Annotated in this window: 33 protein-coding genes and 1 tRNA gene (1 of these 34 running past the window's edge); 9 read left to right on the top strand and 25 right to left on the bottom strand. The window is 35.4% G+C overall.

Annotated features, from left to right (window positions below):
* From ACNQGO_RS10740 to aspS, 21 genes are all read right to left on the bottom strand, one after another.
* The coding region (locus ACNQGO_RS10740; RefSeq protein WP_417985253.1) for a beta strand repeat-containing protein at positions 1-7,413 on the bottom strand (7,413 nt) is incomplete at its 3' end.
* A gap of 601 nt (positions 7,414-8,014) precedes the next feature.
* On the bottom strand, positions 8,015-8,731 hold the full coding sequence (locus ACNQGO_RS10735; protein ID WP_417985252.1) for a DsbA family oxidoreductase: 717 nt from the start codon (positions 8,729-8,731) through the stop codon (positions 8,015-8,017).
* Between the two features lie 197 nt (positions 8,732-8,928).
* Positions 8,929-10,299: an NADH-quinone oxidoreductase subunit N gene (locus ACNQGO_RS10730; RefSeq protein ID WP_417985251.1), complete on the bottom strand. Its 1,371-nt coding sequence runs from the start codon at positions 10,297-10,299 to the stop codon at positions 8,929-8,931.
* A 13-nt stretch (positions 10,300-10,312) separates the two neighbouring features.
* Positions 10,313-11,755 (bottom strand): complex I subunit 4 family protein, encoded by a 1,443-nt coding sequence (locus ACNQGO_RS10725; RefSeq protein WP_417948020.1) that lies wholly within the window; start codon positions 11,753-11,755, stop codon positions 10,313-10,315.
* A gap of 9 nt (positions 11,756-11,764) precedes the next feature.
* Positions 11,765-13,651: an NADH-quinone oxidoreductase subunit L gene (nuoL, locus tag ACNQGO_RS10720; protein WP_417985250.1), complete on the bottom strand. Its 1,887-nt coding sequence runs from the start codon at positions 13,649-13,651 to the stop codon at positions 11,765-11,767.
* A gap of 6 nt (positions 13,652-13,657) precedes the next feature.
* Positions 13,658-13,978: an NADH-quinone oxidoreductase subunit NuoK gene (gene nuoK, locus ACNQGO_RS10715; RefSeq protein ID WP_073205053.1), complete on the bottom strand. Its 321-nt coding sequence runs from the start codon at positions 13,976-13,978 to the stop codon at positions 13,658-13,660.
* 1 nt (position 13,979) lies between these two features.
* Positions 13,980-14,492, bottom strand: a complete 513-nt coding sequence (locus ACNQGO_RS10710; protein WP_417944214.1) for an NADH-quinone oxidoreductase subunit J family protein — start codon at positions 14,490-14,492, stop codon at positions 13,980-13,982.
* Positions 14,492-15,037, bottom strand: coding sequence for a NuoI/complex I 23 kDa subunit family protein (locus ACNQGO_RS10705; RefSeq protein ID WP_417985249.1), 546 nt, complete (start codon positions 15,035-15,037; stop codon positions 14,492-14,494). The genes ACNQGO_RS10710 and ACNQGO_RS10705 overlap by 1 nt, the downstream gene beginning before the upstream one ends.
* A gap of 112 nt (positions 15,038-15,149) precedes the next feature.
* The gene (gene nuoH, locus ACNQGO_RS10700) at positions 15,150-16,202 is read right to left on the bottom strand and encodes an NADH-quinone oxidoreductase subunit NuoH (protein WP_417944216.1); all 1,053 of its coding nucleotides are present in this window, start codon (positions 16,200-16,202) and stop codon (positions 15,150-15,152) included.
* Positions 16,195-17,244, bottom strand: coding sequence for an NADH-quinone oxidoreductase subunit G (locus tag ACNQGO_RS10695; protein WP_417985248.1), 1,050 nt, complete (start codon positions 17,242-17,244; stop codon positions 16,195-16,197). Before ACNQGO_RS10695 ends, nuoH begins: the two co-directional genes overlap by 8 nt.
* A 56-nt stretch (positions 17,245-17,300) precedes the next feature.
* Positions 17,301-17,675, bottom strand: a complete 375-nt coding sequence (locus ACNQGO_RS10690) for a four helix bundle protein (protein ID WP_309758198.1) — start codon at positions 17,673-17,675, stop codon at positions 17,301-17,303.
* Positions 17,676-17,680: 5 nt separating this feature from the next.
* Entirely contained in the window at positions 17,681-19,045 is a 1,365-nt protein-coding gene (gene nuoF, locus ACNQGO_RS10685) for an NADH-quinone oxidoreductase subunit NuoF (RefSeq protein ID WP_417985247.1), read from the bottom strand.
* A 1-nt stretch (position 19,046) separates the two neighbouring features.
* Entirely contained in the window at positions 19,047-19,577 is a 531-nt protein-coding gene (locus ACNQGO_RS10680; protein WP_417985246.1) for a complex I 24 kDa subunit family protein, read from the bottom strand.
* 52 nt (positions 19,578-19,629) lie between these two features.
* A complete protein-coding gene (locus tag ACNQGO_RS10675) occupies positions 19,630-20,868 on the bottom strand; it encodes an NADH-quinone oxidoreductase subunit D (protein WP_417985245.1) in 1,239 nt (412 codons plus the stop codon).
* A gap of 6 nt (positions 20,869-20,874) precedes the next feature.
* The gene (locus ACNQGO_RS10670; protein ID WP_417985244.1) at positions 20,875-21,219 is read right to left on the bottom strand and encodes a HepT-like ribonuclease domain-containing protein; all 345 of its coding nucleotides are present in this window, start codon (positions 21,217-21,219) and stop codon (positions 20,875-20,877) included.
* Positions 21,212-21,511, bottom strand: a complete 300-nt coding sequence (locus ACNQGO_RS10665) for a nucleotidyltransferase family protein (protein WP_395057742.1) — start codon at positions 21,509-21,511, stop codon at positions 21,212-21,214. Before ACNQGO_RS10665 ends, ACNQGO_RS10670 begins: the two co-directional genes overlap by 8 nt.
* A gap of 10 nt (positions 21,512-21,521) precedes the next feature.
* On the bottom strand, positions 21,522-22,043 hold the full coding sequence (locus tag ACNQGO_RS10660) for an NADH-quinone oxidoreductase subunit C (protein ID WP_309757419.1): 522 nt from the start codon (positions 22,041-22,043) through the stop codon (positions 21,522-21,524).
* 3 nt (positions 22,044-22,046) lie between these two features.
* Positions 22,047-22,595 carry an NADH-quinone oxidoreductase subunit B gene (locus tag ACNQGO_RS10655; RefSeq protein WP_417944224.1) on the bottom strand — a complete coding sequence of 183 codons (549 nt, stop codon included), beginning with the start codon at positions 22,593-22,595 and terminating at the stop codon, positions 22,047-22,049.
* 86 nt (positions 22,596-22,681) lie between these two features.
* Positions 22,682-23,047 carry an NADH-quinone oxidoreductase subunit A gene (locus ACNQGO_RS10650; protein ID WP_417944225.1) on the bottom strand — a complete coding sequence of 122 codons (366 nt, stop codon included), beginning with the start codon at positions 23,045-23,047 and terminating at the stop codon, positions 22,682-22,684.
* Positions 23,048-23,340: 293 nt separating this feature from the next.
* A complete protein-coding gene (locus tag ACNQGO_RS10645; RefSeq protein ID WP_007137066.1) occupies positions 23,341-23,535 on the bottom strand; it encodes a cold-shock protein in 195 nt (64 codons plus the stop codon).
* A 164-nt stretch (positions 23,536-23,699) separates the two neighbouring features.
* Positions 23,700-25,445, bottom strand: a complete 1,746-nt coding sequence (gene aspS, locus ACNQGO_RS10640) for an aspartate--tRNA ligase (protein ID WP_417944226.1) — start codon at positions 25,443-25,445, stop codon at positions 23,700-23,702.
* A gap of 227 nt (positions 25,446-25,672) precedes the next feature.
* On the opposite strand from aspS, the gene ACNQGO_RS10635 reads away from it, so the two are divergent.
* Positions 25,673-26,020 carry a toxin-antitoxin system YwqK family antitoxin gene (locus tag ACNQGO_RS10635; protein WP_417979598.1) on the top strand — a complete coding sequence of 116 codons (348 nt, stop codon included), beginning with the start codon at positions 25,673-25,675 and terminating at the stop codon, positions 26,018-26,020.
* 803 nt (positions 26,021-26,823) lie between these two features.
* Here the strand turns inward: ACNQGO_RS10635 and ACNQGO_RS10630 are convergent.
* Positions 26,824-26,903, bottom strand: a tRNA-Leu gene (locus tag ACNQGO_RS10630).
* 291 nt (positions 26,904-27,194) lie between these two features.
* Here ACNQGO_RS10630 and ACNQGO_RS10625 point away from each other — a divergent pair.
* The 7 genes from ACNQGO_RS10625 (at position 27,195) to bioB (ending at position 34,945) form a co-directional block, all read left to right on the top strand.
* Complete coding sequence (locus tag ACNQGO_RS10625) at positions 27,195-28,136, top strand: ribose-phosphate pyrophosphokinase (protein WP_417968536.1); 942 nt, start codon at positions 27,195-27,197, stop codon at positions 28,134-28,136.
* 131 nt (positions 28,137-28,267) lie between these two features.
* On the top strand, positions 28,268-28,879 hold the full coding sequence (locus ACNQGO_RS10620) for a 50S ribosomal protein L25/general stress protein Ctc (RefSeq protein ID WP_309760455.1): 612 nt from the start codon (positions 28,268-28,270) through the stop codon (positions 28,877-28,879).
* Between the two features lie 307 nt (positions 28,880-29,186).
* Positions 29,187-29,813 (top strand): aminoacyl-tRNA hydrolase, encoded by a 627-nt coding sequence (gene pth / locus ACNQGO_RS10615; RefSeq protein ID WP_417944229.1) that lies wholly within the window; start codon positions 29,187-29,189, stop codon positions 29,811-29,813.
* A 149-nt stretch (positions 29,814-29,962) separates the two neighbouring features.
* Positions 29,963-32,002: a T9SS type A sorting domain-containing protein gene (locus ACNQGO_RS10610; protein WP_417985243.1), complete on the top strand. Its 2,040-nt coding sequence runs from the start codon at positions 29,963-29,965 to the stop codon at positions 32,000-32,002.
* Between the two features lie 98 nt (positions 32,003-32,100).
* Positions 32,101-33,030 carry a bifunctional riboflavin kinase/FAD synthetase gene (locus ACNQGO_RS10605; RefSeq protein WP_417985254.1) on the top strand — a complete coding sequence of 310 codons (930 nt, stop codon included), beginning with the start codon at positions 32,101-32,103 and terminating at the stop codon, positions 33,028-33,030.
* A 116-nt stretch (positions 33,031-33,146) separates the two neighbouring features.
* The gene (locus ACNQGO_RS10600) at positions 33,147-33,602 is read left to right on the top strand and encodes a hypothetical protein (RefSeq protein WP_417985242.1); all 456 of its coding nucleotides are present in this window, start codon (positions 33,147-33,149) and stop codon (positions 33,600-33,602) included.
* A 257-nt stretch (positions 33,603-33,859) separates the two neighbouring features.
* Positions 33,860-34,945: a biotin synthase BioB gene (gene bioB, locus ACNQGO_RS10595; protein ID WP_417985241.1), complete on the top strand. Its 1,086-nt coding sequence runs from the start codon at positions 33,860-33,862 to the stop codon at positions 34,943-34,945.
* A 171-nt stretch (positions 34,946-35,116) separates the two neighbouring features.
* Here bioB and ACNQGO_RS10590 read toward each other — a convergent pair whose 3' ends face one another.
* On the bottom strand, positions 35,117-38,866 hold the full coding sequence (locus tag ACNQGO_RS10590) for a delta-60 repeat domain-containing protein (RefSeq protein WP_417985240.1): 3,750 nt from the start codon (positions 38,864-38,866) through the stop codon (positions 35,117-35,119).
* A gap of 201 nt (positions 38,867-39,067) precedes the next feature.
* On the bottom strand, positions 39,068-43,234 hold the full coding sequence (locus ACNQGO_RS10585) for a T9SS sorting signal type C domain-containing protein (RefSeq protein ID WP_417985239.1): 4,167 nt from the start codon (positions 43,232-43,234) through the stop codon (positions 39,068-39,070).
* Between the two features lie 471 nt (positions 43,235-43,705).
* On the opposite strand from ACNQGO_RS10585, the gene ACNQGO_RS10580 reads away from it, so the two are divergent.
* Positions 43,706-44,176 (top strand): regulatory protein RecX, encoded by a 471-nt coding sequence (locus ACNQGO_RS10580; RefSeq protein ID WP_417947324.1) that lies wholly within the window; start codon positions 43,706-43,708, stop codon positions 44,174-44,176.
* Here ACNQGO_RS10580 and ACNQGO_RS10575 read toward each other — a convergent pair.
* Positions 44,162-44,830: the 3' portion of a beta-ketoacyl synthase N-terminal-like domain-containing protein gene (locus tag ACNQGO_RS10575; protein WP_417985238.1), read on the bottom strand. It continues 486 nt past the right edge of the window; the window shows 669 of its 1,155 coding nt (coding positions 487-1,155); its start codon lies off the right edge, out of view; the stop codon is at positions 44,162-44,164. The genes ACNQGO_RS10580 and ACNQGO_RS10575 overlap by 15 nt on opposite strands.

Here is a 44,830-nt window from a genome sequence, read left to right as displayed (position 1 = left end):
CACAGCGCTATTACAATTCGTTGGTGTTACAGCCAATCCTGTTGATGGATTAACTTCACACAATTCATAGGTAATACTATAGCTTCCGCTTGGTGTATTTCCTGCTAATGTTACTACCCCATTCGAATCGATACTCAATGGTCCTGCAGAAACTGGGGTAACATTCGTATTGGTTGGACTTACTAAAACAGTATTCAATGTATCGTTGTCTGTTATATTAAACACTACTTTTGGATTTAGTCCTGTGTTTACTGCAACTGGATTATCATCAACTGCATCAATTGGATTTAAAACAACTACTGTTCCAGTTGCGTTTGTACAATTTACAGGGTCTGCTCCTGCTTCACACAATTGATAAATGATGGTATACGTACCTGAAACAGTATTTGGAGCTAAAGTCAAATTTCCATCTGCATCAATACGCAATGGTCCAGTGGTTACTGGTGTCACATCTGTATTTGTTGATGTAACTGCTATTCCATTTAAATTATCTGCTCCATTACCGTTATTAGCTAACACACTTCCAACTGTTGTAACCACTGTAGTGCTTGGCGCTTGTGGAGGGAAGGCATCATCAAATGCATTAATTTGATTACTAATACGAATTTTCGCATTGGCTATATCACAATTACCCGGATTTATCGCTTCACATATTTGATAAAAAACCATATAGGTACCCGAAACTTGTCCAGAAGGTACTGTTATCGTACCATTACTATTAAGCACAAATCCTGTAGGCGCTGTTCCACTGAATGTTAAATTAACATCTGCTGGATTTAAGACAACTCCATTAAGGGTATCATTATTCAATACTGATGTAGTAGTTCCTCCATTTCCACCGGTATATGGTACTGCTGTAAAATCATCAACAATGGCATCTACTGCTGCTTGGAAAACGTTTACTGTAACAGAAGTAGTACTGCAATTAGCTGGATTCGAACCAATTTCACATATTTGATATTCTAATGTTTGAGGTCCTGCCGCTGTACCTGCTGCAATTGTAATGGTACCATCTGGATTTAATGTTAATACAGCATTTGTAACTGTAGTTGTCAAAATTACATCAGCTGGATTAATAGGTGGGATTCCACTTAAGGTGTCATTCCCTAAAACAGAACCAGTTGTAGCTCCTGGAAGTCCTCCTGTTATATCTGGGTTAGCCACGATGGAATTAAATACAACTACTGTTGCTGTTGCTGTTTTACAATTTACTGGGTTTGCTCCTATCTCACATATTTCATAAATAATACTGTAGGTTCCAGAAGGTGTATTGCCTGCCAAAGTTATCTCACCATTACTAGCAACACTTAATGGGCCTGTTGTTTTTGGAGTTATATTAGTATTTGTATCTGTTACCAAATCTCCATGTAACGTATCATTTGTAGTTACATTTAAAACAACTTTAGAAACTTCAGCAGTCGCTACTGTAATTGGCCCATCATTTACTGCAAGTAATGGATTCTGAACTACAACAGTCACTATAGCCGTATTACAATTTGCTGGACTTGCCCCAGATTCACACAACTCATAAGTAATTAGATAAGTTCCTGAAGCTGTGTTGGCTGCTAATGTTAAATTACCATTAATATCAATACTCAATGGTCCTGTAGTTATTGGTGTTACATCAGTGTTTGCCCCTGTTACTGCAATAGTATTTAAAGTATCATTATCAGTTACATTTAAAATAACTGTAGGTGTTGTTGCTGAAGCTACAGTTGCTGGACCATCATTTACAGCATCAATTACATCAACTGCTGATGGTGTACTTGTTGATGTATTGTTTCCCGGTGTTGGATCGGCTTCATTTGCTGCAATTGTTGCCGTGTTAGCATAACTTCCTGTTGCATTTACAGTAGCTGTTATAGTTAAAGTTATACTGCCTGCATTGGCTAAAGTACCAATAGACCAAATTCCTGTTCCTGCTGTATATGTTCCTGTTGCAGTTGTTGAACTAACAAAAGTATAACCCGCAGGTAAAACATCAGTTACATTTACACCCGTTGCACTACTTGGTCCTGCATTAGTTGCCGTTAAGGTAAAAATAACATCTGAACCAACACTTGGCGTGGCATTATTTACTGTTTTAGTAATTCCTACGTTCGATTGTGGAACGGGTACTGGGGTACTTGTTGCACTGTTGTTTCCTAATGTTGGATCTGCTTCATTGGCTGCAATGTCTGCTCTGTTGGCATAACTACCCGTTGCATTTACCGTAGCTGTTATAGTTAAAGTTGCACTGCCTCCATTAGCTAGATTGCCTATTGACCAAACTCCACTACCACTATTGAATGTCCCCGTGCTTGGTGCAGTATTGCTAACATAGGAATAACCCGCAGGTAAAACATCAGTTACATTTACACCCGTTGCACTACTTGGTCCTGCATTATTTGCTGTAAGGGTGAATATAACATTGCTTCCTACATTTGGAGTTGCATTATTTACTGCTTTAATAATTCCTACGTTCGATTGTGGAACGGGTATTGGTGTACTTGTTGATGTATTGTTCCCTAGTGTTGGATCGGCTTCATTGGCTGTAATGTCTGCTCTGTTGGCATAACTACCCGTTGCATTTACCGTAGCTGTTACAGTTAAAGTTGCACTGCCTCCATTAGCTACATTGCCGATTGACCAAACTCCACTACCACTATTGAATGTCCCCGTGCTTGGTGCAGTATTACTAACATAGGTATAACCCGCAGGTAAAACATCAGTTACATTTACGCCCGTTGCACTACTTGGTCCTGCATTAGTTGCCGTTAGTGTAAAAATAACATCGGAACCAACACTTGGTGTGGCATTATTTACTGTTTTAGTAATTCCTACGTTCGATTGTGGAACGGGTATTGGTGTACTTGTTGAAGTATTGTTCCCTAGTGTTGGATCGGCTTCATTGGCTGTAATGTCTGCTCTGTTGGCATAACTACCCGTTGCATTTACCGTAGCTGCTATAGTTAAAGTTGCACTGCCTCCATTAGCTACATTGCCTATTGACCAAACTCCACTACCACTATTGAATGTCCCCGTGCTTGGTGCAGTATTGCTAACATAGGTATAACCCGCAGGTAAAACATCAGTTACATTTACACCCGTTGCACTACTTGGTCCTGCATTAGTTGCCGTTAGGGTAAAAATAATATCGGAACCTACATTTGGTGTGGCATTATTTACTGTTTTAGTAATACCTACATTTGATTGTGGCGTAACAATTAAATCTGCCGACAATGAAATAATATTTCCACAAACATAATCGCTTTTGGTTATTATAACTCTGTAGTCATAACCGTTTTGAGTTGATGTAACTCCTGTTAGATTTAAAGAAGCGCTTGTTGCACCCGAATAAATACCTGAATTGATAATATTTGTAAACGTTGAACCGCCGTTTGTACTTTCTTGCCATTGGTATGCTACAGTACCCGAAACAGGTATTGTTACAGAAAAAACTGTATTACCGCCAGCAACAGTTACTTTATTGGCAGGTTGGGTTGTAATTACATTACCCACGGTAACTACATTTGTATATGTTCCTGAGTAGGAAGCTGCTATTACTGTACCATTTGTATTTGTTGGAGCTATAGCTCCTCCAGTTTGACCAAATTGCTGACCAATTGCAGCAGATGTGTTATTGTTGTAGTATTCATTTGAATCTGAACATCCATCGTTGTCAGAATCTAAATCAAGATAATTAGCAATACCGTCACCATCAGTATTTAGTGGTGTAGTAGGCGTTCCACCCAAAGCAGTTGGTAAACCATTTGACTGAACAGAACCATCAATGATACCATTATTGTCTAAATCTAAGTTTGGATTACTTCCAGATTCTTTCAAATCGAATACTCCATCATTGTCTGAATCTAAATCTAAATAATTAGGAACACCATCGTTATCTGTATCTGTTGCGCAAGATGCAACAACAACAAAATTATTTATAACATAATCATCTGATTTTAAAATTGCTTGATAGCTAACATTTGAAGCAATATTTGCAGGAATTGTCATTACAATAGTAGATAGACCAGTTGTAGCGAGGTATGGCGTATGATTTATGTAATTATTTCCTTGAATAGAAGGTAATGAATTTGTAAAAGTAGCACCATTAAAAATAGTTATAATGGCGTCACCACCATTATTTGTTGCATTATCAGCATTACTTCCACCATCAGAAGGTGTTGTAATATCCATATATTTTGTTCCATCTACAAAAATAGAAACTACAGATTGAGTGGATGTTGCAGAAGGAATCGTTTGAGACGAAAATCCACCTCCTACTCCGTTATTCCAACGAAAATCAAAACTAATTTTTTTTGAATCTACAGAAATATTTCCAGAAGGACAAGTTATATTTGCAGTAGCATTAACTGTGACACCATTTGCATCATTGGAACCATTTAAAGCTGTTAACAATCCTGCATTTAGTCCTTCTGTTGTATCCAAAATTCCATCATTATCATCATCAATATCTGTTGTGTCTGGAATACCATCATTATCATTATCGCCCACATTTGATGCGATTGGCGTTGGTGTACTTATTGATGTATTGTTCCCTAGTGTTGGATCTGCTTCGTTGGCTGCAATAGTCGCCGTATTGGCATAACTGCCTGTTGCGTTTACTGTAGCAGTAATTGTTAAAGTTGCACTGGCGCTATTAGCTAAATTGCCTATTGACCAAACTCCAGTTCCACTATTGAATGTCCCCGTACTCGGTACAGTATTGCTAACATAAGTATAACCAGCAGGTAAAACATCTGTTACATTTACCCCCGTTGCGCTACTTGGTCCTGCATTATTTGCTGTAAGGGTGAATATAACATTGCTTCCTACATTTGGAGTTGCATTATTTACCGTTTTAGTAATTCCTACGTTCGATTGTGGAACGGGTATTGGGGTACTTGTTGAACTGTTGTTCCCTAGTGTTGGATCGGCTTCATTGGCTGTAATGTCTGCTCTGTTGGCATAACTACCCGTTGAATTTACTGTAGCTGTGATTGTTAAAGCTGCACTGCCTCCATTAGCTACATTGCCAATTGACCAAACTCCACTACCACCATTGAATGTCCCCGTGCTCGGTGCAGTATTGCTAACATAGGTATAACCCGCAGGTAAAACATCAGTTACATTTATACCCGTTGCACTACTTGGTCCTGCATTAGTAGCCGTCAAAGTAAAAATAACGTTGCTGCCGACACTTGGTGTGGCATTATTTACTGTTTTAGTAATTCCTACGTTCGATTGTGGAACGGGTATTGGTGTACTTGTTGATGTATTGTTCCCTAGTGTTGGATCGGCTTCATTGGCTGCAATACTTGCCGTATTAGCATAACTTCCTGTTGCATTTACAGTAGCTGTAATGGTTAAAGTTGCACTGCCTCCATTAGCTAAATTGCCTACTGACCAAACTCCAGTACCACTGTTGAATGTTCCCGTGCTCGGTGCAGTATTGCTAACATAGGTATAACCAGTAGGTAAGACATCTGTCACTGATACTGCTGTTGCACTACTAGGCCCAGCGTTATTTGCTATAAGGGTAAATACAACATTACTTCCTACATTTGGAGTTGAATTATTCACCGCTTTAGTGATACCAACGTTTGCCTGCGCTACGGGTATTGGTGTACTTGTTGAAGAATTATTTCCTGAGGTTGGATCATTCTCTGTAGCAGTAATAGTTGCCATATTGGCATAATTGCCCGTTGCGTTAACGATTGCTGTTATGGTCAAGGTCTGAGAAACTCCATTGGCTAATGTACCAATAGCCCACAAACCAGATCCGCTAGTGTATGTTCCTGTAGTTACTATAGAGCTTACAAATGTATAGCCTGTTGGTAATATATCGTTAGCGTTAACATTAGTTGCAGTATTTGGTCCTACATTACTAGCAACAATTGTAAAAACGACATTACTTCCTACATTTGGAGTTGAATTATTTACTGTTTTAACAACACCAACATTAGCTTGTGGATTTACTATCAAATCTGCAGCTGCTGAAACAACAGTACCACATACGTAATCGCTTTTTGTTATAATCACTCGATAATCATAACCATTCTGTGTTAAAGTTACTCCAGTTAAATTCAAAGAAGCTGTTGTTGTTCCTGAATATATTCCCGTATTTGTAATATTAGACCATACTGTACCACCATTAGTGCTTTCTTGCCATTGGTATTGTATAGTTCCTGAAAATGGAATAGTCACTGAGAAAACAGCATTGCCATTGGAAAATATCACTTGGTTGGCAGGCTGACCTGTTATCACATTACCAACAGTAATCGCATTAGTATACGTTCCAGTATAAGAAGCAGCTATTACTGTTCCATTTGCATTTGTTGGAGCTATTGCTCCTCCAGTTTGACCAAATTGCTGACCAATTGCAGCAGATGTATTATTGTTATAATATTCATTAGAATCAGAACACCCATCATTATCGGAATCTAAATCTAAATGATTGGGTAAAGGGTCAGAATCTGAACTTGACTCATATACATCAGGAACGCCGTCACCATCTGCGTCGGTATAGTTGGTTACTGAACCGTCGGCATTTGCTGAATATGTGGCCGATTGTCCGCTGTTATTTGTTGTATCTAAATAATTTGGCAAACCATCACCGTCCTGATCTCCATTTGGATTATTGCCTCCAGCTTCAACAGAATCTAAAATACCGTCGTTATCATCATCTAAATCAATAGCATCGTTTTTTCCATCGCCATCCGAATCTTGCAAGCATACTGCATATAAAGGCAATAAAATGGCAAAATTATTCTGATTCATATCAAATTCCTTTAGAAAACCGCTGTTAGCATAATTATCAAATTCAATACTAGAAACATCATTAAATTCAAACATTACTCTGCTGGGTGCAGCTCCTGATTCAGCAACGGTACCAGTGGCGTTTAAATCTGGTGGATTTTTATCAATTATTAACCTAGTAGGATCGGCTGTACCAGCAAATCGTACAGAAGCACCACAATTTGTAGCCAAAGCTTCGTTGTTGGGACCGTCAATGTCATTAATAACAAATCTAAAATCGTTTATAGGCACAGGTGTAACTGCGTCTGCTTGTAAAAAAGTAAATCGAATCTTTGAGTTATTGGCTGGTATACCCGTTCCTCCAGCACCATGCGTATAAACAATATTATCTCCATTTATTGTAAAATTTCCTACATTTGCGCCCGATAAACGCTGAGCTCTTACAAATTTCAACAGCGGTATGGTTGGAGAGTTGGCCACAAACAAAGCATTATTGGTGCCACCACCTGTTGACACAGAAGTTACAGCTACATTTTGAAAATTTTGCGATAGCCCAACACTAGAAATAAAAAGAAAAATTAAGACAAAAATTTTATCAATGCACTTAAATTTTAAAGATTTTAATTTAGTAAAGTGTAAAACTTTAAAATCTTGAGAGTAATTTATATTCATACTAAAGATATTTTATTGATGAGGGAAAATTTGCAAATTTATTTAAATGCTACAGTAAACTATTATGATTAAAAATAATCTGTTAACTGCAAAATCTAGTTCAGGAAATTTTAAAATAAAATGTACGTTAAAAACATCTTAATGGTTTTATAAAAAATTGTGGAATAAAATATATTTTTTAAATTTTATAATCATCACCCAAACTATTTGAACGATTCAAAACATCGATACAAAATTGCACTTAGACTATCCTACTCCATAAAAAAACCCACTTTATAATCTCTAAAATCCTTTTTTATCTGGATCTAAAAAAACAGAACTAAACTTTATCATCCCAATTTAGGTATAAAATTTATTTTAAAACAATTTTTTGTAATGAAAACGATAATTTCTATCGATAAATGACACAAAAGTATCGATAATCGTACTTATGTCCTAAACAATTCATGAAAAACATTAAAAAATACCGCTCTATAACAACTTCATGTTTTTCAGATTACCACATATAATTTAGTACTGCCAAGGAAAATAACTTTATTTATAATTCAAAAAAAAACCTATCTTAAAAGACAGGTTTTGTAATTTAACTAACCAAAAATTATTAATCACAACCATCTATTCCACAGCTGTCTCCATCGGTTGCATTCAATACCGTAACCTTCGAATCGAATTTGCCTTCTTCCCATACTTTTTCAAGCGTTTTTACGAAAGTTTCTATATGTTGCGCACCCGATACTGCATATTTATTATCGAAAACAAAAAAGGGAACACCCTGAACACCGATAGATTGTGCCTCATCTATATCTTGCTGCACTTCATTTGCGTAAACATCAGACTGCAATACTTCATCAATGGATTCAGCACTCAATCCTACTTCCAATCCCAATACTTTCAAAGTATCTAAATCATTTATATTTTTACCATCCGTCCAATAGGCTTTGAACAATAATTCTTCTAAATCATTTGCCAAATAATACTTTTTAGCCAAATGCAACAAGCGATGCGCATGCAATGAATTCGCCATAACTGCTTTTTCAAAATGGAAATCCAATCCTGAATTTTTAGCATTCTGCGTCATATCATCTAGCATTCCTTGAGCCCAATCGGTGTCTTTTCTATATTTTTCTGCTAAATGGGCTACTAAATTATCTTCCGAAGAAGATACAAAACCAGCGTCCAACTGAAAACTTTTCCATTCGATTTCAACGGCATCTTTATGTTCGAAAAGCTGCAAGGCAGCTTCAATTCTTCTTTTTCCTATATAACAAAACGGACACATAATATCTGACCAGATTTGTATTTTTAATGTATTTGCCATCTTACTTCGATAATTAAATTAAAACTAATTCTGAGAGGCAAAATTAATCAATTCAGTTTTTAGCTTTTTGAGATACAGAATTTAAATATAGATACAGGAATAGAAAATATTTATTCAAATGAAGAAAAAAACCTTTAAAACTAAAAAACCATCAAAATTGCTCTTGATGGTTTTCTGTATATTTTTAAATTTTTTGTTTAAGCCAATAAATCCAAAACTAAAGATGGGAACAACCCTAATGCAATATTCAACACAATTGCTATAATAGCAACAGCATAAATGATAACCGGAGTTCCTTTACGTTCCTCGTTTGGCTCTTTGGTATACATCGCTAAAATCAATTTGAAGTAATACCCAACACTAATAATAGAATTCACCACGGCAACGATTACCAAAGCTAAATAACCAGCTTTGATGGTGTCACTAAACAATACTAGTTTGGCAAAAAAGCCTGCAAAAATAGGAATACCAGCCATAGAAAGTAAGGCCGCAGTAAGAATGGCTGCAAGCAATGGATTAGTTTTACCTAATCCATGAAAATTAACAACATCTTCGTTATCTCTATTTTTACAAACGTATAAAATCACACTAAAAGCAGCGATTCCAGATAAAGAATAAGCAGCAGTATAATATAATAAACTTCCTGCTGATGTAGACAGACTCAACAAAGTCATTAACATAAAACCAGCGTGAGAAATACCTGAAAAAGCCAACATACGTTTCACATTCGTTTGTCTCAAGGCCATAATATTACCAACGGACATAGAAGCCATAGAAATAATCACAACTACCAATTTAAATGACTCAGAAACATCAGCATTCATTACTGATAATAATTTATAAAGTGTCGCAATTGCCACTACTTTAGCCAAAGTACTCATTAATGCCGTTGTCAATGCTGGAGAACCTTCATAAACATCTGGTGCCCAAAAGTGAAAAGGTACAGCCGCTACTTTAAACAACATACCTATTGTAACCAGAATAATTCCTATTGGGAACCACACTGGCAACTCTGCTGATTGGGATAATGCACTAATTTCAATAACATCAAAACTACCCATGGCTCCGTAAATTAAACAGATACCAAAGAGAATGATTCCCGATGCAAAAGATCCCATCAAGAAATACTTCATTCCTGCTTCATTACTTTTTAAATTCATACGATCACTTGCCGCAAGTATATAAAGCGCAATAGATAATACTTCGATACCAAGAAAGAACATCGCTAGGTTACCAAAAGATACCATTGCCACGGCACCAGCTAATAAAAAAACTTTGATGGCAATAAAATCAGAGATTTTTGATTGGTGATTTTCGTAAAAATTATGTCCTAAAGCCACCAAGAAAATGGTAAGTACGATAAACAAACAAGAGAATGAAGCTGAAAATTTACTTACAACAATCATATTGTTGTAATAACTCTCCGTAGAATTAAATTCAGATATGGTTAAACCCAGCACTGCCAATAACCCAAGTATTGTTATTGGAACAATGGCTTTCCTTAAATTAAAAATTTCAAATAAAAGGCATAAAACACCTAATCCTATTATAGCTATTAATGTATTCATTTTTTTATTTGACTTAGTTAATTCGGTTTATTTGAGTTAAAATTTCTTCCAGACTTGGCGTAATCAAATCGGTAATTGGTTTTGGATACATACCAAAAAAGAACAAAACACCAATTATAAGCACCATTGTTATTCCTTCACTGAAAGTTACATCCGCAAAAGGCTTTGTATTGGTTTCTCCCAACATGGCATGTTGAAACATTTTCAACATATAATACGCTCCTAAAATAATGGTTGTCCCTCCTAAAATGGCAAACCAAATATTGATTTGTGAAAGACTGTATAAAACGGTGAACTCGCCAATAAAGTTAAAAGTAGTTGGCAAGGCAACTGATGCCAAAACCAAAATCAAAAACATTGAAGTGAATTTTGGTGATAACGCACGAATACCGCCCATTTCAGCAATGGCTCTGGTTTCGTATCTTCTGAAGATAATTTCAGCGGCATAAAACAATCCAACAACTACAAATCCGTGTGCAATCATTTGTAAAACTGCTCCACGCAATCCGTCTAATGTCAAAGTGTACGTTCCGGCTGCTATTAATCCAACGTGTGCCAAGGAAGAATACGCTAATAATTTCTTTAAATCTTTTTGTTTCAATGCTACGATAGATCCGTAAATCACACCTGCAATTCCAAGTCCTATGAAAATGTACATGTACTCTTTGGCTGCCAATGGCGCCAATGGCAATTGCCAACGGATAACACTGTACAATCCCATTTTTAGCATGATACCAGATAAAAGCATGGTACCAACAGTTGGCGCTTTTTGGTACACATTTGCTTGCCAAGTGTGGAAAGGAATTAAAGGAATCTTAATGGCATACGCTAAAAAGAAAGCCAAGAATATCCATAATTGCTCGGTTGCTGTTAAGTTTAATTTGTATAAATCTTCAATTAGGAAGCTTCCCGCTTTTTGATACATATAAACAAAAGCAACTAACATAAATAAAGAACCTGCTAAGGTGTAGATAAAGAATTTAACTACTGCTTTTTTACGTTGATCTGTATCACCGTTACCCCAAATTAAAGCGATAAAGTAAATCGGAATCAATGCTAATTCCCAGAAAATATAATACAAAAGACCGTCTGATGCCAAGAATGTTCCTGCCATTGCAAACGACATAAACAAGATTAACGCATAAAAGGATTTTGAATTTATATAGTCATTACCAAAAGAAGAAAATATAATTATTGGAGTCAAAACTGTGGTCAACAAAAGCATCGCCATTGATAATCCGTCTGCTTTTAGTGCAAAAGAAATATTAGGTTGTGTGATCCACTGATTGATGAAACTGATATTTTCACCTAAATTATAGTGATTTAATAATACAATGGAAGCGCCTGCAGCAGCTAACCCAAAAAACAAAGCCACTTTTGAAGCCAGTTTATCGCCTGCAAGAAAAGTTGCAAACGCACCAACCAAAAGTATAATTAATATTAAAGATACATTCATGATATATGATTATTGTTGAGCTAAAAATAAATAAGAAACAATGGCACAAAGCCCTAATACGAAAACAAAAAGATAAAGACCAATGCTTCCATTTTGTATTTTCTTTCCTTGGTAACTTATTTCGTTGGTAACTTTTCCGAATCCAAAGACTAAAGCTGATAAACCCGTTTCTACAGTATCTCTGAAAAAACGAGACAAGAAATTAATCGGTTTAACAAAAATAGCATCATAAAATTCATCAACATAATATTTATTGTAAAGCACTTTAGAAAACCCTGTGATTGCAGCATCTTCTGAAGGAACTGTACTTTGTTTGATGTATTTGGCGTAAGCCATACCAATTCCTACTAATCCACCCACAACAGCAATAGCCATCAAGATATATTCTGTAGTTCCTAAATGATGTTCGGCGGTAGCTAATTTTGGTAAAATAGGAATCAAATAATGATTCAACCAACTGTTTCCTGGCAAACTAATCATACCACCGATGGTAGCCAAAATTGCTAAAACAATCAAAGGAATGGTAATCAAACCAGAACTTTCATGCAAATGATGTTTTTGTTCTGCTGTTCCTCTGAATTCTTGGAAGAACGTTAAAAACATTAAACGGAACATATAAAAAGCAGTCATTATAGAGGCAACCGAAGCCACAACCCATAACGGAATATTATGATGGAAAGCCACTAATAAGATTTCGTCTTTTGAGAAAAACCCTGAGAACAATGGAACTCCAGAAATCGCTAAAGAAGCAATCAACATCGTTGCAAAAGTAATTGGCATTGCTTTTTTCAAGCCACCCATGTTGCGCATGTCTTGTTCTCCGTGTAAAGCATGAATTACAGAACCCGAACCCAAGAACAAACAAGCTTTGAAGAAAGCGTGTGTGATTACGTGGAAAACAGCCACTTCATAAGCACCTAAACCTAAAGCTAAGAACATTAATCCCAATTGAGAAACGGTGGAATAAGCCAAAACTTTCTTGATATCATTTTGAACCAATCCAATGGTTGCAGCTACTAAAGCAGTAACCGCCCCAACTACAGCGATTATCGATTGCACATCCGGAGTCAAATCAAATAAGAAATTCAGTCTGGTAATCATAAAAATTCCTGCAGTAACCATCGTAGCCGCGTGAATCAATGCTGAGACTGGTGTTGGACCAGCCATCGCATCTGGTAACCAAGTATACAATGGAACTTGTGCTGATTTACCGCAAGCGCCAATGAATAAAGCGAAAGCAGCAACAGAAAGCCAGTACATATCAAGGTTTGTCGCACCGGCAATAGCCGTTTTTAAAGTAGCATAATCTAAAGTTGAGAATAAATTCCCAAGAATGAAAATTCCAACTAACAAGCCTAAATCACCAATACGGTTCATGATGAATGCTTTCTTAGCAGCGTCATTGTACTCTTGGTTTTTATGCCAAAATCCAATTAACAAATACGAACAAAGACCTACACCTTCCCAACCGATGAATAATACTAATAAGTTACTTCCGATTACTAATGTAATCATGAAGAATATAAACAGATTCAAATAGGCAAAGAATTTATGCATATTTTCATCATCATGCATGTAACTTATGGAATACAAATGAATCAAAGATCCAATTCCAGTTACAAAAAGCAACCATAAAATAGACAATTGGTCCAATTGAAATCCAAAATCAACATTAAAAGTACTGATTTGGATCCAATCAAAAAGTGAAATTCGAATTCCTTCCGGTTGCGCTACAATTCCGCTAAAGAAATAAGCAGTTGCAATAAAAGAAACCAAAACGAAAAGCGTTCCGATTATTCCAGAAAGTGATTTTCCAAGGCTTTTACCAAAGAAAACATTGATTAAAAATCCTAAAAAAGGAGCAAGAACTAAAACTAAAGCTATATTGGTATTCATTTCCATTTATCCTTTTAAGTTTTTTAAATTATCGATTGTAATCGATCCTAAATTTCTAAAAATAGAAACTAGAATTGCCAATCCTACCGCAACTTCTGCCGCAGCAACAGCCATCGAGAAAAACACAAAAACTTGTCCTTGCGCATCTTGGTGATATGTCGAAAACGCTACAAACAATAAGTTTACTGCATTCAACATAATTTCAATTGACATAAATACGATAATGGCATTTCGTCTGTATAGCACCCCAAAAACACCAATACAAAAAAGTATTACGCTCAGGAATATGTAATTTTCTATACCAATCTGGTTTAAAATATTGTTCATCTTATTTTTGCAATTTTTCTTTTTTAGACAATAATACCGTTCCAATCATAGCCACTAAAAGTAGTATAGAGGCAAACTCAAATGGAACCATGTATTCATTCAGTAATATTTTACCTAATACTTTGATCGATTGATAATCTTCACCAGTTGTAACGTATTCTCCCACAATTGGTTTTGAATTTATAAAAATCAAAATAAGAACAATACAGATCAAACAAAAGGAAACAATAGCACCTAATCGGGTGATTCTTGGGCGGTGTACTTCTTTTTGTTCATTTAAATTCATCAACATAATGGTGAACAAGAACAGAATCATAATCGCTCCAGAATAGACAATAATATGCACAATGGCTAAAAATTGTGAATTCAACAACAGGTAATGACCTGCAATAGAAAAAAAACAAATCACTAAATAAATAGCACTGTGAATAGGATTTCTACTAAAAATAGTTAAAAAAGCGGTTGCTAAAGTGACAGCAGCCAATACACAAAAAATTATAAGTACTGTAGACATTAGTTAGCGTTTTTAAGTTGAGCATTTTGCATTGCTATATCTAAAGGCATGACTAATTTATCTTTACCAAAGATAAAATCTTCTCTTTCATAGCTGGAAGGAACCAAAACTTTAGACGTGGTCAGGTAAATAGCGTCCTTCGGACAAGCCTCTTCACACAAGCCACAAAAAATACAACGCAACATATTGATTTCATATATCGACGCATATTTTTCCTCTCTGTACAAATGTTTTTCGTCTACTTTGCGTTCTTCAGCCTTCATCGTAATCGCTTCTGCAGGACATGACAACGCACACAAACCACAAGCCGTACAATTTTCTCGACCTTGTTCATCACGTTTCAACATATGCTGACCGCGATACACCGGACTCATCTCTCGCACTTGCTCCGGATATTGAATCGTTACTTTTCTAGTAAACAAATGCTGAATCGTAATTATCAATCCTTTGACGATCGCAACAAGATACATTCTTTCCCAAAAAGTCATCTCTTTGTTAGAGACTACCTTTTTTCTTCCTGATAAGGATATACTTTCTATTGACATTTTATATTTTTATTTGAAGCTTCATCCTGCTATTCGTTTCAATCTTTATTGTTTTAAAAAAAACAATAAAGGATTTTCACTGCTATCAGGGCTAGGGCTTTTTCGGTATAAATTAAAATCCTAAATATGTAGCAATTTCTGCTCTCAAAATTACAATTCCAGTGATGATGATATTAATGATCGCCAATGGAATCAAGATCCTCCAACCCAAATGCATCAATTGATCGTATCTAAATCTTGGAATAGTCCAACGAACCCACATATAGAAAAAGATGAACCCACACAATTTGATAAATAAAGCACCAAATCCCAAAAGATTACCAATATTAACTCCCCAATTCTCAACAACCCAACTCATTCCAGGATAATTATAACCTCCAAAGAATAAAATCGCTAAAATCGTAGAGGAAATAAACATATTTGCATATTCAGCAAATAAATAGAATCCCATTTTCATCGATGAATATTCGGTGTGATATCCTCCAATAAGTTCTGTTTCACATTCCGCCAAGTCAAAAGGAGTTCTGTTTGATTCTGCAAAAGCACAAATCAAAAAGATTATAAAAGATAAAGGTTGGTAAAACACATTCCAATTCATTCCTGCTTGCTGTTCAGAGATCTCTCTTAAACTCAACGTTCCGGTCATCATCAATAATGCAATTATGGATAATCCCATTGCAATTTCATACGATACCATTTGAGAAGCTGCACGAACGGCACCAATCAACGAAAATTTATTGTTCGAGGCCCAACCACCAATCATAATTCCGTAAACACCTACCGAAACAACTCCAAAAAAGTATAACAATCCAATATTTAAATCCGTAGCCTGTAACAAAATATCTCTTCCAAATAAATGCAGTTTGTCTCCCCAAGGAATTACGGCACTCGTCATTAAAGCGGTACTCATAGCAATGGCTGGACCTACAAAAAACAAAAATCGATTTGGCGTGTTAGGCTCAAATTCTTCTTTCGAGAATAATTTTAAACCATCGGCAAGCGGTTGAAACAATCCGAAAGGACCGGCTCTATTTGGTCCAACACGATCTTGAAGCCAAGCGGCAACTTTTCGCTCTGCCCATGTAGAATACATGGCCATCAACATTGTTAGCGCAAAAACTGCAACAATAATGACACTTTTTTCTATGATAATAGTACTATCCATTATTGCCCAAAGTTTTTTGATTCGTAATATCTTCTTCAGTCAATGGAATTTCGACCATGCTTATTTTCTTACGATCGGATTCTCTACCTAAAAGAATATTTTCTTCAGTAGCAATTTCCACTTTCTGTAATTTTCTATTGTATTTATTTTGGTTGATAACCGAATCTTTTTCAAATGCTCTTGGTCCTTCAATAGTCCAATCTGCAATCTCTTTGTGGTCAAAACGACATCCATTACAAATAAATTCGTCAACTTCATGGTACTCGTCTTTTCTTCCGGTAACACGTTGGATTTCGTCACCAAACATCCAAACGGTAGTTTTTCCAGAACAAGTAGGACAATCTCTGTGTGCATTATAAGGCTTACTGAACCAAACTCTAGATTTAAATCTAAATGTTTTATCTGTTAAAGCTCCTACCGGACAAACATCAATCATATTTCCTGAAAACTCATTATCAACTGCTTTAGAAATACAAGTTGATATATTAGAATGATCGCCTCTATCCATTACTCCGTGAACACGATCATCAGTCAACTGATCTGCCACCATTACGCAACGGTAACAAAGAATACAACGGTTCATGTGCAATTGAATATTCGGACCAATATTTTCTGGCTCAAAAGTTCTTTTTTCTTCAATAAAACGCGTTTCTGATTTCCCGTGCTCAAAGCTTAAATTTTGCAAATCACACTCTCCTGCCTGATCACAAACCGGACAATCTAACGGGTGATTGATCAATAAAAACTCTGTTACTGATTTTCTGGCTTCAGTTACTCTTTCAGAAGATTTGCTATTTACCTCCATTCCATCCATACAACCTGTTACACAAGATGCCATTAATTTTGGCATTGGTCTTGGGTCGGCTTCACTTCCTTTTGCAACTTCTACTAAACAACAACGGCATTTTCCACCGCTTCCTTTTAGTTTAGAGTAATAGCACATCGCTGGCGGAACTACTTCTCCACCTATCATACGTGCTGCCTGCAGGATTGTTGTTCCTGGTTCTACTTCTATGCTTTGACCGTCTATGGTTACTTTCATGTTTAAAGTCTTAACGTCTTAATGTCAAATGTCTTAATGTCGAATACATTTCGACTTCACTTCTTTTGACTGTCATTTAAATATTTTATAAATCCACTTATTAATTTTGAAATATCTGAAACATTCTCAAATAATTCGTCAAATTCTATTTTTGTAATATAATTTAAATCCAATGCTAAATACAATTGTGATCTTACTTCTGCAGAAGATGCTTTAGCAACGTACAAAAAATATATAAATTCTTTATCCGTGTTTCTTTCAAATCCTTCTGCAATATTTGATGAAATTGAAATTGATGCCCTTCTAATTTGTCTAACTAAATCAAAATCTTTTTTAAATTCTTCACCATTGGTTATTTCATAAATCCGTTTGTTGAAAATCCTTGATTTTTTCCAAGAATTAATTTCTTCAAATGAATTAAACCTTCCCATTTCCGTTACGACTTTAAGACATTGGACATTATGACTTTGGAGAAAGGTTCCGCAACAAAATGATCTCTATGTTTTATTTTTTCCGGGAAACGAATATGATATTCAAATTCTTCTCTAAAATGACGAATTGCTGCTGCTACTGGCCAAGCTGCCGCATCACCTAGTGGGCAAATGGTATTTCCTTCAATTTTACTTTGAATGCTCAATAGCAAATCGATATCTTCTTCGCGACCGTGACCGTTTTCTATTCGGTGTAATACTTTTTCCATCCATCCTGTACCTTCACGACAAGGGGAACATTGTCCACAGCTTTCATGATGGTAAAAACGAGAGAAATTCCAAGTATTACGAACAATACAAGAGGTATCATTGTAAACAATAAATCCGCCTGATCCCAACATAGAGCCAGTTGCAAATCCACCGTCACTTAATGATTCGTATGACATCAAACGATCTTCACCGTTTGCCGTTTTATAAATTAAATGTGCAGGTAAAACAGGAACAGAACTTCCTCCTGGTACAAATGCTTTCAAAGGTCTGTCAGAACTCATTCCGCCTAAATATTCATCAGAATTCATAAATTCGTAAACACTTAAACCCAATTCAATTTCGTAAACACCTGGGTTTTTAATATGGCCTGAAGCCGAAATTAATTTGGTCCCTGTAGAACGACCAATACCAATTTTAGCATATTCCGCACCTGAATTATTTACAATCCAAGGCACAGCGGCAATTGTTTCTACGTTATTTACAACCGTTGGATTTGCCCAAAGTCCTGAAATAGCAGGAAATGGTGGTTTGATACGAGGATTTCCTCTTTTTCCTTCCAATGATTCAATCAATGCAGTTTCTTCACCACAAATGTAAGCTCCAGCACCACAATGAACATAAAGTTCTAAATCATACCCTGAACCTAATATATTTTTACCCAAAAATCCCGCAGCTTTTGCTTCGTTAATGGCTCTTTCTAATATTTTATACACCCACATGTATTCTCCACGAATGTAGATGTAGGATAGGTTTGCACCCAATGCATAACTGGAGGTAATCATTCCTTCAATCAATAAATGAGGAATAAATTCCATCAAATAACGATCTTTGAAAGTTCCTGGCTCAGATTCATCAGCGTTACAAACTAAATGTCTTGGTTTTCCTGATTTTTTATCAATAAAACTCCATTTCATTCCTGCTGGGAAACCTGCTCCACCACGACCACGTAATCCTGAAGTTTTCACTTCTTCAACTACTTCGTCTGGTGTTAATGTTTTCAGGGCTTTTTCTACTGAAGCATAACCCCCGTTTTGACGGTATACTTCGTAGGTTTTAATTCCTGGAATATTTATTTTGTCTAATAATATTTTTTGTGACATATTATTTATCGTGTAATAGTATTGTACTGTTTTTGCAATCTTCAATTAACTGATCTACTTTTTCTTTAGTCAAGTGTTCTTTGTAAAAATCGCCTAATTGCATCATTGGAGCGTAACCACAAGCACCTAAACATTCAACACCTCGTACTTCAAAAAGACCGTCTGCAGTAGGTTCCCCTACTTTTACACCTAGTTTTTCACAAGTATAATCCATCAAATCTTCTACACCATTCAAACAACAAGGTGAGGTTTGACAAAATTCGAACATGTATTTTCCAATAGGTCTCTGGTTGTACATCGTGTAAAAAGACACTACCTCATACACTTCTATTGGTTTAATATAAAGAATTTCAGCAACCTTGTCCATCAATTCTATGCTCAACCAATTCTCATGAGCATCTTGAACTTCATGCAGAACAGGCAACAAAGCTGATTTTCTTTTGTCTTCAGGATAATAACTAATCAATTCGTTGATGCGGGACATCAATCCTTCAGTTATATTTATTTCTTGTTTGTAATGTGTTCTTTCCATTTTTCTTTTAAATCTGAAATCTAAAATCGTTAATCTAAAATCTTCAATCCACTTACGCGTCTAACTCTCCTGCGATGACATTTAAACTTGACAAAATTACAATAGCATCAGAGAGCAAAGCTCCTTTAATCATTTCTGGATACGCTTGGTAGTAAATAAAACAAGGTCTACGGAAATGCAATCTATAAGGTGTTCGACTTCCGTCAGTAACCAAATAAAAACCTAGTTCTCCGTTCCCACCTTCAACAGGATGGTATATTTCGGCAACTGGAACAGGAACTTCTCCCATCACAATTTTGAAATGGTAAATCAACGATTCCATACTTGTGTAAACATCTTCTTTTGGAGGAAGGTAATAATCAGGAACATCAGCATGGAAGTCATTTCCTTCTGGCATTTTTGCCAATGCCTGACGAATTATACTCAAACTCTCCCAAACTTCGGCATTACGAACACAAAAACGATCGTACGTATCGCCTGATTTTCCAACAGGAATAATAAAATCAAAATCCTCGTAAGAAGAATACGGTTGCGCTACACGCACATCATAATCAACACCGGCAGCACGTAAATTTGGACCTGTAAAACCGTAAGCCATCGCTTGTTCAGCAGTTATAGCTCCAACATTTACAGTTCTATCAATAAAAATTCTATTTCGCTCGAATAAGTTTTCAAATTCTTTCCAAGCTGCTGGAAATTCTTCTAAAAAAGTGTTTAATAATTCAAATGCTTTGGGCGACCAATCTCTTTCGAAACCACCAATTCGTCCCATATTCGTAGTCAAACGAGCGCCACAAATTTCTTCATAAATCTCGTATACTTTTTCTCTAAATTGGAACACATATAAAAATCCAGTATACGCTCCGGTGTCAACACCAAGGATTGAATTACAGATGATATGATCTGTGATTCTAGCTAATTCCATCACAATAACTCTTAAATATTGAGCTCTTTTAGGAACTTCAATATCCAACAATTTTTCTAATGTCATCCACCAACCCATATTATTTATAGGTGACGAACAATAGTTCATTCTATCCGTTAGTGGTGTTATTTGGTAAAAAGGACGGTTTTCCGCAATTTTCTCGAAAGCTCTGTGAATGTAACCAATGGTTGGTTCCGCTTCCAGAATTCTTTCTCCATCCATCAACAAGATATTTTGAAAAATACCGTGTGTAGCTGGATGAGTTGGCCCTAAATTCAGGATCGAAAGCTCGCTTCCATCTTCATTTAGTTGTTCTTTTATTCTTTTAGCATAGCGATGCTCTGGTGGTAATAATAATTCTGACATTGTATTTTATAATGAATTATTAATATTTAATTCAATTTCTTTTTTTAATAATGGAATGTGATTTATAACAATACTCCAAATATTTTCATCAGAAATAGTATCATAAGCATGAATAATTTGATTTCGTAAACCAATAATTCTTCTTGCATTAACAATTGAAAAATTGGGATCCTGTTTTAAAATCCTATTCATTGCCTCTCCGATAATTTCTAAATTGCGTTCAATACCTCTTTTTAATAATTGATTTTTAGAATAATTAAAAAAAGATTTCTCTTCGTTTGACAAGAAAAGATCTATTTCTTCAATTGATAATTTTATATCGTATAAAGACTTCAATATTTTCTCATCCATATATTAATTGTTTTTCTCGATCAACAACTTTTCTAAATATTGGATTTTTAATTGCCTGATTTTCCACTAAATCAATTGGTCTATTAAAAAGCAATTCCGCTTTCTCCTTAAAATCCATATAATTATCAAAATAAATAGCCAAATCCATAGTGTCAAATTGGACAAGCATGTCAATATCACTGTCGGTTTTGAAATTTTTGGTAAGAATAGAACCAAAGAAATACAATTGTTTCACGTGATGTAACACGCAAAGGTCATTCAATTTTTCTTTATTGTCGTCTATTAATTTCATAAACTAAATTTTAATAATTGTCGGTGGTTCTTCCAAAGAAACGATCGTCTTTGTCTGTTCTTCCGCTATCTTCCATTGGGAATTCTTTTCGCATAGGAAAAGAAATCATTTCATCCATATTCAAAATACGTTTCAATTGTGGATGACCAATGAAATTTATCCCATAAAAATCGTAGGCTTCTCTTTCCATCCAATTGGAGCTCAAGAAAATATTTGATATCGATTTTATTTCTGGATTTTCACCGTTAATGTACGCTTTGATTCTAATTCTTTTATTCTCGTACCAATTGTGCAAATGATACACCACCGCAAATTGATGATCTTCATCATTGTCTGGATAATGAATCCCGCACAAATCTGTTAGAAAATGAAACCGTAATGTTGAATCATTTTTCAAAAAAAGAATCACTGCAGTTATTTTATCCGCAGCAACTTCAAATGAAAATATATCTCTTTCTTGCTTGAATTCAAAAACAGAAGAATCAAATGTTTCTACTAATTTATCTTGAATTTGTATCGTTTCTAGCGCCATTATTTATTTGATATTATAAGAAGCTAATAGTTGTTGGTACTCTGGAGAACTTCTTCTTCTTACTGATTCTGTTCGCACCAACTCTTGCAATTTCATAACTCCGTCAACAATTTGTTCTGGTCTTGGCGGACATCCGGGAACGTAAACATCTACGGGAATTACTTTATCAATTCCTTGTAAAACCGAATACGTATCAAAAATTCCACCTGAAGAAGCACAAGCTCCAACAGCAATTACCCAACGAGGCTCTGACATTTGTTCGTAAACCTGACGTAATATAGGCGCCATTTTCTTTGAAATCGTACCCATTACCATCAACATATCCGCTTGACGAGGTGAAAAACTTACACGTTCTGAACCAAATCGCGCCAAATCGTAATGCGAAGCCATTGTTGCCATAAATTCAATTCCGCAACAAGATGTTGCAAAAGGCAAAGGCCACAATGAATTTGCACGAGCCAATCCAACAACATCATTCAGTTTTGTAGCGAAGAAACCTTCACCAACAACACCTTCTGGAGGGGCAACCATATTTATATTTGAATCACTCATTTTTTATAATTTTGAATTAGAAATTTTGAATTAGAAATTAAAATGAAACCATTTAAAATTTAGAATTCAACATTTAAAATAAATCTTTATTCCCACTCTAATGCTTTCTTTTTGATGATGTAGAAAAAACCCACCAAAAGCAAAAGCATAAAAATTACCATTTTAACCATTCCTTCCATTCCCAATTCCTTGAAATTGATTGCCCATGGATACAAGAAAATCACTTCCACATCAAACAAAACAAATAATATAGCTACAAGGAAATACTTTACCGAAAATGGTATTCTTGCATTTCCAACAGATTCAATACCACATTCAAAATTTTTGCCTTTTACTTCAGATAATCTTTTTGGACCTAGTTTTCCTGAAACTATAATGGTTCCCACAACAAATCCTACAGCAAGAACAAACTGCATTAAAATTGGAATATAATTTAATTGATCGGATTGCATAGTATCGATTTTTTTGAATAAATATAGGGCACAAAGATAACTTTCAAATTATTAAATAACAATAAAAAGTCCTAAATACATTGCAACTACAACGATGTAAATTTACAATTTTTATCAATTATAAATAAGCGAAGAATATTGTATTAAGACATGTTTAATGTTAATCATTTTCAGATTTTGAAAATTACAGGAGATTTTATACGAGATTGAAAAATTGCAACAAAAAAAAACGCCCCGAAAAAATCGGAACGTTTTCTTAAACATTCGTAGGCAAAAAAAATTAATTTTTATGCTTAGATAACTGCTACTTTCGCAGCAACTTTTCCTTTTCTTCCTTCTTCTTCTTCATAGCTAACTCTGTCACCTTCGCGCAATTCTTCCGCGTTGATTCCTGATGCATGAACAAAAATGTCTTTTCCTGTTTCTTCGTCTGTAATGAATCCGTAACCTTTAGACTCATTGAAAAATTTAACTGTACCTGTACGCATTGTAATTGTAATAATAATTTATAATGTAGCAAATGTAATATATATTACAATACGAAAGACATTCTTCTGTTTTTATTTTGTAAAAATATTGATTTTGAACGTTTTCTATCAATATCCACCACTTCTTTTTTACTATACTAACCTAAATTAGACACTGATATTGATTAAGCCAATCTAATATGAAGCTCCTTTAATTGAGCATCATCAATTACAGATGGCGCATCGATCATAACATCCCTTCCTGAGTTATTCTTTGGAAATGCAATAAAGTCCCTTATAGTTTCTTGACCGCCTAAAATAGCTACTAATCTGTCTAAACCAAAAGCTAAACCTCCGTGAGGTGGCGCACCAAACTGGAATGCGTCCATCAAGAATCCGAATTGCGCTTTTGCTTCTTCCTCAGTAAAACCTAAATATTTAAACATTAATTGTTGCGTGGCTTTATCGTGAATACGAATCGATCCACCGCCAATTTCATTTCCATTCAAAACCATATCGTATGCATTAGCGCGAACTTTACCCGGATTCGTAGCCAACAAAGCCATGTCCTCTGGTTTTGGAGAAGTAAATGGATGGTGCATAGCATGCCATCTTCCGCTTTCTTCGTCTAATTCTAATAATGGAAAGTCAACAACCCAAAGTGGTGCAAACTCAGCTGGATTTCTCAAGCCTAATCGAGTAGCTATTTCCATACGCAAAGCACTTAATTGCCCTCTAGTTTTGTCAGATGGTCCAGATAAAACAAAAATCATATCGCCGACCTTTGCCCCAGTAATTTTTGCCCATTGTTCTAAATCATCTTGATCGTAGAATTTATCTACTGATGATTTATAGGTTCCGTCTTCATTACATTTAACATAAACCATTCCTGTTGCTCCCACTTGAGGACGCTTCACCCAGTCAATTAAAGCATCTATTTCCTTGCGTGTATAATTACCAACGCCAGGCGCAGCAATACCAACCACTAATTCTGCAGCATTGAACACAGGAAATTCTTTGTGTTGCGCTACTTCATTCAATTCGCCAAATTCCATTCCGAAACGGATATCCGGTTTGTCATTTCCATAGGTTTTCATAGCATAATTGTAGGTAATTCTTGGGAACTTTTCTACTTCGATACCTTTTATTTCTTTTAATAAATGTCTAGTCAATCCTTCAAAAACATTTAAAATATCTTCTTGCTCCACAAAAGCCATTTCACAATCAATTTGTGTAAATTCTGGCTGTCTGTCTGCGCGCAAATCTTCGTCACGGAAACATTTCACGATTTGGAAATATTTATCCATTCCACCCACCATCAACAACTGTTTAAAGGTTTGTGGCGATTGTGGTAAAGCATAAAACTGTCCTTCATTCATTCGAGAAGGAACAACAAAATCCCTAGCTCCCTCTGGTGTAGATTTTATCAAATAAGGTGTTTCTACCTCACAAAAATCCAAATCAGATAAATATTTACGCACTTCCATTGCTACTTTATGACGAAAAAGCAAACTGTTTTTTACTGGATTTCTTCGAATGTCTAGGTAACGGTATTTCATTCGGATATCTTCACCTCCATCTGTCTCGTCTTCTATTGTAAAAGGAGGCGTAAGCGATGCATTTAGAATATTTAATTCGGTAACTAAAATTTCGATATCTCCTGTAGCTATATTTTTATTTTTGGCCTCACGCTCAATAACAGTTCCCTTTACCTGAATTACAAATTCACGACCAAGTGTTTTTGCTAATTCAAAAACGTCTTGATTAGAGCGACCTTCATCAAAAATAAGTTGAGTAATTCCATAACGGTCGCGTAAATCAACCCAATTCATGAAACCTTTATCACGGGATTTCTGCACCCAACCAGCAAGAGTAACTTCTGTATTAATATGTGAGGCGTTCAACTCGCCACAGTTATGACTTCTATACATGTTCTAGATTTTAATTTATTTAGCCCTTTGGGCTCGGATGCAAATTTAGGACTAATTATGAATAATGAATTGCCAAAAAGCAAAATTTAGCAGTCCACACAAAAGCAAATTTAGTTTCCAATGTTAAATTTTAGGTCAATGTTACCAAATTGTTAACTAAAAGTTTTTTTATTGTAAAATACTTTATATATTTGTTAAGCTGATATGAATTTAAAAACCCAAACATCATGAAACAATATATCTTTTTAATTGCAATACTTTTCACAGGAACAATTTTTGCTCAAGAAAACAACCCAAAATTAGAAGCAGTAGGTCAATTAGTAAAAACAACATACTATTTTGAAAATGGGAAAGTACAACAAGAAGGTTTCTTTAAAAATGGAAAACTTGACGGAACTTGGATTTCATATGACGAGAACGGAAATAAATCATCAGTTGCTACTTATGACAACGGTGTGAAAACTGGGAAATGGTTGTTCTGGAATGGTAAAAACCTAAACGAGGTAGACTACTCTAACAGCAAAATTGCTTCTGTTAAAACTTGGAAACAAGATGCATTAGTAACTAGAGATTAAAAATTCTCATTCAAATACAAAAAAGCTTTCGATCATTCGAAAGCTTTTTTTGTGCTTATAATTTTTAATTACTACACAAAAGGAGTCTTTGAAATAGACCTTTGAGAATTATTAAAACAAAATAAACTTACAGCTGAACAAATAAAATAGGTTATAAAAGAATTTCTATTATTTGAAAATTCATGATAATACTATTTGTCAAATCCTTTTACGAGCGCTTACAGCTCAATCAAGAGACTACACTAAATCTAAGGACTAATGATTTAATACAAACACATTAAAATATATTAGATAAATTGTTTCTGCATTAAGCCATCTACCAAAAGATAGTAGAAAGTTGCACCATCTAGATAAAACAATTACATTTCTTCACGTAAAAGTGAGCCACATTAAAGACATTGTTGGATTTATTTCTAGACCATTTGTTTTAACACCTCTTATAGTCATCACCTATAATTTAGCAACAACTTAATTCAGGAAAAGAGTCCCGAAAACAAAATGAGTAGATTAAAAATAGAAAAACAAAGCGTTAATTTATACAATGAATCCGATTGGTTATAATGAATACATTCATAGTAACTAATCAACAACAGTTTGAAACTCATTAGGCCATTGATTGCAGCTTTAGCAACAATATAGAAATAACACCTTCCCTCTAATACTTTAATTTCTTTTATACATCTTAACTATTTCTAGTAAAAACAAATAATACCTGCACTTAAGAGAATTTTAAAATCGTCCACTTTTTGGTCCCCGATAAAAATAAAAAAACCTCGTAATCAATCGATTACGAGGTTTTTAAGTACCCGGAGCCGGAGTCGAACCGGCACGGTTTCCCACAGGTGTTTGAGACCAGCGCGTCTACCAATTCCGCCATCCGGGCTTAGCTAGACATGAAATAACGACAGTTATCTCAACGCAATAAAAGATGTAATTGTGTTTAAATCAACCATCAATTCCTTTAACACGGTGCAAATGTAAAAAATAATATTAAATGTGCTACTAAAAATACTTAATTTTTCCTTTCAGAGTTGAATAAATTTTATAAATTTGCACCTCGTTAAAACACAACACACACAACTAACTATATTCGAGGCTAATACAGAATTCGGGGCAATGCAAAAGCACAAAACCTTCTCGAAAGTAAAAAAATCGGAAATAAAACAACAACTAAATGTCACACCTAGAACCAGAAGCTAAAATTTTTGCTTGTTCGCAAAGTGTTTATCTTGCTGAGAAAATAGCAAAGGAATACGGAATCCCATTAGGAAAAATCACCATGTCAAAATACAGTGACGGTGAGTTTCAACCTTCTTACGAAGAATCTATTAGAGGTTTACGCGTTTTTATTGTTTGCTCTACTTTTCCAACAGCTGATAATTTGATGGAAATGTTATTAATGATTGATGCCGCAAAACGTGCATCAGCCAGACACATAACAGCGGTAATTCCTTATTTTGGTTGGGCAAGACAAGATAGAAAAGACAAGCCAAGGGTTCCGATAGGAGCTAAACTAGTAGCTAATTTATTAGATGCAGCAGGCGCAACACGAGTAATGACAATGGATTTGCATGCCGATCAAATTCAAGGATTCTTTGAAAAACCGGTAGATCATCTTTTTGCTTCGACTATCTTTTTACCCTATGTAAAAAGTCTAGGTTTAGACAATTTGACAATCGCTTCGCCAGACATGGGAGGTTCAAAAAGAGCGTATGCGTATTCTAAATTTTTAGAGTCAGATGTTGTAATTTGTTACAAACAAAGAAAAGAAGCAAATATTATCGATACCATGGAATTAATTGGTGAGGTAAAAGGTAGAAATGTAATCCTAGTAGATGACATGATAGATACCGGAGGAACTTTGGCGAAAGCCGCAGATTTAATGATCGAAAAAGGGGCTTTAAGTGTTAGAGCAATATGTACACACGCCATTTTATCTGGCGATGCATACGAAAAAATAGAGAAATCGCAATTAAGCGAATTAATAGTGACCGATTCTATTCCGTTAAAGAAGGAATCAAACAAAATAAGAGTGCTCAGTTGTGCACCTCTTTTTGCTGAAGTTATGCACATGGTGCACCACAACAATTCCATTAGTGGAAAGTTTATAATGTAGTATTTGGCACTATGCAAAAGGCTTTAAGCCGAAAGCATTTTGAGATCGCCTAAAACGTATTACATTTGCATAAAGCTTCAAGCTTATTGCCTAAAGCATGAATAATTATTTAATAACTATATTTTTTTACAATGAAATCGATTACAATTAAAGGATCAGAAAGAGAAAGCGTGGGCAAAGTAGCAACTAAAGCCCTACGTAATGCTGGATTGGTTCCTTGCGTATTATACGGAGGAAATCAGGCAGTTCATTTCTCAGCAGAAGTTATGGCTTTCAAAAACTTGGTTTACACTCCAAACGCTCACACAGTTGAGATCGATCTTGGAAAAGGAAAATCATTTAACGCTATTTTACAAGACATTCAAGTTCACCCAGTGTCTGACAAGATTTTACACATTGACTTCTTTCAAATCTTTGACGACAAAGAAATCACTATGGAAGTTCCAGTGAAAATCATTGGTAACTCAAAAGGAGTTATGGCAGGTGGAGATTTACGTTTAAATACTCGTAAATTAAAAGTGAGAGCTTTACCAAAAGATCTTCCAGATTTTGTTGAAGCTGACATTACACCACTTGATATGGGTAACAAATTGTACGTTACAAAAGTGCCAACACCAAACTTCAAAATCATGCACCCAGACAACACTGTTATCTGTCAAGTGAAGATTTCTCGTGCGGCTATGAAAGCGGCTCAAGAAGCGGCAAAAGCAGCAAAAGCACCTGCGAAAGGAAAGAAAAAATAATATTTTTTCCATCATTCAAGAAAGCGCCAGTTTTACAACTGGCGCTTTTTTTATGCTCATAATTTTTTTTAATGGCAAAGGACGAAGCAAACTTATTATCCCATTTCTTAGTATTAGGAGCACCAATATCTCAATACAAAACACGACTCCTCCTGCTGTCCGTTGTATCTTTTTTTATCTACCCTGTTCGGGTACATAAAAAAAGGATGCCACTTCCATCAGGGCTATCAAAAAATAGTATGTTTTCAATCGCGATTTTCTAAAAATGTAATAGGCCAACTATTCGAATTAAGTTTACTTTTGCAGCATGATAAAATGGATAAACAAACTGTTTTCAATTGAAAAAGCAGAAGATAAAATACCCAATATGAAGAAATTTTTAATCGTAGGACTAGGCAATATCGGTTCAGAATACGTAAATACAAGACACAACATAGGTTTTAAAATAGTTGATTTTTTAGCAAAGAAAGAGAATGTCACTTTTGAAACCGTAAAACTTGGTACACTAGCTAAATACGCATTCAAAGGCAGAACTTTCTTGCTGCTTAAACCGAATACCTATATGAACTTAAGCGGCAAAGCCGTTCAATACTGGATGGATAAAGAAAATATTCCTTTAGAAAATATTTTTATCATTACAGATGATTTAAACCTTTCTTTTGGAACAGTTCGCATCAAACCAAAAGGAAGTGATGGCGGACATAACGGTTTAAAAAATATTAATCTTGTTCTGAACACACAAAACTATACGCGATTTCGCTTTGGCATCAGTGATGAATTCAAAAAAGGAAAACAAGTAGATTATGTTCTTGGTGAATGGGATGACGCAGAAAAACTAGCACTACCAGAACGATTAGAATTGGCTTCAGAAATCATAAAATCATTTGGAACAGCTGGTTTAGAAAACACAATGACTACTTTTAACGGAAAATAAACCATTACTTTTCTGTATACCAACAAAATGGACTTTGAATTAATTTGTATTAGAGCGTAATAATAATTAATTTTAGTGCATTATTCAATGATTTATAGAAAAACAGCACTTTACACCCCAAATTGTAAAAGCAATTAAAAAACGATACCATGAAAAAAATTACTTTCATACTACTATTTTGCCTATTTTTTTCAGCTCATAATTCGTTTGCGCAAGTAAACAACACTACCGAAGTTTCCCTTTTTGGCAAGAACAAAGTTATCAAAACAGGAGAAGTCATTCGTTGCGCTAGCACGGAATATGAAGAATACTTGAAGTCTAAAAACCCCAATAGATTGTCAAATTCTGAATTCGAACAATGGATTACTCCAAAAATTGCTCTTGAAAAAGAAATAAGGAAAAATGCACCTAAAGGTTCCAGAGTCAATGCCGTAATCACAATTCCTGTTGTAGTACATGTTATTCATAACGGAGATCTAATAGGAACTGACGAAAATATTTTTGACGAGCAAGTAATTTCTCAAATACAAGTCTTAAACGAGGATTTTAGGAGAAAATCAGCAACACCCGGCTTTAACACAAATCCTGTAGGAGCAGATGTTGAGATTGAATTTGCTTTAGCAAAAAGAGACCCCTCTGGAGTTTTAACAAATGGCATTGACCGCGTTGACTTAGAACAAGTAAGCTGGTCTACAGATGATATAGACACTATGGTAAAGCCATTAACTGTTTGGAATCCTGACAAGTACTTAAATATCTGGGTAGTTAAATTTTCAGCCGGCTCCCTATTAGGATATGCACAATTTCCAAGTAACTCTACCCTAACTGGTATCAATGTAAATGGAGGCCCAGCTAGTACTGATGGCGTTGTAATTGGGTATTCTTTTTTTGGTTCATCCGCCTATTTTCCTAGTGGTACCTATGCAGTTCGATATGACGGCGGTAGAACTACTACCCATGAAGTCGGTCATTGGTTAGGGTTGCGCCATATTTGGGGAGATGGGGACTGCACAGTAGATGATTTTTGTGCAGATACTCCAAATGCAGGTCAAGAAAACTATGGTTGCCCTAAAGGGGCTGACTCCTGTATAGATTCTCCCGGGTTAGACATGATTGAAAATTACATGGATTATACAAATGACACTTGTATGAACATTTTTACCACCGATCAAAAAAACAGAATGATCACCGTTATGAATAATTCCGCACGAAGGGCATCATTAAAAACTTCAGACGCACTGACACCTGGAATCCTGCTTACAAATGATGCGACGACATTAGTTATTAATTTAAACATTAATTGTAGCAAAACATTTTTACCACGAATAAAAATAACAAATAAAGGAACTGCTCCTTTGAAACAAGCCTCAATTCGTTACGGCGTTGACAACCAAAATTTACAAACATACAACTGGACGGGGACTCTGGCTAATAATCAATCACAAAACGTCACCCTAAGCAGCATCACATCAGCCACAGGAGTTCATAATTTTAACGCTACGATACTAAGTACTAACGGCACAACAGATCAAAACACTGCAAACAACAGTAGCAATATAGATTTTGAACTTTTAAATACTGTAAACTATACCTCTAATACTGTAAACTTTTCACTACAGCAAGACTACTACGGAAAAGAAATTACCTGGGAATTAAAAAATACTGCAGGCGTTGTTTTGTACAAAGGCGGACCATTTACTAATACCACACGGACAGAGCCACTTCCTGCTTTAATAACAGAAACCTTTAACCTTTCTAGTAATGATTGTTATACATTCTCCATTTATGATAGCGGAGGAGATGGTATCTGTTGTGATTACGGAGCAGGATCTTATTCTTTACAAACACCGTCTGGAGACATAATCGTTTCGGGAGGAAATTTCACCGGATCAGAAACAACGAAATTCAGCAATAATTCACTTGCAACAAATGAATTCGAAAGTGAAAGTTCCGTTTATCTGTATCCTAACCCTACCTCTAATTTATTACAAATTGCTGTTGAAAATAAATTAGACATTCCAGAGAACTATACCATCATTAACACTTTAGGCCAAATTATAAAAGCTAAAAAAATAGACTCAGAAGCTGACCTTAGTATTAATGTTTCCAATCTAACACAAGGGATTTATTTTTTAAAACTATCAAAAAATCAATCCGAAACAAAAACAATTCGGTTTATAAAAAAATAAATAACATAAAATGAACAAAAAAAGGATTGAAGTTTTCGGTCCTTTTTTAGTTTTATCAAATGGATACCTTAAATTTGTACCATTATAAAACACTTGCTTTGAAGATTTTTCACTCTATAAACGATTTCAACTCCACAAAAAAAACAATATTAACCTTAGGCACTTTTGATGGAGTACATATTGGGCATAAAAAAATCCTAAAAAAAATAACCAAAAATACGGAAAATCAAAAATACGAAAGTTTGGTTCTTACTTTTTTTCCACATCCTAGAATGGTACTTCAAGATCATTCTGACATTAAGTTGCTCAACACAATTGACGAAAAAATTGATTTGTTAGAACAAATAGGCATAGAAAATCTAGTCATACATCCGTTTGACGAAGCGTTTTCGAGACTAACCGCTGAAGAATTTGTACGTAACATTCTAGTAGACCGCTTACGGATCCAAAAAATAATTATTGGTCACGATCACAGATTTGGAAGAAATAGAACAGCAAATATTGATGATCTTATTGGCTATGGCAAAGAATATGGTTTTGCAGTAGAACAAATATCCGTTCAAGAAATAAATGATATTTCTGTGAGTTCTACAAAGATCAGAAATGCTTTGACTGCCGGCGATATGGATCTAGCAAATGATTACTTAGGTTATGATTATTTTCTAACAGGAAATATTATTCAAGGCAAACAGCTGGGAAGAACCATAGATTTTCCAACTGCTAATTTAGAGATCGCAGAAGACTATAAATTAATACCACAAAATGGCGTTTATATTGTAAAAAGTACTATTAATGAGCAAATCGTTTTTGGGATGATGAACATCGGGTTTAACCCAACAGTAAAGGGCGAAACTCAAACAATAGAAATTCATTATTTTGACTTTAACGCTGATTTATACAATCAAAAAATTAGTGTTTTTGTTTTGCATCGATTGCGTTCAGAACAAAAATTCGACTCGATAACGCTTCTAAAAGCACAGCTCCAAAAAGACAAAAAAGCGGCATTAAGCTACTTGAACACATTTTAATTAAGTGTAAAATGTTTCTTAATTTTCATAAAACATTACCTTTTTTTCTTTAAATTTGAAAATAATACATTTTTTATTCAAAAAATATTGTTTTTCAACTTTTAAAAATGCTTGTTATGAAACTTCCCAAAGAACTAATAAACGGACTCATTATAATACTAGGAATTGGAATCTATTTCTTAATCATGGAACTTTTGGGTCTTGCTGACATTTATATTCTTCGTGTTTTTAACGTGCTTTTTATTTTTTATGGTACGAATAGAACTCTTAAATCTAATTTTGCAGAAGGAAAAACTAATTTAGCGAGTAATTCTGTATCTGCATTAGCAACATCTTTGATAGGAGTTATCTTGAGCATAGCCGCCTTAGTTGCATATAGTTTTGCAAAAGGTGGAGAAAAATATATTGGATCATTATCTAAAACCTTCTTGTTTGGTGGTGAACCATCTGTAATGACGTATTCTATCTCTTTGTTATTTGAAGGAATTAGCTCAGCAATAATAGTAACTTTCATGCTACTTTTATATTGGGATACCAAATATTCCTCTGACAAACATGGAAGCAAATCTTAAAACAAATTAGGGTTGCAAATAATCTTTTAGCAACTCGATCACAATCCATAAATTCTCATACGCAGTTCAGATGGTAAATACTAAGCTGTGAGTAACAGAAGAGGATTATTACACATCAAAAATTATGTACCGACTAATCCTATGATTCACATAATGCCATGCCTCAACTAAAATAGTACTTAAATTCCTTTTCGATGGTATTGCATTGCTTCTTTAGAACAATTTAACTACTTTTGGGACACTAAAAAAGTGCATCGATGAGTATTACAAAACACAATTGGACGAAGGACGAAATTATCGCCATTTACAATAAACCCATGATGGATTTGCTTTTTGAAGCAGCTTCAATCCATAGAGAACACCACGATCCAAACGTGGTTCAAGTTTCTACCTTATTATCCATAAAAACAGGCGGATGTCCTGAGGACTGTGGTTACTGTCCGCAAGCAGCGCGTTACCATACTGAAATTGAAGGCAATGATTTAATGTCTGTTAGTCAAGTAAAAGCGCAAGCTTTACGAGCAAAATCCAGTGGCTCCTCGCGTGTATGTATGGGAGCAGCGTGGAGAAACGTAAAAGACGGCCCCGAATTTGACCAAGTGCTTGAAATGGTACGAACGATCAACAAGCTTGACATGGAGGTTTGCTGTACCCTAGGAATGATAACTGAAAATCAAGCACACCGATTAGCGGAAGCAGGATTGTATGCCTACAACCATAATTTAGACACCTCAGAAGAGTATTATAAAGAAGTGATTTCAACACGCGGATTTGAAGACCGTTTGCAAACCATAGAAAATGTTCGTAAAACGAATGTTACCGTATGCAGCGGAGGAATAATTGGTATGGGTGAAAGTATCGAAGATAGAGCCGGAATGCTGGTAGCACTTTCTACTTTGAACCCACAACCTGAATCAGTACCAATTAATGCTTTGGTTGCCGTGGAGGGCACTCCTATGGAAGAGGAAAAACCAGTTGAAATTTGGGAAATGATACGAATGGTAGCGACCACGAGAATCATCATGCCAGAAACTCAAGTGCGTTTATCAGCCGGGAGAATGAACATGAGTCGTGAAGGGCAAGCCATGTGCTTTTTTGCTGGTGCAAATTCTATTTTTGCAGGAGATAAATTATTGACTACACCAAATCCTGATGTAAATGAAGACATGAAAATGTTTGAAATGTTAGGTTTGAATCCACAAAAACCTTTCACAAAAGTCTCTCAACCACAAACCGTTGAAGCTGAAGACTCTCAATTTTCCCCATTAGGTGAAAAACCAAAATGGTCAAGACCAGGACATACAATTGAACGAAATCTTGAAGCATCTGGCAAAGAAAAATAAATTTAGAGTCCCTTTATCATACAAACCATCTGTTTAAAACAGGTGGTTTTTTTATGAAGTCAAATTAATAAATTACCTTCCGAACCATTGACAGACCATTTTGAAGAAGTATTGTTACCAAAACTACTTGATTTTTAGCTTTTACGGTAGAAACCAAAAAATCCATTTCATTTATATTGTTTTTAGCGAACATTTTTCGTCCCGCCAAATCATGTATTGCAATTGAATAGATATTTCTTTATTTGAATGTATGATCAACTGCTCGTTTTTACGAAACACTACAACTGATTCATTGTCTTTTACAAGATCATTCAATGCCAAAGTCTTATCCATAAAACGCAACACAAAACGATCATTGAAAACTCCTAGGTTAGTAGTAAAAGTGAAATTTTCGTTTTTTAAATTAACAATAGTATTATTAAATTTATCTTCAATAAAAACATTTTGACCCAAAAACAATGGATCAGTCTGGTCTATTTTGATTGTAAATGAACCCGCTATTGTTGTGGAATATCCTAATTTTATTTCATCTGTTGTAGCAAAAGGCAGAGCTCTACCTTGAATTGCTAAATGCTTATCCTCAATAATGCTATAAAAATCTAAATATTGGTTACCATTAAAACTTTCTCCATCAAATGAGGCATCTAATCCATTTGTTGCTCTATTTGCGTAACCCACTAATATTTGCTTAAAGGCGCCTTGATTATTAAATAAATTCAACCAAATTCGATGCTTCTCAACCTCATTTTGTTTTGCTTTCTTGTCCCCATTAAATCTAAAAAAACTAGAATTCTGTCCAATTAGCCGCATGGAATTATTAAACTTTAAGTCACCAGTATTATTTATACTTGTAACAAAAAAAGATTGGCCAGAGGCTATATTCCCGTCCGGTTTTGAATTACTCACACCTGAACTCAACGCTGCATTCGTACCAACACCTCCCAGCAGATTATATGTTGCATAATCATCCGAAGTATATAAATTATTAGTTATTGCAGTATTATGTGTCCAGAGATATATGGTTCCATCTAAATTAATACTGTTTTCAATTAAAAATAAATTGGCATCAAGAGCTGAGGGATAAGGATTTCCAACTAGATTCGACGTACCTGAAGCACCGATAGGCAAGGTTACAAGTCCATTATTAGGAACACCAGTAAATACCGCTTCGTGAATGGCAGTACCTGAATCCGAAAAAGATTCTGGGCCACGTATAATATATCCTTTTCCTAATGTCATTACGGCATTTGCATCCTCATTTAACCAAGAATCTAATCCCGCATTAAATGAATAAAACTTATCTAAACGTGTATTGGGTGAAACATCAATCAATTTTTGATTTACAACAGGAGTCGACCAGTAGGTATAATCCATTTTCAGGATTGGTGTCGTTTTCCGCTTTAGCAGAATAATTCCCGTATTGATAACTTGATCTTCTGACTGATAAAGTGCCGCATTGTTTTCTAAAATCAAGGTACCCGCACCCGAATAATCAAAAACTAAACCCAAAGTATTTCCATTTGCAACAGTCACTGTATTTCCTGAACTAATAGAACATGAACATGCATTTATAGTGGAAATAGGCGTGTAACTACCATTAAAAATAAGTGTTCTTTCTTCTGATGGCAATCCATTATCCCAAGCTATTCCGTTCCATATAGTACTATTGGTACACAATTTAATACGGGCAACCCTATGCTTTGTTATGCCAGAAACAGAATTGAAACTTCCCCCGATAATTACTATATGATTTACCGTAAAACAAGCAGTATACAACGAGCCGTTTAAATTTACTAAAAAGGTTGGATCATAAACTCCAGATGAGAGTAATCTTAGCATTCGTTTTACAGCAATACCATTATACGTTCCAGAGAAAGTACCTCCTACTAACATCCGATCATCGGGTTGAACCAAAATACATCTCACGTCACCACTACTAAGACCAGCACCAGAATTGAAAGTTACATCTAAACTTCCGTCGCCATTTAGTCTCAGGATTCTCTTTGCGGAGAGACCTTTATACGTTAAAAATGCCCCTCCAACAATCAATTTATTATCAGATTGGAAAGCTAAAGCATATACGTTTTTATCAAAACCACTGCCTACCGAAAAACTAGAATCAATACTTCCATCTGAATTTAAGCGAACTATTCGATTACACGAATAAGTATTAAAGGTTGTGAAACGGCCACCCAATACTATTTTTCCGTCTGGCTGAAGCACGACGGCTTCGACAATAGCATCGGCTCCAAGACCTGTGATAAAAGCAAGGTCAATACTTCCATCGGGTAATAATCGAGCAATTCTATTCACTACTATTCCATTGTAGCTTGTAAAATTTCCTGCTATAATTATTTTACCATCAGGTTGTAATGCAAGTGCATAAATAATATTATTAGCACCAATTCCAGTTATAAAGCTTGGATCTAACATCCCAGTAGACAAAACTCTTGCTATTCTATTAGCAAGTAAACCGTTGTAAAATGTGAAAGTTCCAGCGATAACAACTTTATTGTCTGGTTGCAAAAGGGCACTTCGCACAGTATTATTTGCACCAATACCACCACTATTAAATGTAGAATCGATTGAACCATCATCCGCCAATCGTGCTATTCTGTTACAAAAGATACCATTAAATTTAGTAAAATTACCAAATGCCATCGTTTTATTATCGGATAACGCCAGCACCTTCAAAACCGAATTGTCAAAACCTACTCCAGCAGTAAGAAATGCAATATCTAAAGCTCCAAATGGATCAACTTTAGCCAAACGTCCTTGATTTTGCGAATCAAAAACAGAGAAAGAACCTGCTATATACCAAGAACTATCTCCTGCAACTGCAAGATCCAACACTGATGCAGAAAATGGACCAGCCCCAATATCAAATAAGGGATCCATGATTCCTAACGGATTTAAAACGATCATTCTATTTACATCAACTCCATTATAAGTACCTGTAAACGAACCTCCAACCGCAATAAATCCAATTGCACTCAATTTAATAACCTCAACTACACCCGAACTAAACCCCAGACCAGAAACGAAAGTTCCATCAATTGATCCGTCCGTATTTAAACGAATAATTTTATTAGCCGTATTTCCGTTATAACTTACAAAATCCCCACCCGCAATAATTTTTCCATCTGGCTGTATCGCAAGAGCTGACACTGTCGCATTGAACCCCACACCTGTTGTAAATGAAGGATCTGGACTACCATCGGCATTTAGTCTAATAATTTTACTATTACTTATTCCGTTAAAAAAGTCAAAAGATCCTGAAAGAATGATTTTGCCATCCGGTTGCATCTGGACTTCTTCTACTACACCACTAGCACCTAATCCTATTACAAAATCAGTATCTACAGTGCCGCTAGCTAATAACCTAACAACACGATTTGCAGTAACTCCGTTGTACTTTGTAAAACTCCCTGCAACAATGATGCTCCCGTTAGATTGCAAAGCTAAACTATACACTATCCCACTACTGGCGGCTATCTGAGTATTGAAAGTTGCGTCAATTGATCCGTCATTATTCAGTCGAATTAATCGGCTTGCCGTTACCCCATTAAAGCTAGTAAATGCACCTCCTAAAAGTATTTTCCCGTCTGGCTGTAGTAAAGAACAGTACACTTTACCATTAAAACTAGTCCCTAAATTAAAGGAGGTATCCTTAGTACCGTCTTGAAACAATCGACATAAATAAGGAGTTGCAGTTCCGTTAAAATTGAGATAATCGCCCCCTACTATCAATTTATTATCGGATTGTACCGAAACTGTTCTAACGGTATTATCAAAACCATCCCCTTGCAAACCATCATCATAAACGTTAAATGTGGAGTCAGATTTTCCTTGCTGGGAATACGTCTTATTTTGAAGGGGAAAACCAAATACTATGATAAGAAATACTAAAACTATTTTCAAATTTAGAGGAACTTTATGCCATTATTACGGGACTTTTCTACCCATAAAATTTAAGCTTTGATTTATAAAAATCCTAAATTAGAGACAATAAAATTACTATGCAATACCCACATTTAGTGATATTTACCAAACAAACAACCCAACTTGATTTTATTCAAGTTGGGTTTACATACCTATTCTACTTATAATCAAAGTAAGTTTTTACATAATTTTTTTAGTAATTACATTTCCATCCCCTAAAATTACTTTTACAATCAGGATTTGTTGTGTAATAGTATTACTTAGGATACGATATTCGGCACTGTTAATACTTTGTTTATCGAAAATTTTTCTTCCAAGTATATCAAAAACTGTGATTCGTTCTATAGATTCAGTTTCTGATTTTATTTTCAATTCATTTTTATATTTTGATATAATAATAGTGTTTTCAAGTGGCGATAGATTATCAATCCCTAATGTTTTTTGAGTAAAACGCAATACAAAACGATCATTAAAAGTACCTGCCTGAGTGGTAAAAGCGTAAGGTGCTATTTTTAAATCATGGACAATATTTAGTACTTTATCTTCGACAACTATATTTTGCGCTTTTAATATTCCATCCGTTTGATCGATTCCGATGTTAAAGTTTCCTGCTACTGAAGACCTAAAACCTAAATGCACTTCGTCATTTTCGTCAAAAGGCAATGCTCTACCTTGAATAACCAAATTTTTCTCTTGATTAACACTGTAAAAATCTACAAATTCATTTGCATCATACGTTTGACCATCATATCCATTATCAAAGTTATTTGTTGCTCCTGTCACATAACCCACTAAAGCCTGTTTAAAAGCACCTTCATTGTTAAATAAATTAAGCCAAACCCTATTTTGTTCAACATCTGATGCTGTTTTGGCATTTTTAGTTGTTCTAAAAAACTGAGAATTCGTACCTATAATTGCACCCACACCTACTCTCATAGTATTGTCAAACAAGATAGAACTTCCTGTTATGGAAACTTTACTACTGGCAAAAAAGGATTGTCCTGCAGCAATTTTACCCGTTGGGATATTCGGATTAGTAGCTGATTTATCTGCATCACTGGGTGCAGCGGCAGTTGCTGTTCCTCCTGTAAGATTGTACGACGCATAATCATCGCCAGAATAAGCAAAAGTTCCTGAGCCAGGGTTAGATACTCCTATACCAATAGATGTATTGTGCGTCCAGAAATAAAGAGTTCCATCTAAAACTCCTGCGTTGTCAGTCAAAAATTTATTGGCATCCAATGCTGATGGATAAGGATTTCCTATTAGATAGGATTTATCAGGAAAAATACCTGATATCGAATAGTTTCCATTATTTGGAACACCATTAAAAGTAGCAAGATACTGACCTAAAGGCCATGGCACTATCCCATTTGTTGTCTCTGGCCCTCTAACTATATATCCTTTTCCAACCGACATAATGGTTGCAGATGATTCTTGTTTCCAGTCTTCTGATCCTGCCGCAACTTCGTAAGAATAAAATTTACCATTTAAGGTTCTTGGTGAAACACCACCTAATGTAAATCCTAACACAGGTGAAGACCAATAGGTATAATCTGTATTTCGTATTGGGGTCGTAAGCCTTTTGTACTTGATATTACCAATATTAACAACATTATTAATTTGTACAAGACTTGCACCGTCTTCAAATGTCAATGTACCTGACCCATTTACAGTAAGCTTATCTTGAAGTTTAAGTGTAACTCCTGACGCAACTGTTGCAACAACACCCGTGTTGACCGTACAATTACAAAGCTCCACATTAGTAGCTATAGCTGTAATAGAATTTATAATACCTAGCATATCAATAGTAGGCGTCACTGACCAAGTAGATCCTGAATAGGTTGTAGTATTTACGGGATCAATTACCACATTTCCTGTAGGCGTAGAGGTACAAGTCCCACTTGTTGTAGCAAAGGCGTAGGTTCCAGGTGCTAGACCAGGGATGATTGTTTCTGATCCTGTACCAGTAATTGAAGCGCTTGACGAGCCACTTCTAACTATTGTCCAAGAACCAGAAGGCAAACCAGTTAATCGAACACTTCCTGATGTAATAATGCAATTTGGCTGAACCGTTGTTGCTACAATAGGTTTTTCTAGAGGCACGAAAGATGACGAAAACCGAACTCTTGCCTGACCCGCAGCTTCAAAATACTCTAAAACAAAATTGGTATTCCCACTAAGATAAACTGAATAAGTTAGTTCTTGATATGCATGTATAGTCCAGTCATTTATAACATATGTAGCACCCCCATCTAAACTTAAACGATACCCATCATCGGCACCTACGGTAAAAGTATAGCATCCTGCTGGCAAATTCCTATTCATTTTAAAACGGACAGCATAATTATCCGCATAAGAACCACATATACCTGCCCCCGAAATAGAAGCATTAACAAGATTTAAGTCAAATGTTTCTAATTGAGAAATGCTACCTACAAAATTCGTACTAAAGTTACTATTTTCTGGATTTGCACCTGGATAGACATACCCTATCCAAGAATTGTTACCATACGATATTTGATCTCCTATTGCTGTTCCAACTGTTACGGTTGCACTACCAGTTAAGTTTGTTGAGCAATTTGTAGAACTTGGATTTGATACATTTACAAGATTATAAACAAAATTTCCTGTTGTTGAAGTTGAAATTGGTATGTTGACTGATGCATTTGCCCCTACTAGGACCACTGTATTTGTTCCTCCATTGATATTGTATGTAACATTCACATTATATGCCTGTGGATTTGAAATTGTAACAACTGGAGCTGTTGCCCCAACGCACACCGAAGCACTTCCTGATATTGTAGCACTTGTCGGTAAATCTCGCACCTGAATAGGATAAGAAAAATTAGTACTCGTTCCACAACCATTAGTAGCTGAAACTAGAAGATCCCCGGATGCTGCAGTTGCATTAAATGATACTGTTGCGGAAGAACCATTGCTTGTTGGAGTAACCGTCCAACCTGTCGCAGTTGTACTCCAAATGTAACTCACAGCATTTGTTACTGGCGTAACGCTAAAAGTCCCTGATGAAGTTTTACATTGATTTTGACTTCCTACCACTCCCACGGGAGCTACTGGAGCCGCACCGCTTGTGGTTACAGTAACTACGTTTGAATTAAATACACAACCAGCACCATTGCTTACTGAAGGTCTAAACGAACGTCTAAAATAACGAACATTATTTGCTGCTGCAGCTGCAACAGGCACTCCAGGAACAGTATAATTTCTTGCCGTTGCTCCTGAAATGTCAACGAAATTAATGTTGTCAGATGAAGATTGCCACTGATAAACAGAACTAGTTCCTCCATTTGCGCCGCCTGTACAAGAATCTAGATCTGATGCTGTTATGGCAGATGCCGTATTGGAGCAAACTCTCACATCTGTTGAACTCGTTATTGTATTCGTTGATCCATCAAAAGGAGTCAAACTAAAACCAACAACATTTCCTCCTTGATGTTCATAGTAATCTAAAATAATATCACTATTTCCGTTTAGAGTTATCAAATTATTACAATAAGATGTATTACCTTGTTGAAACCATTTGGTAAAAACCAAAACACCGTCTACATAAACTCGGACACCATCATCACCATTTACATTCAAAATGTAACAACCAGCTGCTCTAGTTGATCTCATTCGGTACCTTATACTGAACAGTTCTGTATAAATATTAGTCCTAATAGTTCCGTTAGAAACTACCGGAAAACAAACAGTATTACCACCAAAACCCTCATTAATAGTTTCTGTTGCTATATTATAATATCCAACATAATTAGCACTTAAAAAAGGTGATGTAGTTATTGAAGGTGATGCAGGTGATACTGTACCTCCAGGAGGGGGACCATCAGTATGGTTGTAAACATGTCCCACCCATTGATTAGTTCTAAAAGCTGTCTGATCGTCAAAAGCATTGCCTACCGCTATTAAATTCATCGTCATAGCTCCACTAACCGTACTATTATCATTTATACAGGCATCTCTCGACAAAAGAACCTTTATTTGCCCAGAAAGCGTAGACGTCCAGTTTGCAATTGTAGTACCAGTAGTGCCAGTAGAAAAACCCGCAACTCCAACATTTGAGTCATTAGCTGCGTTTAATATTGTTAAGTTTTCATTTCCAGTAAAAACATTTCCTACAGCAAAACTATACCTAAAACCTTGGACTACGTTTACTAACGCATATTGACCTGATTTTAAATTTGCAGTTGTTATCGTATTACCATTGTCTAGACAAAACGTATATGTACCCACAGATGAGAGAGGTGTTCCTGTATAAGAACATTGGGCATGAGATAGATAAAAATTGAAAAACAGAACTAGTAGGATAAGTAATTTTTTATTCATACGAGAGGGTTATGAGAGGGTAATCTTATTTTATATTTAGGAGTAGTATTTCAGATTTTGTAAATACACACAAAATAGCAACATATTTTAAATTAAAAACAAATTAATCGATGTACTACTTTTTTTAACGATGAAGCACACAATAATCACTATACAGAATGACTTATTAAAAATTTCTATGCCATTGGCTTTATCCAAATAATAAATTTTCAGTTTTGATAAAAAAATACTGATAAATAACATTAAAAGGATTTAAAATTGTTTTGATCTTAGCGTGATTTACGAATAATTTTACCACTCAAATTTGGATTTGAATCACTGTCATTAAAATGTGTTTAACAACAGTTTATACTCTAATCAAACCTTTATTATCTATCGTCAATCAGACAATGTTGCTTTTCACAAAAACTCCTCCAATAGGTTATTAGGTACTATTGTTGCATTTTTGCTCTTTCATTAAAAATCTTAATTATGAAAGATGTTTTTTCTGTACAAGAGGCTTTAAAAAAAATAGAACATTATTGCGCCTATCAGGAACGGTGCCATGACGAAGTGGTTCAAAAACTACGAACTATGAAAATGGATGCTGATGAAATTGACACCATTATTGTCAAACTCATACAAGATAATTTCTTGAACGAGAGCCGCTTTGCGTGCAGTTTTGCTAGAGGAAAGCATCGCATTAAATTTTGGGGGAAAATCAGAGTTGTAAACGAACTCAAATTCCGTAACATAGGCCAATACAACATCAATCTAGCACTAAAAGAAATTTCAAATGAGGAGTATTTAGAAACTTTTGATAAAATAGCTCTACGGAATTGGGACAGCATCAAAGAAACTAATCTTCAAAAAAAGCGAAAGAAATTCTGTGATTACTTACTCCGAAAAGGGTTTGAAAGCAACTTGATTTATGACAAGGCAAAAGAACTAGAGCGACAGTAAAATACTCACCGCATTACCTCCAAAACCTACTGCATTGATCAATACTTTTCTAATTGGTTTTGTTTGTTTTTGTGCTTCCGCGAAAGGAACTCCAATAAACGTATTGTGTTGCATCATTAGGATAGCGAGTTCCATACTTAAAATCCCGGAGGCACCAAAAGTGTGTCCAATTTTCCACTTATTAGTAGTCAATAAAGGTAGGCTTGCACCAAAAACTTTTTCAATTGCCTTATATTCTGTAACGTCGCCTTTTATCGTTCCAGGAGCATGCATGACAACAACATCCACTTCTGACAAATCAGTATTTGCTAAAGCCATTTTCATCGATTTTTGAAAGCAAGTTGCTTCAGCTGAAATCGAAATGTTATGTTCCAGAACTTCTGTCGCATACCCTATACCCTCTATAAACGCCAGTGCATTTTCTTTTTTTCCGATTTCTAAACAGCAAACACCTGCTCCTTCTCCTAAGATCATCGTACTTTGTGTTTTGTTTAAATCGAAAGCACGATTAGGATATGCCTCTTCGCTGCGAGAATAAATCTTAAGCGCTCGCATTTGAGCGATCGTGAAATCCGTTAAAGGCGCTTCACTACCACCAACCAAAAACTTATCAGCCATTCCGGATCGGAGCCACGCCACGCCATTTAGAACCGC

It is taken from the genome of Flavobacterium frigidum, from assembly GCF_048286735.1.
Lineage (GTDB): Bacteria > Bacteroidota > Bacteroidia > Flavobacteriales > Flavobacteriaceae > Flavobacterium.
This window is presented reverse-complemented; position numbering and strand designations above follow the sequence as displayed.

Coding starts and splice junctions, on each gene's coding strand:
- ACNQGO_RS10735 (WP_417985252.1), bottom strand. CDS start 8,731: ATGGCAAATACATTAAAAATACAAATCTGGTCAGATATTATGTGTCCG.
- ACNQGO_RS10730 (WP_417985251.1), bottom strand. CDS start 10,299: ATGAATACATTAATAGCTATAATAGGATTAGGTGTTTTATGCCTTTTA.
- ACNQGO_RS10725 (WP_417948020.1), bottom strand. CDS start 11,755: ATGAATGTATCTTTAATATTAATTATACTTTTGGTTGGTGCGTTTGCA.
- nuoL (WP_417985250.1), bottom strand. CDS start 13,651: ATGAATACCAATATAGCTTTAGTTTTAGTTCTTGCTCCTTTTTTAGGA.
- nuoK (WP_073205053.1), bottom strand. CDS start 13,978: ATGAACAATATTTTAAACCAGATTGGTATAGAAAATTACATATTCCTG.
- ACNQGO_RS10710 (WP_417944214.1), bottom strand. CDS start 14,492: ATGTCTACAGTACTTATAATTTTTTGTGTATTGGCTGCTGTCACTTTA.
- ACNQGO_RS10705 (WP_417985249.1), bottom strand. CDS start 15,037: ATGTCAATAGAAAGTATATCCTTATCAGGAAGAAAAAAGGTAGTCTCT.
- nuoH (WP_417944216.1), bottom strand. CDS start 16,202: ATGGATAGTACTATTATCATAGAAAAAAGTGTCATTATTGTTGCAGTT.
- ACNQGO_RS10695 (WP_417985248.1), bottom strand. CDS start 17,244: ATGAAAGTAACCATAGACGGTCAAAGCATAGAAGTAGAACCAGGAACA.
- ACNQGO_RS10690 (WP_309758198.1), bottom strand. CDS start 17,675: ATGGGAAGGTTTAATTCATTTGAAGAAATTAATTCTTGGAAAAAATCA.
- nuoF (WP_417985247.1), bottom strand. CDS start 19,045: ATGTCACAAAAAATATTATTAGACAAAATAAATATTCCAGGAATTAAA.
- ACNQGO_RS10680 (WP_417985246.1), bottom strand. CDS start 19,577: ATGGAAAGAACACATTACAAACAAGAAATAAATATAACTGAAGGATTG.
- ACNQGO_RS10675 (WP_417985245.1), bottom strand. CDS start 20,868: ATGTCAGAATTATTATTACCACCAGAGCATCGCTATGCTAAAAGAATA.
- ACNQGO_RS10670 (WP_417985244.1), bottom strand. CDS start 21,219: ATGGATGAGAAAATATTGAAGTCTTTATACGATATAAAATTATCAATT.
- ACNQGO_RS10665 (WP_395057742.1), bottom strand. CDS start 21,511: ATGAAATTAATAGACGACAATAAAGAAAAATTGAATGACCTTTGCGTG.
- ACNQGO_RS10660 (WP_309757419.1), bottom strand. CDS start 22,043: ATGGCGCTAGAAACGATACAAATTCAAGATAAATTAGTAGAAACATTT.
- ACNQGO_RS10655 (WP_417944224.1), bottom strand. CDS start 22,595: ATGAGTGATTCAAATATAAATATGGTTGCCCCTCCAGAAGGTGTTGTT.
- ACNQGO_RS10650 (WP_417944225.1), bottom strand. CDS start 23,047: ATGCAATCCGATCAATTAAATTATATTCCAATTTTAATGCAGTTTGTT.
- ACNQGO_RS10645 (WP_007137066.1), bottom strand. CDS start 23,535: ATGCGTACAGGTACAGTTAAATTTTTCAATGAGTCTAAAGGTTACGGA.
- aspS (WP_417944226.1), bottom strand. CDS start 25,445: ATGTATAGAAGTCATAACTGTGGCGAGTTGAACGCCTCACATATTAAT.
- ACNQGO_RS10635 (WP_417979598.1), top strand. CDS start 25,673: ATGAAACAATATATCTTTTTAATTGCAATACTTTTCACAGGAACAATT.
- ACNQGO_RS10625 (WP_417968536.1), top strand. CDS start 27,195: ATGTCACACCTAGAACCAGAAGCTAAAATTTTTGCTTGTTCGCAAAGT.
- ACNQGO_RS10620 (WP_309760455.1), top strand. CDS start 28,268: ATGAAATCGATTACAATTAAAGGATCAGAAAGAGAAAGCGTGGGCAAA.
- pth (WP_417944229.1), top strand. CDS start 29,187: ATGATAAAATGGATAAACAAACTGTTTTCAATTGAAAAAGCAGAAGAT.
- ACNQGO_RS10610 (WP_417985243.1), top strand. CDS start 29,963: ATGAAAAAAATTACTTTCATACTACTATTTTGCCTATTTTTTTCAGCT.
- ACNQGO_RS10600 (WP_417985242.1), top strand. CDS start 33,147: ATGAAACTTCCCAAAGAACTAATAAACGGACTCATTATAATACTAGGA.
- bioB (WP_417985241.1), top strand. CDS start 33,860: ATGAGTATTACAAAACACAATTGGACGAAGGACGAAATTATCGCCATT.
- ACNQGO_RS10585 (WP_417985239.1), bottom strand. CDS start 43,234: ATGAATAAAAAATTACTTATCCTACTAGTTCTGTTTTTCAATTTTTAT.
- ACNQGO_RS10580 (WP_417947324.1), top strand. CDS start 43,706: ATGAAAGATGTTTTTTCTGTACAAGAGGCTTTAAAAAAAATAGAACAT.